Raw genomic sequence first — 50,376 nt, 5'->3', positions numbered from 1 at the left:
GTTATGACCGCTGCCCACGAACCTTCTTCTCAGCAATCGCACTTGCTGCGACCGTAATCTTCTGGCTTTGAGAGAGAACGAGTCCTGACCCTAGTACGGAACCGGATCGAGGGTTCAGTCACGGTCTCTGCCCTTTCTGCTGTCCTGGACCGGCGCCGCACCACCCGGATCGAGTCACGCGCGCGTCATGCTTCACCCGGCTTGTCAACCGCGCGACAGTCTTACGACCATTGTGCAATACCTCGCCGCGCGGCTTCCCTGAATACTGTCTGCAGCGCCCGGGAGAGGGGCGCGTGTATCCACGTCGCCTGGGCGATGAAGGGAGGAAATCTCATGAACCGATTCATTCTGGCAGCCGCTGCCAGCATTCTGCTGACCGGCACAGCTGCCACGGCACAAGTGACCGAGGCCGATCTGGCCGACGACCAGACCATCACGACGCAGGTCGTGACCAACGGCATGGGCCGCCACCTGCAGCGGTACAGCCCGCTGGACACGCTGAACAAGGACAACATCAAGTACCTGCAGGCAGCGTGGGCCTTCAGCTTTGGTGGCGAAAAGCAGCGCGGACAGGAAGCCCAGCCGATCATCTACGACGGTGTGATGTATATCACCGGCTCCTATTCGCGGCTCTATGCCATCGACCTGAAGACCGGCAAGGAACTCTGGCAGTACGACGCCCGCCTGCCCGAGGGCATCCTGCCCTGCTGTGACGTGGTCAACCGTGGCGCCGCGATCTATGGCGACATGATCATCTTCGGCACGCTGGACGCGCGGATCGTGGCCCTGAACAAGGACACCGGTGATGTCGTCTGGCGCGACAAGATCGCGGATTACAAGGCCGGCTATTCCTACACCGCCGCACCGCTGATCGTCGACGGGCTGGTCATCACCGGCAACTCGGGCGGTGAATTCGGCATCGTCGGCACCGTGCAGGCCCGCAACGTCGAGAACGGCGACCTGGTCTGGGAACGCCCGGTGATCGAAGGCCACATGGGCATGCTGAATGGCGAACCCTCGACCATGACCGGCGAACTGAACGCGACCTGGCCGGGCGACATGTGGAAGACCGGCGGCGGCGCCACCTGGCTGGGCGGCTCCTACGACGAGCGCACCGACACGCTGATCTTTGGCGCGGGCAACCCGGCGCCCTGGAACAGCTGGCTGCGCGACGCGGGTCAGGACAACACCGGCAAGGGTGACAACCTCTACGCCGCCAGCCGCATCGGCATCGACCCCAAAACCGGCGAGATCAAGTGGCACTTCCAGACCACCCCGCGCGAAGGCTGGGACTATGACGGCGTGAACGAAGTGGTCGCCTACAACGACCGCGACGGCAACATGCGCCTGGCCACCGCCGACCGGAACGGCTTTTTCTACGTTCTCGACGCCGAAGACGGCGGGTTCATCTCGGCGACGCCTTTCGTCAAGGACATCACCTGGGCCAGCGGTATCGACGAGAACGGCCGCCCGATCTTCAACGAGGAGAACCGTCCCGGCGATCCCACCGCGGCCGCCGACGGCAAGAAAGGTGAAGTGATCTTTGCCTCGCCCTCTTTCCTGGGCGGCAAGAACTGGATGCCGATGGCCTTCAGCCAGAAGACCGGCAACTTCTACGTGCCCTCGAACGAATGGGGCATGGACATCTGGAACGAGCCGATCACCTACAAGAAGGGCGCGGCCTACCTGGGTGCCGGGTTCACCATCAAGCCGAACTACGAGGATCACATCGGCTCGCTCAAGGCGATTGACCCCGACACCGGTGACCTGGTCTGGGAATACAAGAACGACGCCCCGCTCTGGGGTGGCGTGATGACCACCGGCGGCGGCCTTGTCTTCACCGGTACGCCCGAGGGCAAGTTCATCGCGCTGGACGACGAGACCGGCGAGGTTCTCTGGGACTTCCAGACCGGCTCGGGCATCGTGGGTCAGCCCGTGACCTGGGAGATGGACGGCGAGCAGTATGTCTCGATCGTTTCCGGCTGGGGCGGCGCTGTTCCGCTCTGGGGCGGCGAGGTTGCCAAGAAGGTGAACTACCTCAACCAGGGTGGCACCGTCTGGACCTTCAAGCTGCCCAAGGAACTGGCCAGCCTGCAGTAAGTCGGCACACGACATTTGGAAAAGGGCGTCCCGAGGGGCGCCCTTTTTCGTTCAGCACGAGAACCTGAATCTCGGGCAGGTTCCGATTACCTATATGGGACTGCTGGACGACAGAGGAATGTCCAAAACGTCTGCGATCCAGGCAAGCAGCAAGAGCAGACCCGGCACCGCAAAGACCATCGAGACCAGGCCGAGTGTCAGAACGACCCAAACCACAAAGAAATGCCCCTTTGCCGGATCATATCCGCACCGGGGGCAGGCAGACCAAACGAAGGGCCAATAGAAACCGCATTGCGGGCATTTTGAAATTGGGCGCAGAAGATAAGCATACCAAGGGCGTTTACGAGGGGCTGGAATCTCGGTTCCTCCTGTCAAAGAGACTTGACCAACCACATCGTCTGTCTCTCCGAAAGTCTAGTAAGACCGTAAGGATGTCCGGACTGGACTGGGCGCGCACCACCAGTCTAGCCTTCGGCGGATTCCCCTTTGTCCATACCTGAAAGGCAGTTTGAAATGCGGTGCCATGAAGTTGACTACGAGATTTTCGGCGATGACATGCAGATCGTCGAAGTGGAACTCGACCCGGCAGAGGTCGTGATCGCCGAGGCAGGGGCCATGAACTACATGGATGACGGGATCGGCTTTGAAACCCGCCTGGGCGATGGCGGGCGCCCGTCCGCCGGGTTCATGGATTCGCTTTTGAACGTCGGCAAACGCGTGCTGACCGGCGAATCCATCTTCATGACCCATTTCACCAACAACGGTCAGGGCAAGAAGCGCGTCGCCTTTGCCGCGCCCTACCCGGGCAAGATCATCCCGGTGAACATGGCCGAGATGGGCGGCGAACTGATCTGCCAGAAGGACGCCTTTCTCTGCGCGGCCTTCGGCACGACGACCGACATCGCCTTTCAGCGTCGGCTGGGGGCCGGGTTCTTTGGCGGCGAAGGGTTCATCCTGCAGCGTCTGAACGGTGACGGCATGGCCTTCATCCATGTGGGCGGCACCGTCATCCGGCGCGAGCTGCAGGCCGGTGAGGTTCTGCGCGTCGATACCGGCTGTCTGGCCGCGATGACCAGCGGCGTCCACTATGACATCGAACGGGCCGGGAACCTCAAGAGCATGGTCTTCGGCGGCGAGGGGATCTTTCTGGCCACCCTGCGCGGACCGGGCACCGTGTTCCTGCAAAGCCTGCCCTTCTCGCGGCTGGCGGACCGCGTGCTGCGCGCAGCGGGTCCCGGCGGCAGCAAGGGCGAAGGCTCGGTGCTGGGCGGGTTGGGGGACATGTTCGGCGACAGGTGAACCACGGTCGGGGTTCCGTCACCGAATACAGCGGGACGGCTCAGCCGTGGATGCCCCACCAGCGCAGGGTCTGCACAAAATGGAGGTCGATCGCCTTCATCGCCGCCGCTTCGTCCCCGGCCTCGATCGCTGAAATGATGGCCAGGTGCTCTTCCATCGCCGAGGCAACACGGTCGGCGAGAAAGGGGCGCGTGTTCTGGATGATGGCGATGCGGGTGCGGTTCTCTTCGTAGCAGCGGCGCAAAAGAGGATTGTCGAGCTCTTCGGCAAGGGCGTCGTGCAGGCTGAGATCCACGTCGATGGCGTCGATCGCCTCTGCGGCGCCGATCCCGGCCCGCGCCCGCGACAGAAGCGCCTCATGCGCCGCGCGCAGATCGGACCAGTCGCGCCCCTGGTCGCGCGCCAGCAGGCGGCGCGCGCCTTCCTTGTCCAGCGTCGCGCGCATGTCCATGCAGTTCCGCGTGGACTCGAGGTCCGCCGACATCACCTGGATGCCGCGTTTGGGCAGGATCTCGACCAGTCCCTGCGCCTCGGCCCGCTTGACTGCCTCGCGAATCGAAGAGATCGGAAACCCCAGAACGCTCACCAGTTGCTGCATCGAATGAAAGCTGCTCGACGGCAGTTCTCCGCCTCTCAAGGCATCGACAAGGGCGCCAAAGGCACGTCTGCTCTGCGCTTCACCGCCTGCCTCTGTCATGTTTTCCTCCGCTTTCCTGTATATTTGCCGCCACTTTCAAAAATTTGCAAACAGACCCTTCTGAAAGCATTTATGGCATCACAGAAGATATTTTAACTAACATGTCAGTTATTGCAACATCAGACGATCTTTGCGCCGCAGTGCGCCGCAGGGTCGAGGGAGGACCAGACAATGACCGCCGAGAACACCGAAGTGGACGAGACAGAGGCGCCCGGATTCCGGATGCCACACATCTACGTCATTCTGTTCGTCTTCACGGCCATTGCCGCCGCATTGACCCATGTCATTCCGGCAGGTCTCTATGACCGGGTGACGCTTGCGAACGGCCGCAGCGCCATCGACCCGACCAGCTACCGCGAGGTTCCGGCCACGCCCGTGGGGCTGGAACAGTTCATGCTGGCCGTCCCGAACGGCCTGGTGGATGCGGCGACCGTCGTCTTCTTTACCTTCATCATCGGCGGTACGTTCATGGTGGTGCGCCGGACCGGCTTGATCGACGTGGCGGTGGACAAACTCGCACGGCGTTTTTCCTCGCGCAGCCTGTTGATGTTTCCCGTGCTTATGATGGTCTTTGCCGTCGTGGCCTCGTTGATCGGGACGCAGGAGCTGGCCCTGGTCTACGTGCCCGTGATCCTGCCCCTGATGATCGCGCTGGGGTACGATTCGGTCACAGCCGCAGCCACCGCTCTGTTGGCGACGACCGCCGGGTTTACCGCCGGCGTGCTGAACCCGATCAACACCGGGCTGGGCCAAACGATCGCCGAACTGCCGCTGTATTCGGGTGCCGGTCTGCGTGCCACGCTCTTTGTCGTTCTGCTGGTCGTGGCCGTTCTGCACACGATCCGCTATGCCCGCCGTGTCCGCGCCAACCCCGACGACAGCCTGATGGCCGGGGATTCCCGCGAAGAGGCAAAGCGCGGGTCCTACCGCCACGATTTCTCGGCAGAGCCGATGCGGTTTTCCCGACGCCAGGCCTGGGCCGGGCTGGTGACACTGGGCTTTTTCGCGATCCTCGTCTGGGGCGTACTGACCCGTGGCTGGTTCATGCTGGAAATGGCGGGGCTGTTTGTCCTGATGGGCGTGGCCGTTGGGCTTGTCGCCGGGCTGAACACCGCACGCATCTGCGATGCCTTCAACGAGGGTTTCCGCGACGTGCTGATGGGCGCGATCATCGTCGGACTGGCCCGGGCCGTCGCGGTGATGTTCGAGCAGGGGCAGGTCATGGACACTCTGGTGCACGGCCTTGGCGGACTGGTCGGCAGCTTTCCCGACACGCTTTCGGCGGTGGGCATGTTCCTGTCGCAGCTCGGCTTCAACTTCGTCATTCCGTCGGGCAGCGGCCAGGCGCTTGTGACCATGCCGATCATGGCACCGCTTTCGGACCTGATCGGGGTGACACGGCAGAACGCGGTGCTGGCCTACCAGCTGGGTGACGGACTCTCAAACATCTTCTACCCGACCTCCGGTTACTTCATGGCGACCCTGGCGCTGGCCGGTGTGGGCTGGGATCGCTGGATCCGGTTCTTCCTGCCGCTCTTCGTGACCTGGATCGGCATCGCCATCGCCTTCCTGGTCTTCGCCCAGGCGACCAACTGGACCGGCTGATCCGGACCGACAGACCAGAGAACGGCGTGACCCCGGTCACGCCGTTCTCATGATGGCCGGCGCCGATCGCGAAAGCGCGCAATCACGCCTCCGGTCGGTTACGCCATTTCAAGATCGTCTTCGACATCCGGATCTTCTTCGAGGGGGGCCTCTTCGAAGTCTTCTGGCAGACTCAAAGCCGCCATCAGCTCCTCGCCGCTTTCAACGTCCAGAGCTCCAGCCTCGATGGCGGCATCATAAGCCTCCAGCACCTCGTCGGCATCCGCGAAGCCGCCTTCGGGGGCCTCGATCCGGAACAACTCGACGGGATAGCCTTCCTCGTGCAGTGTATAGAACCTGATGTCCACGATATCGGTGATATCGTAGCCTTCGATTTCGTTTTCGAAATAGGCCAGATAGTTTTCGAACGTGGGCTCCTGGTCTTCGGGCAGCGCCGGGTTGCCTTCGAAAGGTTCGCCAAAAATGGCAACGCCATCCGGCAAGCCGGTTTCCTCGTTTGTCCCGGTGCCGAAATACACCTTTTCAAATGTCGGCTCCTCGGGATCCTCCGGTTCCTCAGGCTCTTCCGGGTCGTCTGACACGGCTTTGATCGACCCCTCGTCCGTGGTCGTCGAGGTCGCACGGATGCCGACGACATCAATGTCGTCGATGCTTTCGGCATCCAGTTCAAGCGTGAGCGTGTCGCCTGCGGAAAGGTAGGTTTCCTTGTCTGCCGCATCGGGACCGAGGCCAGGATCACTGAGCGCCTGGGCCATGTCCCACTGGATATCCCCGTCTTCAAGCCGCGCACCGTTCATGTTGAGCGGTCCGTCGAGAGAGGCGCTCTCTCCGGAATAGTCGTCGTCGCCGAAGTAGATCGCATTCACATCCATCGCGCCTTCGAGAACCGTGATGTCCGCCATGATGGTTCCGTTATCCTCGAACAGGCTTACGGTGTAGGAAAGGCCGTCAAGTTCGTACGTGAAAACCTTAAGGTAGTCGGGCATAAGATCGTCCCCCAATCGCAGCCTGTTAAGGCAAGATTTTTCTTGATTTTCGAAATAACCAATGGACCCACGATGGGCCGGAATCGTGACAACGACAAAATTTTGCCATTTTTCGGCCACTTTTTGTTGGCTTCATACGGAAACAATACGTTTCCGGGATAGAGAACTCTTTCCATCGCAAAGGTCGCTCTCGCCTTCGCGGCCAGGACTCCCGTCCATCTGCATGTGCTCAGCGCAGGTTGATTCCGAACGTAACGCATTGCCCCACGCCTTCGGCGCCTGTTCGGCCCCTCCTAAGACCTTAGCACAGGTGCCGTGGCTCTGGCGCTTTGCTAGGATCGTAAGGTATACCAAGAGACCGGCGTTCAATGGGGAGGAGAACGTTGCCCGATACGGATCATCAACGGCATTTCGCCTCGGCGCTGATCGTGGACGATCATCCGCTGTTTTGCGACGCGCTGGCCATGACGCTCAAGACCGTGGCCGGGATCGAGGAGATCGAGACCGCCAGCCTGCTGGAAGATGCGCTGGACGCCCTGAGCGAAGGCGCGGAACCGGATGTCATCGTGCTGGACCTCAACCTGCCGGACGTGAACGGGCTGGACGGGCTGATCCGGCTCAAGACCGCAGCCGGGGCAATCCCGGTGGTCGTTGTCTCTTCGATGGCGGACAACCGCATGGTGACATCGGTGATGCGCGCGGGCGCCAAGGGATTCGTCCCCAAGCACAGCCAGCGCGGCGTCTTCCGCCAGGCCTTCGACGCGCTGGCCCGCGACGAGGTTTTTGTCCCCGAGGGCTTCGTCGACGTGGGCGATGCCGGCCAGCCGGCGGATTCCGGTGACGACGCGGTGTCGCGCCTGTCGACGCTGACCAATCAGCAGGCGCGCATCCTGCAACTGATCTGCGAAGGCAAGCTGAACAAGCAGATCGCCTATGACCTGTCCATCGCGGAAACCACCGTCAAGGCACATGTCACCGCCATCATGCGCAAGCTGGGTGTCCAGAGCCGCACCCAGGCCGTGCTGATCGCGGGCGAGGCCAGCTTTTCGAACCTCTTGCCAAGACAGCCGGACACTCCGTAATCTGTCCCGAATAAAGACAGAACACCTGGGGAGGAGAACCGATGGACGGAGGAGCCTCTCCGTCCGAGGGAGGTGTCGATAACGACGCCATTCTGCGGACAGCCCGCGCCGATTGCGACGCACCCGACCTGATCGACCAGCTTGCCGACGGGCTGGGCAACGGCCCCTTTGCCGTCGTGATGATCTTTTGCAGCCCCGCAACCCCCTTTCAGACGCTGGTAACGGGCCTGCAGTCCCGACTGGGCGATGCCCCGGTCATGGCCTGCACCACCGCCGGAGAGATCGCGATGGGCGCCGGTTACGTCGAGGAACAGGTGGTGGCGATGGCCCTGCCGCAGCGCTGTTTCGAGGCCGAGGTCCTGCTGTACGAGGACCTGGAAAACCTGCCCAGCCACGAGATGACCCAGCGCACCATCCGCGCCCGCGCCGAATTGGGCGCCCGCGCCCCAGAAATGACCGAGGAATTCGCCTTTCTCATGGTCGACGGGCTGTCGATGCAGGAGGACCGGCTGGCCTCGTCCCTGACCGCCGGGCTGGGACCGACACAGCTGTTCGGGGGGTCCGCCGGGGACGGGGTGCGGTTCGAACATACCTTCGTCGCCCTGAATGGCGTCTGCCACGAAAAGGCCGCTGTCATGGCGCTGGTGCGCAGCACCTGCCGGCTACGGGTGTTCAGCGTCAACCATTTCACCCCCACCGACCTGCGCATGGTGGTGACCCGCGCGGATCCCTCGCGCCGTTTGGTGCATGAAATCAACGCCGAACCCGCAGCACTGGAGCTTGGGCGCCTGCTGGGCAAGGACCCGCACCAGATCGACACCTTCACCTTTGCCGACAGCCCGATGGTGGTCCGCCTGGGTGGCAGCCACCACGTCCGCGCCATCAAGCGCGTGACAGAGGACGGCGCGCTTGAATTCTTTTCCGCCATCGACGAGGGGCTGGTGCTGACCCTTGCCGATGCAGCCCATATCGTCGACCACCTGGACCAGCAGCTAAGCGAACTGTCACGGACCGAACAGCCGGAGGCGATCCTTGCCTGCGATTGCGTCCTGCGCCGGATCGAGGCCGAAAAACGCCAGTTGAAACGGCCCCTTGACGATGTGTTGTCGCGGCACAGGGTCACCGGGTTTTCCACCTATGGCGAGCAGGTCAACGGGATGCATGTCAACCAGACCATGACCGGGGTCGCGATCTATGCACCGGAGGCTCCATGCAGGGAGACCTGACGCATTATCTGATCAATCCCAACGATCCACTTGAACGCCAGAACGAAAAGCTGCTCCGGATCAGCGAGGCGCTGATGCGCCGGGTCGAACAGGACACCGACCAGTCCGGCGCCGCCTATGCCCAGTTCGAACGCGCCGCCATGCTGGAGGACCAGGTGCGCCAGCGCACCCGCGACCTGGAATACACGCTTGACCTGCTGAACCAGTCCAATGCCGCCCTCGCCCGCGCCAAGCACGAGGCCGAACACGCCCGCAAGAACCTGGCCAACGCGATCGAGGCGGTGCAAGAGGGCTTTGCCCTGTTCGACAGCGCCGACAAGCTGGTGATGTGGAACAGCCGGTTCAGCCTGCCGCTGCACGACGTTCAGCCGCGCCTGGCCGAGGGGCTGCCCTTTGCCGACTACGTCGAGGCGGTCAGCGAAAGCCGGTTCCTGCAACTGCCCGACATCGTCAGCCCCGCGCAATGGGCCGAACAGCGGCTGAAGCGCCACAAGGACCGGCACGCGATCTTCAACGTGCGCCTGATCTGGGACCGCTGGCTGCAGGTCAGCGAACACCGCACGCCGGACGGCGGCACCGTCGTCCTGCAGACCGACGTGACCGACATCATGCGGCTGGAACGGCAGGAACGCGGCAAGCTGCTGGACAGCCAGGCGCGGATGCTGCGGGCGACGCTGGACCACCTCAACCAGGGGGTCTGCATCTTTGACCGCGATGCGCGGCTGGTGGGCTGGAACGACAAGATCGGCGAGATGCTGTCCCTACCCATCGCCACGCTGCGGCTGGGCGTGGATTTCGACCGGCTGATCGAACAGCTTGAAACCCGTTTCGACGCCGACGTGATGACCGCCGAGGAACTGCGCGCCTGGGCCCACCAGGACCGCGGGCGCCTGCCCCTGCGGTTCGAGATCCGTGCCGAAAGCAGCATCACGCTGGATGTCTTCGGTCAGGAAATGCCCGACCGCGGCTTCGTGATCTCATTCACCGATGTTTCCGTCGAACGCCAGGCCGCGCGGGCGCTGGAAGAGGCCAACGAACTGCTGGAACGGCGGGTGATGGAACGCACGCTGGAACTGGAAGATGCGCTGGTCACGGCGGAACGGGCCAACGCCTCCAAGTCGCGTTTCGTCGCGGCGGCCAGCCACGATTTGCTGCAACCGCTGTCGGCGGCCAAGCTCTATATCTCGGGGATCGCCGAGGGGGACGGCGATGACACCACCCAGCAACACGCCACCAAGGCGCTGAGCGCGATGGACAGCGTCGAAAAGATCATCGACGCCCTGCTGGACATCTCGAAACTGGATTCCGGCGCCGCCAGCCTGGACATCACCGCCGTCTCCGTGAACCAGCTCCTGCAGCGGCTGCACGATGAATTCGCCCCGCTCGCCGCGCTCAAGGGGCTGGACCTGCGCGTGGTTCCGGCCTCTGGCAGCGTGGCCAGCGACCCCGGCTTCCTGCGCCGCATCCTGCAGAACCTGATCGCCAACGCGGTGCGCTATACCGAAACGGGCCGCGTGCTTGTTGGTGCGCGGCGGCAGGGCAACACCATCCGTTTCGAGGTCTGGGACACCGGGCCCGGGATTGCGGAAGACGACCAGGAACGGATTTTTCGCGAGTTCGAGCGGCTGGACAGCAAGAGCAGCGTGAACGAGGGGCTGGGCCTGGGTCTGGCCATCGTGGAACGCGCCTGCGCGCAGCTGCGCCATCCGCTTGGCGTGAGTTCGGAACTGGGACGCGGCACGCGGTTCTTCTTCAGCGCGCAGCGGGTGAACGGCCCGAACGAGATGCCCACACCGCGCAAAAGCCCCGCGGCGCGGCAACGCCTGCGCGATAGCGGCCTGATCGTGCTGCTGGTGGAAAACGACGAAGAGCTGCGCCGCGCGCTGGGCCTCTTGATCGAACGCTGGGGCGGCAGCGTGCTGGACGCCGGAAGTGTCGAGGAGGCGCGCGCGCTGCTGCACGACATCGGCATTCTGCCGGACGCGCTCCTGGCGGATTACCACCTTGGCGAGGGGCAGGACGGACTGGCGCTGGTCCGGCAGCTGCGGGCGCGCGATCCGGCCCTGCCAGCGCGCCTGATGTCGGCCAACCGGTCGACCGAGCTGCGCCAGATGTGCGACGCGGCGCAGACGGTGCTGATGACCAAGCCGATCAACACCGAGGATCTCGAGGATTTCCTGTACTCCGCGACCATGCGGGGCACGCTGACCCCGCCCTGACCCGGCAGGATCACCGCAAGACGATCAGCGCAGCGCCACCGCCTGCCCTTCGCCCAGACCGGCAAGGGCGTCGCTGACGATCAGCCGTCCGGCCGCGCCGGGAATGCGCGCGATGGTCTCACGCGGGCCGGTCTTGAGGATCTCGACCGCGACCTCCTGCAGGGTGGCGCCCTCTTCATCGACAAGGAAGATCGTGTCGCCATTGGTCAGCGCGCCGGTCGGAATCTCGAAGGTGTCGTCGCTTGCGTCCAGCATCGCCTCGACCTCGACCGCCTCGTTCAGGAACAGGTCGGGGGCGCAGGTCTCATCGACCTCGATGGTAGCCTTGACGAACTGGTTTTCCAGGTCCGCCTCGGTGTCGAACCGGGTGATCGTCCCGGCGCAGACCTGGCCGTTCACGCGGGTTATGCGCACGCCGGAGCCGTCGGAGATCCCGGTCGGGCCGCTTTCGGACAGGCGGCTGATGAGGATGAAGACATCCACCGATTTCTCGCTGGGGGCATAGATCTGCGCGGCGCGTTCCCCGGCCGAGACACAGTCGCCCACGTTGGTTTCGAACCCCACCAGCACCCCGTCGATGGGTGCCGTCAGCACCAGCTGTTCGTGGTTGAGCTGCGCTGTCTGCAGGTCAAGCTGCCCGATCTCATGCGCGATCTCGGCGCGGCGCTTGGCGGCGCGGGCGGTGGCGATGGCCTCTTGCGCGCGGTCGGCGGCAAACTGCGCTTCCATGAAGCGGCGCTCGACCCCTTCCATCGTGGTCTCGTTGATCAGGCCCCGGCCCAGCATGGTGCTGTTGCGCTCGTACTCGGCGGTGGTCAGGTCCAGCTCCTGCTGGCGGCGCTTGTCGTCGGCAATGGCGGACTGGATGTCCAGCTCGCGTTCCTCGATCGTGGCGGCCAGTTCGGCAACCCGCGACTCGGCGGTGCGCAGCGCAAGCATCGACCGCTTGTCATCCAGCCGCACCAGCACTTGCCCGGCGGTGGCGACGCGCGCGCGCTTGGCCTTGTCCGAGACCTCGACCACGCAGCCGCCTGCCTCGTAGGAAAGGCCCAGCATGTCGCTGGCCTGCACCGTGCCAAAGAAGGTATCGGTGGTAACCGGCTGTTCCGATGTCAGCCGCATCGTGTCGACCTGGATCGGCGTGGCATCTTGGGCAAACCCGGCCACCGGCATCATCAGCGCCAGCGCCCCGGCGCCTGCAAATGCACGCCAGGACCGCTTGAACTGGATGTCTGTTATCATCCTGAAACCTCTTTTCCCTGTTGAACGCCGCGGTCCGTCTTTTGTCCTGCGAACGGCGGCCCGGATCCGCGAAAACCATAGCGCATCCGGCGCGATTGTCGCGGTTTCGGCACGGAATACCAGCGCCTTGTCACGGCAAAGTGTCAATCCGTGCCGATTTGGCGGACTAAGTCGGTCACGCTGCCGTCGCGGTATTCGCTGATGGCAACCACCCGTCCCCCGGCCCGGGGCGGCACCGGCTGGCGCGCGGCAGTGGCGGCCTCACGGGCCAGGACCTCTATCGGGCGCAAGCGCAGGCCGGCGCTGTGCAGCCGTTCCGCCAGCTCTGTCCGCGCCGGGTTCACCGCCAGCCCCGCCTCTGTCACCACAACGTCGATCGTCTGGCCCGGCGTGGTCAGCGTACCGACCTGCGGCACGATCTTGGCAAAACCGGCGGCCGTCAGGCGCGTGGTCACGATGGACAACTGCGCGCCCGCCGCCGTGTCCGCGTGACCGCCAGACCCGCCGATCAGGACACCACCCGCCCGGGTGGTCACGTTGACGTTGAACTCCAGATCGACCTCTGCCGCGCCCAGCACCACTGCGTCGACCCGGTCGACCACCGCGCCGCCGATATGCGGTGCGGCATAGGTGGCCGCCGACATCGCCTGGTGCCGGGGATCGTCCCGGTAAGACCGCACGGCCTCGAGGTCAAAGCACTGCACGTCCAGCAACCCGCGAAAGAGCCCCGCGCGCAGCATCTCGACGTGAAACCCGGTGATCCCGCCGGAACAGAAGCTGCCGGTGACGCCCCTCTCTGCCATCTGGCGGCCCACCGCAGCAGCGGTCGCCAGAGAGGCGCCCCCGGCGCCGGTCTGGAAGGAAAACCCGTCGTTCAACAGCCCGCTGGCGGCGATGGTGCGGGCTGCGCTGTCAGCAATGGCCAGGCTGACCGGGTCCTCTGCCGGGCGCGTGGTGCCCGAGGCGATGCCCGACGGATCACCGATGCGCGGCACCTGCACGACGTGATCCACCTGCCCCTGCGGGATGTCGATGGCGGGCGCCGGGTAAGGCACCAGCGTATCGGTGATGGCCACTGTGCGGCGGGCGACCGCGACATCCGTCATCGGGTATCCCAACGTGCCGCAGGCGGTGGTGCCCATGCTGCCCGAGACATTGCCCATCTCGTCCGCGACCGGTGCGGCGACAAAGGCCGCGTCTATCACGAAGTCCCCCGCATCCAGCGCCCGCGCCCGACCACCATGCGTCATCAGGATCGCCGGCAGGGGCAGCACCCCGGTCGAGATCGCCTCTCCCACCGGACCCGAGATGAAGGCCGCCGAGATGCGGGAGACGGTGCCGTTCCGGATATGATCGACCAGCGGCGCGTGGACCGGAAAGAGGGAACTGGCCGCCACATGCAGGTCCTTCAGCCCCCGGCGGGCCAGCGCCGCCATGACCATGTTCAGCACCGCATCGCCATTGCGCAGATGATGATGGAACGACACCGTGGCCCCGTCGCGCAGATCACAGGCGGAAATCGCCGCATCGAGATCCGCCAGCAGCTTGGTCATGCGCGGACCACGCGTGACACCCGCGGGCCTGTAGGGGCGCAGCGCGCCATAACCGGGAAGATCGGGCGGCAGATCGGTCATCGTCTCTCTCGTCAACTTGGGCGCTTTACCGTCGGCCCCGGGGGGCTACTCTGGGACAGGCCACACCGACCTGCAACAGGAGCCCGGACATGACACCACAGCGCATTCCCGAAACCGTCTTTCACACTCGCCAGCGCAACGAGGCCCTGGGCGGCGACAACCCCTATGAATGGAAGGACGTCACCAGCGCCGAACTGTTCGACCGTCAACGCGTGGTGCTGTTTGCGCTGCCCGGGGCCTTTACGCCCGCCTGTTCCGAGACCCACCTGCCGGGCTACGAACGCCACTACGACGCGTTCCGCGCCCGGGGGATCGACCGCGTGATTTGCCTGTCGGTCAACGACGCCTTTGTCATGCATCAATGGGCGCGGGCGCAGGGGATCGAAAAGGTCATGATGCTGCCAGACGGCAACGGCGATTTCACCCGGCTGATGGGCATGCTGGTCGACCGGTCGGCACAAGGCATGGGCCTGCGCAGCTGGCGCTACGCGATGCTTGTCGAAGACGGCGAGATCACCGCGCTGTTTGCCGAACCGGGGGTGAAAGACAATCCGCCCGGCGTTCCCGTGAAGGTTTCCGGGGCAGAAACAATGCTGGCCCATCTCGAAGGCGGGTGAGAGCACCAGTTCGAGGCCTACCCCAAAGGATAAGAATTTCTCCCTATACGGTATTGAATGTGTCGGTTGCGTCACAACGCGCCGCGAGGCGAGTCACGCCGGTTTTGCTTTTTTTGGCGAAAAGCCAAGCCTTGATAAACAGTTAACGCGCGTCCTTCGAGAGCGGGAAAAACCGCCCCGGCGCAATCAGGCAACACTGGCAACCAAGAGCAGAGAACAACATGTCTCCAAGGACCACGGTCTCCGATCCGGAGGACCAATTCGCTTGGTCGTCCAGGTCTTCGAATTGGAACTCCGAAGGTATCCGCACAAAGCTGCAGGTCATATTCGACGACGGGCGCAGCCTAGAAAAATTCTTCCACGAGGGCACCCCATATCTCCAGGTGATGCAGGACGGCGGCGACGTCATGCCCTGGACTTCCGTCACCAAGAGTTTCAGCGAAACCGGCCAGCAGCTGAGCCGCGTGGTCGAACTGGACAACGGGCTGGAGGTCAAAATCCTGCTGTCCGACGGAGCGCCGGTGTCCAAGGTGATCACCGACCGCATGGACGGCAACCCCTGGAACAGCATCACCCTGTCGCTGGACGGCAACCGCAAGATCCTGCAGCGCGTGATCGACTACGACGACGGAAAGCTGCAGATCGAGAACCGGGCCGATGGCCTGCCGGTGTCCCGGGTCATGTCCGATGCCGAGGACGTCGAGCGTTGGGATACGATCGAATACGGCTTTGACGCCGAGGGGCGCGTGACCAGCCGGACGACGATCTTCGACGACGAAAGCGAATTGCTCGTCAGCGTCATCCACGGCACCGAGAACGCCGACAACCTGCCCGGGACCGAGTGCGAAGACGATACTCGCGGCTTTGCTGGCGAGGATACGATCGACGGAGGGCTTGGCCGGGACTTCATGCGTGGCGGGGACGATGCCGACACCTTCGTCTTCGACAGCATCGACGACAGCGGCGCCACGAAGGGCACCAGCGACCGAATCCTGGATTTCGAACAGGGCGTGGACACGATCGACCTGTCGGACATGATCCCCGAGACCTTCTCCTTTATCGGGACCGCCAATTTCACCGGGACCAACCAGGTACGGGTGCAGGAGATCGCAGGCGGGCTGAGCATCGTCGAGATCAATGTCGACGCCGACCTGGCCGCCGACAGTGCGATCCGCCTGCCGGACGTGAGCGGATTGACGAGCGACGATTTCATCCTCAGACCGCAACGGAAACGAAACGCCGGCCCCGCCCCCGGCCAGGATCGTGTCATTGCCGCCCAGCCCGTCCGGCGCATTGGACCCGTTCCCGCCGGTCAGCAGGTCGGGCCCCGCAGTCCCCGGGGGAGGCGTGACGGCGGGCGTGGCATAGTCGGAGTTCTCCGCGACATGCGGCACGACACCGTTGGCCCACGCCCAGTCGGCAAAGGCCTGCGGATCCAGAGTGCTGTCCCATGACCGTTCGACGGCAAGAAAGTCGTGGCCCGGCACCCAATGCGTTCCATTGGCCAGGACATCCCCCAGGCGCCACCGAACTGGGTTTCCATCAACAGGGGGTCGATAGCGCCGAAATGGGCAAGCGTCGCGGCGGCGACCGGTTGGCCGCTGTTCCAGCCGATGTAGGGCCCGGAATTCACCGCGACCTAGGCGTTGGGCAAGACCTCCCGAACCGCCGTCACGATGGCGGCAACAAACGCCATCACGCGCTCCGCGGCATCCGCCATGTCGTAGCCCAGATCCTGTGACGCCGCCTCGTAATAGCGGCCCACATCGTCCAGAAAGACCCCGCTGTATCCCAAGCCGCCTTGTGCCACGGGCGATACCATCCGGACCGCCTCGTCCATGACCCGCTGTTGCCAGGCCGGATCGTTGCAATCGACTATGTACCTTGGGCGATCGTGGTGGTCGAACCGTCCTCGTTCTCGATTTCGGAGGTCGTGTAGTCGTGGTTGTTCTTCAGCCAGGGTGGTGGCGATGCGCCGTCAAGAACGGGGCCCACGTCGCGGTTGTCCGGGTCATCGTAGCCCACCCAGCTGTCGTTCCAGTAGGTCCGGTAGTGGTTCGTCACCGCGACGTTCAGATAAGCGATCACCCTGCGCCCCTGTGCTTGCAGCACGTCCACCTCTGCGGGCAGCAGCGTCAGCGCTTAGTCGGACTCGCTGCCGGCCTCGATGATGACCAGGTCGCCGGTGCTGGATTGCAAGCTGGCAAACGTCGGGGTTCCAAGGTCAAGAGTGAACTCTGAAATCAGGGGCATCGCACCAACGGTCACTCGGACATCAATCGGAACCAGAGTGTGTGGAATCGCATCCGCCGATCAAGCGGTTTCCGGCTGTGGCCTAGGTCCCGGGGGTCTGCGTGCTGCGCGGCATCAGGTGGCTGCGTGCTTCCTCGTCCCATGTGCCCTGCGGCTTACCCAGGTCCTTGCCCACGTCATAGCCGCGACGCAGGCCCGGGCGGGTTTTCATCAGGTCATACCAACGGCGCACGTTAGGGAACTCGTGCAGGTCGATCTCCTGCTTGCGGTAGGTCACGACCCAGGGCCAGGTCGCGAAATCGGCAATCGAACAGGCGCCGCAGATGTAGTCGCGCCCCTCCAGTCGGCGATCCAGCACGCCATAAAGCCGCAGCACCTCGGTCGTGTAGCGTTCCAGGCCGTAGGGGTTCGGTTCCGGGGCGTAGAACTTGAAATGGCCCGCCTGACCGAACATCGGCCCGACCCCGGCGGCCTGCCACAGCAGCCATTCCAGCACCTCGGTCCGCCCGCGCAGGTCACGGGGCAGGAACTGGCCGGTCTTCTCGGCCAGGTAGATCAGGATCGCGGCCCCCTCGAAGACCGATATCGGCGGCCCGCCGCCTTCGGGCGCATGGTCCACGATGGCCGGCATCCGGTTGTTCGGGCTGATCTTCAGGAACTCCGGGTCGAACTGTTCGCCGCGCAGGATGTTGACCGGCACCACGCGATAGTCGAGCCCCATCTCCTCGAGCGCGATGGAGATTTTCCACCCGTTGGGCGTGGGCCAGAAATGGGCGTCGATCATGGGCTGTCCTGCCGGTTGACTGTCCTGCCCCAACCGCTACCCAATAACGCGCAACCCGGCAAGACGACCGTCCGGCCCGGAAATCGCCAATGGGGACCGCGCGCCCCGCCAACCGGAGACGCTGATGAAACTCTATTTCGCCCCCGACACCCGCGCCGTGCGCACCGCCTGGCTGATGTACGAACTGGGGCTGGATTTCGAATTGCACCGCTTCGAGAAACTGGGCGATCCGGCCATGCGCGCGCCCGAGTTCCTGGAAATCAGCCCGAACGGCCGCATTCCCGTGCTGGAGGACGGCGACGTGCGGATCTTTGAATCGCCTGCCATTGCAGAGTACCTGGTGGCGCGCCACGGACAGGGCAAACTGGTGCCGCCGGTCGAGTCCCCGGCCTTTCCGCAATACCTGCAATGGCTGCACTACGGCGAGGGCATGATCATGGGGCCGATGAACAACTACGTCGTGGAAACCATCATCCTCAAGCCCGAGCGCCGGTCCGAGGAACATGCCAAGCGCGCGCTGAAGCTGATGACTCGCATGGTGCAGACCGTGGATGTCCACATGGCGGATCGCGACTACCTGGCCGGGGATTTCACCGCCGCCGACACGATCACCGGCCATGCCTGCATCATGTGCGAGAAATTCGGCGTCGATGTCTCGGGGATGCCCAATCTCAAGGCCTATGTCGACCGGCTGCAGGCACGGCCCGCGGCGCAAAAGGCCTTTGCCCTCTAGTCTCTCGCGCCCTCGCTGCATCAGGCGGGGGCAAATGCCGACCAAGGTCTGGCACCTCCGGTGGTCCGGGGCTATGCCTCTGGCCAAGGCTACTGACTTTCAGGTGGGATCACGATGACAAAGCGCTTTGCAATGATGCTGGTGGCCCTGGCCATGCTGGCGATCGGCGGCTGCACCACCGTCAGCCCGGAATTCGGGCAAAGGGACATCGACGCGCTGGCGGCGGAAATCCGGGGCCTCGGCCCGAATGTCGACCCGCGTGAGGCCGACCGCGCGGCGCGGATCGCCTACACCTATTCCCGCCAGCTGACGCAAGAGTACGGCATCACCGACCCGCCGCTGATCCATAACGCCAAGGTCCACAGCGGCGAACGCGAACGGGGCCTTTGCAACCACTGGGCCGAGGACATGCACCGCCGCCTCAGCCAGGAGAATTTCCGGACACTCTCGGTCCTGCGCGCGATCTCTCCGCGCTCGCCCTTCCGGATCATCCACCACACGGCAGTTGTCAGCCCGCGCGGCGGCACGATCTATGACGGCGTGGTGCTGGATCCCTGGCGCAACGGCGGTGCACTGCACTGGCAAAAGACCCGTGCCGACGACCGCTATGACTGGCGCCCGCGCCCTGAGGTCCTGAAGGAAATGCTGGCGGCGAAACGTGCGCGCGAGGCGGCGCGGACGCGCTGATCGCCTATTGGCCCGACCCGCGCTGCATGTTGCTCAGCTTGACCCGGGCGCGCGCCGCAAAGGCGCCGTTGGGGTATTGGCCAAGATAGGCGCGCAGACCCCGTTCACCTCGTGCCATGTTCCAGGTTGCAGCCTCCGCCGCCGAGACAGCATTGCTCGCCCGTCTGGGCCGCGGGACGCTGGGCGCCGGTGACTGCGCCGCATCCTTTGACAAGCGCGCAACCTGCGCCGCATCCAGGTAGCCGGTCGGATCGGTGCCGCTCTGCCGTTGCCAGGCGGTGATCGCACCGCGTGTGCCGGGGCCAAATATCCCGTCGATACCGCCTGTTCGGTGCCCCAGCCGGGTCAGGCTGCGCTGAATCTCGCGGCGCGCGGTCGCATCCAACGCCAGGGACGCCTCTGCCTCTGCCGGGCTGATCGCAGGTGCGCCGTCACGCATTTGCAAAGCCGCCTCGGCGTGAAGGCCTTGCGGATAGCTGTCCAGGTACGCCTGGAACGCCCCGCTCTCGACGGCGCGCTGCCAGGCCGTCTCGTCCAACAGGGCGATCCGATCCCGGGCGGCGGCCTGTTCCGCCTCACTCGGGGGGCGCACCTCGGTATGGGTAAGTACCGCCAGTCCATCGCTTGCGTGACCGGACAGCGACAGCCCGTACCAGTCGGCGGATTTCTCAAGCGGCAAGGCCGGTTGCGCCATTTCACGGGCGGCGAACTCTGCCACCTTGGCGGCGGGACCACGGATGACGGTCACGCCCTCGGGAATCTCCAGCGCCTCAAGGGCGGTCGCCTCGCCGGCCTCGCCGAGCACAAGGAAGGCCCGGCGCGGGCTCTGGGCCAGCACCTCCAGCACTGCCGCCAGCGACAGGCCCGCAGCCTTGGACGTCTCCCGGCCCGCCGGGCGCAGGACTGGGCCGCCGTCGACGGAGGCGAACTGGCCCGACAGCACTACGATCAGCGGCGTCTCGCCCTCGTCGATCGCGGCCACGAACCCGTCCAGCGCCTGCTGCATCGCCACGGCCCCGCCATTGGCCAGCTGTTCGACCTCTTGCCCGCGCAGGCGCAGCGCCCTGGCCACGGCCTGCACCGCGTCGGGACCGAAGGCCGTCACCGTCTCGCCATAGCGCGCGTTTCCAATCACCAGCGCATCGCCGGTGGTGAACTCGGCCCAGGCCGGCGCCGCCGCCAGAAATCCCGCCAGTGCCAGTCCCGCTGTTCTCATCACCTCTGTCCCTTTGCCGTTGCCCCGAGTCGGGCCGCACACACCGGCCCTGCCCCGAGCCTAGCGAAGCGATTCCGATCCGTCGACGCCCCGGCGGGCGGCGTCACAGGAGCGAGGACAGGCCGGTCCAGATCAGCCGGATCGAGATCAGGATCAGCACCACGTCCAGCACCCGGCGAAATCCGTGATCGCTGAGCCGGTCCAGGATCATGCGTCCGCCCAGTGTGCCCAGGAACCCGGCCAGGATCATCGCTGCCAGGAATCCCAGCCAGGGACCGAAGGCAAACCCCAGCAGGCCGAAGGCCAGCACCTTGGCCAGATGCTGCGCCGTCATGAAGGCGGCGTGGCTGGCGACATGTGCCTGCCGCGGCAGGTTCAGCGACTTGGTGAAATTGGCGACAAAAACCCCGGTGGCGCCAAAGAACATGGTCAGGAAACTGGAAATCAGCCCGGTCACGACCGGCAGGCGCGACAACCATGCGGGCGGCTTGCTGAGCACCGACCAGATCACGAAACCGCCGACGCCGATCAGGATGGCCCCCGGCGGCAGGTTGACCACCAAGGACCCGCCCAGCGCCACGCCGATCACCGTGCCGACCAGGAAGGTCAGCACCGGCGGCCAATGCACATGGCGAAAGAGCACCGCCAGCCGCAGCGCGTTCGACCCCACCTGGATCACCCCGTGCACCGGGATCAGCGCCGCCGGGGGCATGACGCTGGCCATGACCGCCAACAGCAGGGCGCCCCCGCCGATGCCCAGCGCGACGGTGATGAAGGAAGAGACAAAGCTGACCGCGACCAGAATCCAGAAGGTCGCCGGCTCCAGCCCGGCGTAGAAAAGCTCTGTCACTGGCCGCCCCGGGCCTCGGGGTTGATCATGTGGATCGGCGCGCCCTCGGCATAGGCGTTGATCTGGTCGTAGATGTCGGCGAACTGCATATCCAGCTCATCCTCGGTGACGTAGCCGATATGCGGCGTCGCGATGACCGAAGGGTGATTGACCAGCGGATCCTTGGAATCGGTCAGCGGTTCCGTGTCAAAGACATCCAGCGCCAGCCGCCCGGGGCGCCCCGCCTCCAGTGCCTTGTCCAGCGCACCCGGCGCGACAAGGCCAGACCGCGAGGTGTTGATGAAGCTGGCCGAGGGCTTCATGCTCAGCAGATCCTCGGCGGTGATGATTCCGCGCGTCGCCGGTTTCAGGCGGACATGCAGGCTGACAAAATCACTGTCGGCGAAGAATCTGGCGCGATCGGGGGCCAGTTCCACGCCATCGGCCCGGGCGCGGGCGCGCCCCTCGTCCGACCCCCACCACCAGACTTTCATCCCGAAGGCCTGCGCATAGACAGCAACCTGTTTCGCGATCCGCCCATAGCCATAGAGGCCCAGCCGCCGCCCGGCGAGCGTCTGACCAACCCCCATCTGCCAGTGACCCGCGCGCAGGCTGGCCATCTGCTGCGGGATCTGTCGGGCAGAGGCCAGCATCAGCGCAAACGTCAGCTCTGACGCCGCCACCGAGGGCGTGTCTGAATGCATGTTGGAACAAAGCAGGACGCCGTTTGCTGTACAGGCCGGTACATCGACATGCGGATAGACGCTGCGCTGCGAGATCAGCTTCAGCCCCGGCAGCCGATCCAGCAACGCGGCGGTGACCGGGGTACGCTCTCGGAACAGGACCAGCGCCTCGGCCTCTTGCAGGCGGCGGGCCAGGGTGTCGATGTCTTCGGTGTGGTCGGTCCAGACCGTGACCTCATGGCCCTGCAGCCGGGCAAAGCTGGGCAAGGTGCGCAACGTGTCGAACCAATCGTCGAGGATATGGACCTTCATCGGCTCGCCACTCCTTGATCCGCGTCAGCGGCACGCGGTGTCGGATCAATCGGGGCGGTGCGGGTGCCAACCCGGAAGGTCTGGGACAACATGGAAACCTCCAATTATGTATGCGACGGTATACCGATTGACTCGCTCCGCCAAGTCATTTGATCCCGTGCGAGCGCCTGATCACCGGAGAGACCACCTGGTCGCTCACGGGAAAGTCCAGGACCGTCGGTCGGGGATCGGCGGCGAACGCCTTAACCAGGCCCGGCAGATCGGCCAGGTCCGTGACGCGCGTGCCCGCCGCGCCAAAGCCACGCGCGATGGCGGCCAGATCGGTCTGGCCAAAGACCGCCCCCGCATCCGACAGGCCGTCGGCCCGCAGCTTGTGGATTTCCGAGCCATAGGCCCCGTCGTTCAGGACCACCGTCAGGATCGGCAGACGATGGCGAACGTAGGTTTCCAGCTCTTGCACATGCATCAACAAGCTGCCGTCTCCATCGAACAGGACAACTGGCACCTCCTTGCAGGCCGCCGCGACCCCCATCGCGAAACTGGTGCCATTGCCGATGGCGCCAAATTCGCGGATCGTCAGGAATTCGTCATAGGGCCGGTTCATCTGCGCGAAGAAATAGGAACAGTGCCCCGATGAATTGACCATCTGCCAGCCTTGCGGCAGGGCCGAGTCCAGCGCAGCCACCACGTCACGAGGATCGTGCTGACCGGGGGCGATGTCGAAACGCGCGCTGTCGGCGGGTTCGGACGCGATGCGCCGGGCAAGATCCTCTCCCCTCTGGCGGGGCTGGCGGGCTGGTACGGCCCCCATCAGCGCCTCGGCCCCAAGGCGCGCATCGGCGCGCAGGTGCAGGTCGGCGGCCAGGCGCCCCTGGCTCTGGCTGACCGGGTCGACGTCCACCTGCAGGACCCGCGCCCGGGGCCACAGCTTGCCCGCATCGGCATTGTGCCGCGCCAGGGAACAGCCCAGCGCGATAATCAGGTCGGCCTCGCCCATCACCTCCCGCGCAATTGCCGGGGAAAAGCCCCCCGCCACGCCGAGGCAGCAGGGATCCCCATGCAGCAGTCCTCGGGCCGGAAGGGTCGTGGCCGTGGGCGCGTCCAGGTGCCGGGCCAATGCATGGATGGCCTCACCCGCCCCGGACTCGACCGCACCCATGCCAGCCATGACGATGACCCTCTCGGCATTGGCCACGGCTGGCGTGATGCGGGCAAGATCATCCGGGTTGGGCGGGATCGGGCCTGCCGCAGGGATCAGGTTGGCCGAGGGCGCGGGCAGGTCGTCGGGCCCTTCCCAGGGCAACTCCTGCAAATCGAACGGCAGCCCCACGACAACCGGACGCCGTTCCCGACGCGCCTGGGCAAAGGCATCGCGAATCACGACGGGCATCCGCGCGGGCCAATGTGCCGCGACATAGGCCGCGCCGCAGGCGGTGACAAAGGGCGCCTGGTCGATGGCCTGGTTGTACCAGCCCGCCTTCAAGGGCGCCTCTCCGGCAAGGACCACCAGGGGCAGATGCGCCCGCACGGCGGCGGGCAGCGCCGTCATCAACTGCGTGACACCCGGCCCGCAGGTCACGGTAGCCAGACCAACGCCCCCGGTCTTGCGCGCATGGGCCATTGCCGCGGCCACGGCGCAATGTTCGTGCCGGACGTAGATGAACCCGCAGCCTTCTTCTGCCAGGCGCGTCGCCAACGCCATGTTGGCATCCCCCAGAAGGGCAAAGCAGGTGCCGGGGTTCTCTTGCGCGATGGTGCGGGCCAGGATGTCGTAGGTATGGATCATGCGCCGCACCAGACCGTTTCCGGGACCAGCACCTCTCCGCGTGCGATCAACCGGGCGGTGCGCGTCACCCCGGCAGATCGGAAGTTGAAGCCGCCGTCCCGGTCATACCGCACGCGCACATCCATCACGCCCATCGGGTGTTCGATCCGCACGGTCACCGGGCTGTCCGCAAAGGGGCGGGTCAGACCCTCGGCCACGGTGCCGGGCGCCAACGCGCAGGCGGCCAGACATTGTGAGCCGGTCACCGCCAGCGTCGGGTGGGTCGTCCAGGGCATGAAGTAGCGGGCGCAGAAATGCCCCTCGCCCTGCGGGGCGGCCAAGAGGCCGATCTTGGGGGTCACGGATTTGGACACATCGCCAAAGCCCATGCGCCGGCCTGCTTCCAGCCGGACCGCCTCCATGCGCGCAAACAGGTCCGGCATGGCGTCCAGTTCGTCCAGGGTCTCGTGGCCTGTGATACCGAAATCGGCGGCGCGGGCGATCATCATCGGCATCGCCACATCAACAAGGCTGACCTCGATCCCGTCGATTTCTTCCCGAGCCTTGCCCGTGGGGAACAAGGCGCCTGTCCGCGATCCCACCACGTCGAGAAAGTTCAGGGCCACAGGGGCCGCGGTGCCCGGCACGCCGTCGATGGCGGTGTCTCCGTCATAGCTGACCACGCCGCCGGGGGTCTGGACCTCTGCCTCGACCAGGGCGCCGGTGTTGACGGCACGGATGCGCACCGGCGTTACACCGTCCTGCGCCGGAATCATGCCCATCTCGATCGCGGCCGGGCCGACACCCACCAGGATGTTGCCGCAGGTGGGCGCGTAGTCCACCAGTTCCTCCTCTACCGCGACCTGGGCAAAGAAATAGTCCACGTCGGCCTTGGGATCGTCGGAGGGCGACAGCATTGCGACCTTGGTCGTCACCGCGTTGCCGCCACCGATGCCGTCGATGTTGCGCGGGTTGCCCGCCCCGACGACAGAGACAAGGACACGGGACAACCGGTCACGATCCTGCGGCAGGTCGGCGGCATTGAAATAGGGCCCGCGCGAAGTGCCGCCGCGAAGGAAAAGGTAGGGAATGGCGGTCTGAGTCATGTCGCGGCGTCCTCGATCAGGCGGGTCAGGGTGTGGGTGAAGGCGGCGGTGCCCAGCGCTCCGCCAAGGTCGGCGGTGCGCGTCTCTGGCGCGGCCAGCGCAGTTTCCAGCGCATCGCGGATCAGGGCAGCCGCGCGGGGCTGGCCCAGGTGATCCAGCAGCATGGCCGCCGATCCGATCAATGCACCGGGATTGGCGCGGTCCTGTCCGGCAATGTCGGGGGCCGATCCGTGCTGCGCCTGCGCAACCGCATGGGTGGCACCGTGGTTCAGCGAGGCGCCCAGCCCCAGGCCGCCCGCCAGCTCGGCGGCAAGATCGCTCAGGATGTCGCCGTACATGTTCGTCGCCAGCACCACGTCGAACCGCGCCGGGTCACGCACGAAATGCGCGGCGGCGGCATCGATCAGGATCTCCTCGACCTCGACCTCGGGATGATCGGCGGCAACGGCACGGGCCTCTTCCAGGAACAGCCCATCCGAAACCCGCAGCACGTTGGCCTTGTGAATGACGGCAACCCGGCCCCCACGCCGGGCGGCAAGCTCAAACGCGGAGCGCGCGATCCGGCGAGAGTTCTCTCGGGTGATGCGCCGGATCGCCAGCGCAACGTCCGGTGTGGGCATGAACTCGCCCGGCCCCATGTGCATGTTGCGATCGGCATAGAAGCCTTCGAGGTTCTCACGCACCACCACCATGTCGACCTTGGCCGTCACGGGGCGCGGCACCGCCGGATGCGACCGCGCGGGCCGGATGTTGGCATAAAGCTCCAGCGCGCGGCGCAGCACGCCTGAGGGGTTGCGCCCGCCCTCGGCCACCGGCGGATAGGCATTGTGCGACACCGGGCCAAGGATGACGCCGTCGGCGGCACCGGCCCTGTCGATCACGGCCTTCGGGATGGTCGTCCCCTCATGGGCCAGTGCGGCAAAGCCGATCTCCGCTTCCGGCAGATCCACCGCCACGCCGGCCCGGGCGCAGGCCGCCCGGACGACAGCCTGCGTCGATGCCACGATCTCGGGGCCGATGCCGTCACCCGGAAGACACAGCAGGGTCAACGTCATGTCAGCGGCCACGGCAGATTGACGTAGCTCTGCAGCAGGCCCGGCGGGAAGTCCCGGTTAAGCATCCCGGCGAGGAAGCAGATGAAGGCGATGCCCGCCGCCGTCAGCCCAAGGCTCCAGACCCAGTTCAGCCCGGCGCGCACCCGGAAGAAGGCCACCATGAACAGCGCCAGCGCCAGCACGAAGCCCAGCAGCGAAGTCAGCAGCAGCAGCGCCCCGAACCAGGCCAGCGTCCCCCAGAGCGAGTGCGGTGCCTCCGCATCCTCGCCCGAGGCCTCGCGGTCGGCAAAGATCTCGTCTCCTTCGCCGGCCATCATCATCCGCACCAGCAGCGCAACCAGCGCCAGAAGGCCGACGCTTGCCACCGCCAGCGGAAAGATTTTGTCCGAGATCATGTTGATGGAATAGGCGTTGATCCAGGCCGTCCCGACATAGGCCAGAAGCGCCAGCAGGAAGATCAGCGGCGCGCGCTTGGACCCGGTGGCCACGTCACCCTCGGAACGGATCTGCTTGGACTGACGGATGCCAAAGTAGACGGACACCACGGTCAGCAGCGCGATCACGATCACGATGGGCGTTGCGACATAGCCCAGCCCCTCGGCCCAGCCCTGCTTGAACTTGAACCCGGCGATCTGGTTGGCGTTGGCCGAGAAATTCTCGGCCTGCGTCGAGAGGACGAAGCCGATCAGGAAGGCCGGGCGCGACCAGTCGAACCGGCGCAGGAAGATGCCCAGCAGGCCGATGGCAAAGAGAGCCACCAGGTCGCCCAGCGACTGCCGCGACTGAAAGGCCGCAAAGGCGATCATCATGAAGAGGAACGGCGCCAGCAGGGTAAAGCGGATCGTGGTCAGCCGCGCGATGGGGCCGGACAGGCCGATGCACAGGCCCGCCCCCAGCACGTTGGCCAGCGCCAGCGACCAGACAACCGTATAGGTGATGTCCAGGTTGTTCTGCACCAGTTGCGGCCCAGCCTCGTAGCCGAGCAGCGCGAGTCCACCGATGAAGACGGCCATCGAGCCGGAGCCGGGAATACCGAAGATCAGCGTCGGCACCAGGCCGCCGCCTTCCTTGGCGTTGTTCGAGCTTTCCGGCCCGATCACGCCGCGAATGTCGCCCGAGCCGAACTGCGACCGATCCTTGGCGGTCTGCACCGTGTGCCCGTAGGCGATCCAGTCGACGACGGACCCGCCGAGGCCGGGAATGACCCCCACGATCACCCCGATCGAGGAACAGCGGACCGACAGCCAGACGTTGGCCCACCAGTCACGCAGACCCTGCGCCCAGCCGGACCCCAGCTGCGCGCCACGCGCAATGGACTGGTTCTGCCGCAGCAGGCTGATGATCTCGGGGATCGCAAAGATGCCCAGGCCCACGATCACCAGCTTGATGCCGTCAGCGAGGTATTGATAGCTTTCGAAGGTGGTCGAGCCGGTGGCCGCGAACATCCAGGATTCGGGAACCATCCGCAGCGAACCGCCGTGCCCGGCCTCGCCGATGGTGCCGACCAGCAGGCCAAGGCAGGCCGCCGCCACGCCCTTGAGCGCGATACGCCCGGCAAGGATCGCCACCATCGCCAGCCCCAAAAGCGTCACCGCCAGCATTTCCGGAAGTGCAAAGGCAAGCACCAGAGGCCGGGCAATCAGGATGAAGAAGGTCAGGATCGTCGCGCCCAGCAATCCGCCGAACAGCGACGAGATGAAGGCCGCGGCCAGCGCCCGCGCGGCCTCGCCCTTGCGGGCCAGCGGGAAGCCGTCCAACACTGTCGCCTGACTGGCCGAGGAACCGGGTATCCCCATCAGGACAGAGGCAAAGGTGTCCGAGGTTGGCACAACCGCGACCAAGCCAACCATCAGCGCCAGACCCGAGACCGGGTCCATGCCGAAAATGAAGGGCAGCACCAGGCTGAGGCCGGCAATCCCGCCGAGGCCCGGAAAGACCCCGACGGACAGTCCCAGCAGGACACCGAACGTTAGGTAAAGCAGCTGCTGAGGCTGAAGGATGAGCGCAAAAGCCTCTCCCAGCGCCGGAAGCGCCGTGGCCAGAAGGTCCATCTTGTTCTCCGTTGAGGTCGGGACGCGCAGACCCAGAGGGGCGCGCGTCTGTCAATTCAAAAGGGGCGGCGGCCGCGGATAGAAGGGCGGCCGCCGTCCGGTCGGTTACTTCAGCGAGACGCCGTAGTCTTCCTGCAGCCAGTCGACGACAAAAGCCTTGGCTTCTGCCGGCACCTGCGTGCCCAGCGTGAGCGTGTTCTTGGCGCCCTTGCCGGTCATCTGCGGGTAGACGCCCAGACGTGCCTCGGAAATTTCGGCGAAATCGTCACGCGCCAGCACCTTGTTCAGCGCCTCGGTATAGGCGTCCACGGCCCAGTCCGGCGAGCCCTTGGGCAGGAAGATCATCTTCTGCGCCGGGAAACCCGCGATCATGAAGGCCTTCCAGGCGTCCCATGCCTCGCCCGAGGTGTTGCAGCCCTCGGTCGCCTCGCAGACTTCCTTGAAGGTCGGGATGTCGGGGAAGGTCGGGTCACGCACGATGTCGCCATTTTCGTCCAGCGCACCCCAGGTCATCCACGGCACCGCGCTGCCGTTTTCCACCAGCGGCGTGACGTTGGCCAGGTAGGCCGAAGAGGTCTGGTAGTCGACGTTGGCTTCGCCGCGCTCGAACATCAGGCGACCGTCGCCGCGTCCCTTGATGCCAAAGACCGGTTCGACGTTCATGCCCAGCATCTTCCATGCCAGCAGCGGCACCAGGTCAAGACGCGTGGCGCCCTGGCTGCCCCAGATGAAATCCTCGCCCGCCAGGCCGGAGGCGTCCAGCCCGTCCAGTTTCTCGGCCATCGCGGGGGGCAGGTAGGCGACACCGCCGGTGCCCGAGGCCAGCACGACGTTCCAGTCGCTGTATTCATAGCGCACGCGCGGATCGCCCAGCAGGTAGGGGAACTGGGTCGACCCCGAGGTGCCGAAGATCACGGTGCCTTCGGTGTCTTCCCAGGTCTGCGCCTGGAACCAGTTGGCGCCCTTGGTCGACCCCGCGCCCGGCATGTATTTCACCACGACGGTCGGATTTCCCGGCAGCGCCTCGGAGAGCAGCGGAGCGTAGAAGTTGGCCCATTTGGCCGAACCACCGGATTCCGAGAACGGGATCACGTAGTCCACGGTCTTGCCCGACAGGTCGAGATCCTGCGCGGCGCCCAGGGTTGCAGTCACGGCAAAGCCGGCCGCGACGATGGCGGTCTTGATCGTCATATTGGTATCCTCCCATGTCGGCGCCCTTGGCCGGGCGCCCTTTCCATCCAGCGATGATTCGTCGCTTGATGATGAATATTTAAGCTGCGAAGCTTGCGTGAAGCTGACGGACCGGGAAAAATGCGGATCGCGATTGTCGATGACAACGAGGCACTGGCCAAGGGAATCGCCTGGCGGCTGCAGGATCGGGGCCATGCCACCGACCTTCTGCATGATGGAAATGCCGCCGCCGATTTCCTGCGCGACGACGCCAATGACATCGTGATCCTCGACATCAACCTGCCCGGGATCAATGGGTTAGAAATCCTGAGAGAGATGCGAAACCGGGGCGATCAGCGTCCTGTCCTGCTGCTGACCGCCCGCGATACAACGGCGGAACGGGTGCAGGGACTGGACGCGGGCGCCGACGATTACCTCGTCAAACCTTTCGAGATGGAAGAGCTGGAGGCGCGGGTGCGTGCCCTGTCGCGCCGCCTGGGACAGACCGCCCAGACCGAGCTGTCGATCGGCACCCTGCGCTTCATTCTGGAAACACGGCAGGTCGAGATCGACGGAACGCCGCTGCCCCTCCCCCGGCGCGAGGTTTCGGTGCTCGAGGCGCTGCTGCGCGCACGTGGTGCGGTGGTGTCCAAGTCGGACCTGCTGGAACATGTCTATGGCACCGGGGCGGACGTCGGTGAATCCTCGGTCGAGGCGCATGTCTCGCGGCTGCGCAAGAAACTGGTCCCGGCGGCGCTGGACATCCGGGTCAGCCGTGGCCTTGGCTACAGCCTGCAGGAACGGACGTGAGGCGGTCGCTCCGGCTTCGCCTGCTGCTCATCATCCTGACGCCGCTGGTGGTGCTGGGGATCGTCGTCGGCACCTGGCGGGTCGAGGCGGCCCGGCGCACGGCGGCAGAATTCTTTGACCGCAACCTGATGTTCACCGCCCTTGCCGTGTCGCGGGACGTGGCGCTGCTGGACGGTGACGCGATCTCTCCGGACACCGAGAAACTGCTGGGCGAAACCGCCGGCGGCCCGGTGCGCTACCACGTCTATGCCCCGGACGGGGTGCTGGTGGTGGGCTATGCCGTGCCGCCGATCCCCGTCACCCGGCGCCTGCCGCAGGACGTGGCCTTTCTGTACACCGACGCGCTTTACAAGGGCACGCCGGTGCGGGTTCTGCGGCTCAAGACAGAGGCGACCATCGGCGCGATTTCCGGCACCTTCACCACGACGGTCTGGCAAAGCATGGAGGCCCGCAACCGCTTTGCGCTGCAACTGGCACTACGGGCGGCAACGGTCATCGCTTCGCTCATCCTTGCGGTGGCCCTGCTGGTCTGGTTCGGGGTCCGGCACGGGCTGAAACCGCTGACCGATCTCGAAGAGGCGATCTCGCGCCGCTCACCAGAAGACCTCAGCCCGATCCGCCGCGCCGTTCCGGTCGAGACGCAAGGCCTGGTCGGGCGGCTCAACACCCTGTTCACCCAGTTCGGCGCCACGATGGAGGCGCAGTCGAATTTCATCTCGGACGCCGCGCATCAGCTGCGCAACCCGATTGCCGGGCTACAGGCGCTGTCGGCGGCGATCCTCACCGCGCCGACGCTGGAGGCGGCGCATGAACGGGCCGCCGACATGGCCAAGGCAGCGGATGGCGCGGGGCAACTGGCCAACCGCCTGCTGACGCTGGAACGCGCCCGCGCCGAAAGCGGGACCAGCGGGTTCGAACGGCTGGACCTGCAAGAGATCGCCTCGACCACCGCCGCGGATTTTGCCCCCCGTGCCCGGGCGCGGGGGCTGCGGTTCGACACCGATCTGCCGCCGGGCCCGGTGCCGATGCTGGGGGACCGGGTGATGCTGGGCGAGGCGCTGGCCAACCTGCTGGACAATACGCTGGTTCACGGCGGCGAGGGGTTGTCGCGCGTCACCCTGACGCTGCGCGCCGACCCGGACATAACCCTGTCGGTGCGGGACGATGGACGCGGCGTGACCGCCAGGGACGTGCCCAAGATCCTGTCGCGGTTCGGCCAGGCCCGCTCTGGCCCCGGCAGCGGCCTTGGCCTGTCGATAGCCGAGGCGGTGGCCCTGCGGCATGGCGGGACGCTGACCGTGGAACCCTCGGATGAAGGGTTCGGCGTCGTCCTCACCCTGCCCCGGCTGGCCTGAGATGCGACCCGGTCAGCGACCCGCCGCGTAGGCCTGCATCAACCGTGGCGTGGCCGCCGCCTTCAGCAGGCCCTCGGGGCTGCGGCTGGTCGCTGTCAGGCGCCCGATGGACCACGGCGCAGCCTCCGTCAGCAGGTGCCCCCGCGCGCGCAGCGCGTCCAGCGTGGCCTGCGGAAAGTTCGGTTCAATCATCAGGACACCGGGTTTGCAGCCGCGCGGATAAAAGCTCGCTTGCAGATGCTGGCTGTGGAACAGAGGACCGTCGATCGCTTCCTGCAGGTTCATCTGTTGATGGACAAGGCGCAGCAGGAAGATCAGCTGCCACTGGTCCTGCTGGTCGCCGCCCGGCGTGCCAAAGGCCAGCCGCGTGCCGTCGGGCCGCAGGGCCATCGAGGGGGTAAGGGTGGTGCGCGGGCGGCGCCCCGGTGCCAGCGAGGTCGGCAGCCCCTCTTCCAGCCAGAACATCTGCGCCCGGCTGTTCAGCGGCACGCCCAGCCCCGGCACCACCGGGTTCGACTGCAACCACCCGCCCGACGGCGTGGCCGAGACCATGTTGCCCCAGCGGTCGATGACGTCGATATGCACGGTGTCACCTTCGTCCGGGCCCTTGGGCGCCTCCGGCGTGGGAGCCAGGTGCGAGAAGGTCGGCTCTCCACCGCCAATCCCGGCATCGGTCGCACGCATCCTTGCCGCACGAGCCATGAAGGCCTCTGCCTGCGCCTCCAGCCCATCGACCATCCCCGGACGCTGCTCCAGGCTGGCCATGCTGCCGATCAGGCCGGCACGGGCGCGGGCATAATCGACGGACAGAAGCGTTTGCAGCGGCACGGCGCTATGGTCGGGATCGCCGTAATAGGCCTCGCGGTCAGCCATCGACAGTTTCAGCACCTCGGTGATGCGATGCACGGCGGCGTCGGAATACGGGTCTTCCTTGCCGAACCCCAGCGCGTCGAGCAGGCGCAGGGATTGCAGCAGGGACGGCCCCTGCGACCAGGGCCCGGGCTTCCAGACCTGCCAGCCGTGGTAGTCGACCGAGACGGCCTGTTCCGTCGTGGCGCGCCAGCCCGCCATGTCCTGCCCGGTCAGGACACCCTTGCGCGCAACGCCGGTGCCGTCGATCACGCAGGCGTCCCGCAGGTAATCGTCGATGGCCTCGGCGACGAAGCCCTCGTAGAAAGCCCTGCGCGCCGCTTCGATCTGGGCCTCGCGGCCCTCGGCCGTTTCGGCCTCGTCCAGCAGGCGCCGCCAGAACGCGGCAAGCTCCGGGTTGCGGAACACGCTGCCCGGCGCAGGCGCTTCCCCGCCCGGCAGCCAGGTCGCGGCGGAGGTTGGCCAGTGGTCGCGGAACAACTCGGCGTTCTGGGCGATCATGGCGGACACGCTGGCAAGCACCGGGTGCCCCTCTTCGGCATAGAAGATCGCCGGTTCCAGCACCTCTCGCAGGGTCATCGTGCCGTGGTCGCGCAGCATGACCATCCAGGCGTCGAAGGCCCCCGGGATCACCGTCGCCAAAAGGCCCGAACCGGGGATCAGCTCCAGCCCCTCGGCGCGGTAATGGTCCAAAGTCGCCCCGGCGGGCGCCGTGCCCTGCCCGCAGATCACCTGCGGCGCCTCGGCCCCGGTGGGCCAGACCAGCGCGGGCATGTCGCCCAGGGGGCCGTTCAGGTGCGGCTCGACCACGTTGAGGGCAAAGCCCATCGCCACCCCGGCGTCAAAGGCGTTTCCGCCCGCCTCCAGCATACGCATCCCGACCGCCGTGGCGATCCAGTGGGTCGAGGCGCAGACACCAAAGGTGCCCTGCAATTCGGGGCGGGTGGTAAAACTCATGGACGGTCCTTTCGGGGTTTCATCAGGAACCGGGCGGCCAGAGGCGCCCCGGTGATCACGAGGAAGACGCGGGTCAGATGATGCACGATGACAAAGCCGAGGTCAGCCCCCGCCACGATGGCCAGCACCGTCATCTCTGCCTGCCCGCCCGGGGCAAAGGCAAGGAACCCCTCGACCGGCGGCGCAAGACCCAGCAAGACTACGATTTCCGAAAAGATCGCCGCCAGCACGGCGAGGATCAGAACGAACAGCACACCCGCCAGAACCACCCGGCGCAACTCGCCCAGGGTAATGCCGACATAGCCCACGCCGATCCCGACCCCGATGAAGAACTGCGCCGCAAGGATCGCCTCGGCCGGGGGGCGCGCATGGATGAAACCGGACAGGCTGAGCACGGCGGTGACGATCATCGGCCCCAGGATCGAGGCCCCGAACAGGCCAATCCGTTCGCCCCCCTTCCAGCCGATCAACGCGGCGGCGGCCATCAGGGCCAGCTCGTGCAGCGGGATCTCGGCGGCGGGCGCACCAATGTCGTTGGTCAACGCAGAGCCGAAACCGAAGGTCAGGATCATCGGCGCGACGGTGACGATGATCATCACGCGCGTCGCATGGATCAGCGACAGGGCCCGGGGATCGCCGCCTGCCTCGGTGCCAAAGATGATCATGTCCTGCAGGCCCCCGGGCATGGCCGCGTACCAGGCTGTGACACGGTCGAACCCGTGGACCCGGTGGAAATAGGGAACCCCGATCAGTCCGATGACAAGGATGTAAAGCGGGATGAAGGCCAGCGATGCCGCCATGCTGGGCAGGGCCGCCACGACGTCCGGCGTCAGCGAGGCCCCGACCGCGACGCCCAGGATCGTGCGAAACCCCTTCGAGACCTGCCCGAAGCCCTGCATGGGCCGTTGCGCCAGCGCCGCAAGCAGGCAGGCCGCCAGCGGACCGAAGAGGAACGGCAGCGGCAAGCCGAGCAACGTGAACAGCGCGACCCCGATGGCGGCGGTCAGCGCGGTCTCTATCCGGCGAGAGGTGGCGGTACGGGGACGGTCGGGCATGATGCACTCCTGTCTTGCATCCTTGTGTATACACAGGTATTCAACGTGCGCAAGGAGCACAGCATGACCGACGAGAAACCGATTGAGCTGTCGCAGGGACAGGAGGCTTATCGCCGGATCCTCGACGAGATCCGCGCCGGGCACCTGATGCCGGGCGACCGGCTGATGGAAGTCGAGCTGGCCAAGCGGCTGGGCTTTTCCCGGACCCCGGTGCGCGAGGCGATCCGCCAGCTGGAAAGCGACGGCGTCGTGACCCATGTGCCGCGCGTCGGCGCAGCGATTCGCAGGCTGGACCACGCGGAAATCTCCGAACTCTACGACATGCGCACGGTGCTGGAAGGCACCGCGGCGCGCTTTGCCGCGCGCGCGGCGTCAGAGGTGGAACTTGCGGAACTGGCCGACATTCACGCCGCGATGGCCGCCGGCGATGGCGATCCCTTTGTGCTCAATCGGCAATTTCACGCGGCGCTTCTGGATGCCGCGCGCAACCGTTTCCTGATGAAGGCGGTCGCCTCGATCCACACCACGCTGCTGATCCTGGGTCCCACGACCTTGCGTGAAGAAGAACGCGCCGAGGATGCCCTGCGTGAACACGCGGCGATCCTGGAAGGTCTGCAAGCGAGGGACCAGGATGCCGCGGAACAGGCGATGCGGGCCCATATCGCCGCCGCGCACCGCGCCCGGTTGCGCCAGCTGCGCCGGGGCTGAACCGCGCCAGGTCCGCATTGCGGGCCTCGCGCCTTGTCTCGCGCCGGGACTTCTGACAGGTACTTGGGCATTCATCCTGGCTGGAAGACAAGAGCATGACAGGCGTCCAACTGCGCGCGGGGCTGGCAAATGCTGACCTGATCGCCGTCCTCGTGGCGGTGACGGACAACGAACCGCGCGTGATGACCCTGCGCGCGGGCGAGGCTCTGCCCTCCGGCCCCTTCGAGTCGCAGCACCGCAGCCTGCAAAGCGGGTTGCGCGACTGGATCGAAAGCCAGACGAGCCACCCGGTCGGCTACCTCGAACAGCTTTACACCTTTGCCGACCGTGACAGAGAGGCCCCTTCCGAGGCAGGCGCGGCCCGGCGGATCTCTATCGGCTACCTCGGGCTTGTGCGGGAACAGGTGACTCCGGGCACCGGCCAGCCACAGTGGCACGGCTGGTACGAATATTTCCCTTGGGAGGACCACCGCGACCGGCGTCCCGCTGTCCTGGACAGCATCGCGGACCGGCTGGACAGTTGGGCGGGGGCGGATTCCCTGCGCCGGGAGCGTGTCGATTTCCTGTTCGGGCAGAATGGCTTGCCCTGGAACGAGGACCTTGCCCTGCAACGCTATGAACTGATGTACGAGGCCGGTCTGGCCGAAAGCCCCTCGCGCCCGGCGATCGAGGGTTTCGGGCGGCCCATGACAGGGGATCACCGGCGTATCCTGGCGACCGGGATCGCGCGCCTGCGCGCCAAGATCAAGTATCACCCGGTGGTTTTCGAACTGATGCCGGACAGCTTTACCCTGCTGCACCTGCAACGCACGGTCGAGGCGCTGTCGGGCCTGCGCCTGCACAAACCGAACTTTCGCCGCCAGATCGACCAGCAGGAACTGGTCGAGGAAACCGGCGAGATGTCCAGCGGGACGGGGGGCCGTCCGGCCAAGCTGTACCGCTATCGACCGACGGTCCTGCAGGCCCAGGCCCTGGCAGGCCCAAGACTGCCCGTGTCACGGCATTGACATAAACTCTAGTTGAGAATATCAAGCGGCTCCAGATGTACTCATCCAGAGTATAAGGAGCCGTCATGACCTACCTTCGCCTTCCCGAACTTTATGACCGGGTCAGCAAGATCGTCCCGGAACCGGACTGGATCCGCTACGAGGACGACATTGCCGCCATCCTTGACCTGAAACGGGAAAAGAACGCGGTGATCCTGGCGCACAACTACCAGACGCCGGAAATCTTTCACGGTGTTGCCGACATCGTGGGCGACAGCCTGGCGCTGGCGCGCAAGGCGATCGAGGTCGAGGCCGACGTGATCGTGCTGGCGGGCGTGCATTTCATGGCCGAGACGGCCAAGCTCTTGAACCCGGAAAAAACCGTGCTGATCCCCGACATGGGCGCCGGTTGCTCGCTGGCCGATTCGATCACCCCCGAGGACATCGCCCTGCTGCGACAGGCGCATCCCGGCGTGCCGGTCATCACCTATGTGAACACCTCCGCCGCGGTGAAGGCCGCCTCGGACATCTGCTGCACCTCGGGCAATGCCAAGGAAGTGGTCGAATCGCTGGGTGTGCCCAAGGTCTTGATGATCCCGGACGAATACCTGGCCCGGAACGTGGCCCGCGAAACCGATGTTGAGATCATCGCCTGGAACGGCCATTGCGAAGTGCACGAGCTGTTCACCGCCGACGACGTGCGCGGCATGCGCGAGGCCTACCCCGGCGTCACCATCCTGGCGCACCCGGAATGCCCGCCCGAAGTGGTGGCAGAGGCGGATTTCTCCGGCTCGACCGCCGTCATGTCGGGGTACGTCGGTGAGAAGAAGCCGGGCCGCGTCGTGCTGCTGACCGAATGCTCGATGAGCGACAACGTGGCGGTGGATCACCCGGACGTGGAATTCGTGCGTCCCTGCAACCTGTGCCCGCACATGAAGCGGATCAGCCTGGGCAATATCCGCGAGGCGCTGGAACAGACCCACCACGAGGTCACGGTGGACGCCGCCATCGCCGAGGACGCACGGCGCGCCGTCGAACGGATGCTTGCCGTAAAATGATCCGGCTTGGCCAGGACGGCGACCGGGTCACGGTCGTCGGCGGCGGCATCGCCGGGATGATCTGCGCGTTGGAACTGGCGCCGCAGCCGGTGGTGCTGATCACGCGTGCCGGGCTGGGGCAGGAAAGCTCCAGCCAGTGGGCGCAGGGCGGCATCGCGGCCTGCCTCGGCACCGATGACAGCGTGGCGCTGCACCTGGCGGATACCCTGGCTGCCGGGGCCGGTCTTTGTGATCCAGAGGTGGCAGAAACCGTTCTGAGCGGCGCCCCCGGGGCCATCGCCGCGCTGGAGGCGCATGGTGTCCGGTTCGATCGCACGCCGGAGGGCGATTTCGCCCGGGGGCTGGAGGCCGCGCATTCGCGCAAACGCATCCTGCACGTCGACGGCGACGGCACCGGTGCGGGCATCACCCGTGCCCTGGCCGAGGCTGTCCGCCGCTGCCCCTCGATTTCCGTCCTGACCGGGGCCGAGGTGGTGCGGCTGGTCCGGCGCGACGGGCCTATGCGTGGCGTCCTGCTGAATGACGGCCGGCTGCTGTCCACGTCCCGCGTCGTGATGGCAACCGGCGGGCTGGGTGGGCTGTACGATGCCAGCACCAACCCCGTGGGCAACTACGGCCAGGGCGTCATGCTCGCCGCCCGCGCCGGGGCCCAGCTGTCGGACATGGAATTCGTGCAATTCCACCCCACCGCGCTGGATGCGCAGGGCACGCCGTTGGGCCTGATCTCGGAGGCCGTCCGGGGCGAAGGCGCGGTGCTGATCAACACCGAGGGCACGCGGTTCATGGCCGACACGCCCGGCGCCGAGCTTGCCCCGCGTGATGTCGTGGCCCGTGCCATCGCCGCCCAGATCGCGCGCGGCAGCCGCGTTTTCCTGGACGCCAGCCCGGCACTGGGCGCGGGGTTTGCCAAGCGGTTCCCCGGGATCGCGCGGCTCTGCCAGGCGGCCGGAATCGACCCTGCGCAACAACCCATTCCCGTGCGCCCGGCGGCGCATTACCACATGGGCGGCATCCATACGGATACTCACGCCCGGACCAGCCTGCCCGGCCTCTGGGCCATCGGCGAATGCGCCGCCACCGGCCTTCACGGGGCGAACCGGCTGGCCAGCAACTCTCTGCTGGAAGCGGTGGTCATGGGGCAACGCGCCGCCCAGGATATCGCGGGCCAGCCTGCTGCCGGGCCGAGCGGTGCCAGCCTGTCGCCCGTGTCCCTGCCCCCGGTGGCGGACAGTGCTGCGGTGCGCCGGACCGTGTCCGAGAACCTCGGCCTGCTCCGCGACGACAAAAGCCTGCGCACGGCCTTGGCCGATCTGCTGCCCCTCGCCCAGGGCACCGGCGCCTCTGCCGACCCGGCCATCATCGGCCTTGCCATCGCGACCTTTGCCCTGCTGCGCGAGGAATCGCGCGGTGCCCATGCGCGCACCGACTATCCCGATCCTCTCCCCGGCAGCACATCCTGCCGGATGACCCTTGATGACATCATGGCCGTCGCGGAACAGCAGACGACCCATCCCCTGCCCCGGAGTGCCTGACATGACGCTTGTCCCCCTGCCCCGCCCGGTGATCGAACCCGCCCTGCGCACCGCGCTGGAAGAGGATCTTGGCCTTGCCGGGGACATCACCTCGGCGGTGGTGATCCCGGACGGGCACCGTTCCATCGTCACCGCCGTCGCCCGCAAGCCCGGCGTGATCGCCGGGCTGGACTGTGCCGAGCTGGCCTGTGCCCTGGTCGATCCGGCCATCGAGGTCACGCGCCACCTGCAGGATGGCGCCCCCGTCACCCCCGGTGCCCGGATCGCCACCTTCGAAGGCCCGTCGCGCAGCCTGCTGACCGCCGAACGCACGGCGCTCAACTTCATGGGGCACCTGTCGGGGATCGCCAGCGTCACCGCGGGCCTGGTGCAGGCGGTTGCCGGGACGCAGGCCAACATCGTCTGTACCCGCAAGACCACACCGGGCCTGCGCGCGCTGGAAAAATACGCCGTTCGCGCGGGCGGCGGCATGAATCACCGCTATTCGCTGGCCGATGCGGTGCTGATCAAGGACAACCACATCGCCATCGCGGGCGGCATCCGTCCGGCGCTGGAGGCCGCGCGCGCCGCGACCGGCCACATGGTCAAGATTGAGATCGAGGTCGACACTCTGGACCAGCTGCGCGAGGTGCTGGAGATCGGCGCCGACGCGGTTCTGCTGGACAACATGGACCCGGACACGCTGCGCAAGGCGGTGGAGATGGTCGCGGGTCGCGCGATCACCGAGGCCTCTGGCGGCATCACCCCCGACACCGCCGCCACGGTTGCGGCCAGCGGCGTAGACCTGATTTCGCTTGGCTGGATCACGCATAGCGCGCCGACGCTGGACATCGGTCTGGACTTCGTCTCTGTCGCGGAAAGCTAAGGACCAGGCTTGCGCCGGATCCGGGGGAAGGTGGTGCCGGTGAAGGGACTCGAACCCCCGACCCCATCATTACGAATGACGTGCTCTACCAGCTGAGCTACACCGGCCATCTTCCCTGCACAGATCAAAACCGCCCAAAGCAGGGCTGATCGGTGTCAGTGCGCGGCCTATTAGCAAACGGGCCGCGCGAGGGGAAGGGCTATTTTGCGCCTTCCTTCTTGGGGTCTTCGAGCTCGATGACCTCGGCATCCTCGGGTCCGGCGTCGGGGGCCTTGGCATCCGTCGGGGCGGCGCTGGCAGGGGCCTCGGGGCCCAGGTCGATCACATCGGGCCCGGCCTCTTCGCCGGCATCCTCGGCCTTGTCTTCCAGCGCACCGCCGATGAGCAGCGGCAGCATGTCGGCGCCAGCGGGCAGCACGACCTCGGACTGCGGCGGAGTCGTCCAGCTGAGCGTGTCGAAGGCCGAACAGTTGGAACAGATCGGCGTCCATTCCGCGTGGATCGTATTGCACTTATCGCAGACCCACTGCGGACCACGGGGTGCGGTCAGGGCCTTGGCAAGGTAGCCACGCACCACCGCGTCCTTCGCGCCCTCGCCCTTTTCGACGGCGGCCATGATCGCCAGAACCCGGGCATCCGGATCCTTGTCCGGCAAATCGCCCAACGCGCGGCGCGCCTCGGGGAAGTGTTCGGCCGCGAGGTTCAGCTCGGCCTTGAGCAGTTTGGTCTCCCGGTGGTCGGGCTGGATGCGGGTCAGCTGGACAAAGCGCTGCACGCGCTGATCCGGGGTCTCCTCGGGCTCGATCTCGGCAAAGGCGGCGGCCAGGTCGGGGTGCGGATGCGCCTCCCAGGCCTTCTTGAGCACCTTCATGGCATTGCGTTTGCGGCCCTGCGCGATGTAGGCGCGGGCGGCCATCGCGGCGGCGGGCACCAGGTCGGGCGAGGCGCGGTTGGCCTCGATCGCCGTTTCCGCCGCCTTGCCGCTCTCCTCGGCATCGTCGATGTCAGTGGCCGCCGACAGCGCCAGGACCGCATCGCGCCGCTTGTAGACATCACGCGGCAGGGCACCGTGTTTCAGCTTGGCCTGCAGGGTCTTGCGCGCGCCGGACCAGTCGTGTTTCTCGGCCTGCAATTGCAGCAGCGTGTCCTGGATCTCGACGTGCTTGGGCTTGATCGCGAAGGCGCGCTCGGCCAGTTGCAGCGCCGTGTCCGTGTCGCCCGAGGCCAGCTTCTGCTTCATGATCCCGCGGATGCCGACAAAACGCGTGGTGTCGTTCTTCAACAGGCGCTTGTAGACCTCTTCGGCCTTGCGGTTGTCGCCCACCATCTCTGCCGCCTGCGCGGTGATCAGATCGGTCAGTTCCGGCTTGTGCAGGTATTTCTCAGCCTTGTTCGCCTTGGCAATGGCAAGACGACCCTCGCCGGAAGACAGCGCCATCAGGCCTTCGGACAGTGCCTCGTATCCCTTGCGCTCGCGGTTGCGGTCGAAATAGCGGCTGAGCGCAGTGTCGTCGCCGTTGATGAACTTCAGCGTGGCGATAATCAGACCCGCCAGCTTGAAGAACAGCCAGACGGCAAAGACCAGCACGACGGCCGCCATGACCGATTGCAGCGGGCCAAGCGTGTATTCCATCCCGGCAACGGTAACCTGCACCCCGCCCTGGCTTTCGAGCAGGTAGCCCGCGCCAAGGGCCAGCGCGCCGACCAGCGCGACGAAGACAACGATCTTGATGAGTGACCAAAGCATGATGCCGACCCTTATTCCTGGTTCAGTTGCTGGGAGAGATCGGCCGCGGCGGCGAGAGCGTCGCGCCGCAGCGTGGCCTGGGCCACCCAGTCTGACATTTCAGCGCGTGCCGTTTCGGGCAGGCTTTCGATTTCGCTAAGCGTGGTGTCCAGGTCGCCGCCGCGCAGCGCGGCCTCGGCCCGCGACAGCACCGCGTCGGGGTCGTTCCCCTCTCGTGGCGTGACCGAGCGCGCGCCCAATTGCGAGCGGAAGAACCCTGCGACGCTGCCCGCCTCGGCACCGTCGGCACCCGCTGCCCGCGCCGCCGCCAGCGCATCGCGGGCGGCATCGGGGAAGGACGAGATCAGGGCAGAGGCGGTGGGCAGCCCCTCTTCGGCACCTTCGACAAGCGGCCCTGGCACATCCACGCCGTTGCCGGTCAGCACCGCCAGCGGTTCGGCGTAGGGCTGGCCGTCGCGGGCCCGGGTCGTCAGATCGGCCAGCGCGGCGCGGCTGGCGGCCAGTTTGGCGCGGGTCTCAGCGCTTTCTTCCGAGGCACGGGCACGGGCGGCCATCGCCTCGACTTCCTTGCGCGCGGCATCCATCGCCGCCTGCTGTTCCTTCTGCGCCGCCAGCAGGTCTGCCTGTTGTGCCGTGACCTGCGCCTTGAGCGCCTCCAGCTCACGCTCGTAGGCGGCCACGGTCTCGGGCGAGACGGCATCCTTGAGCGGCTGCTTTTCCAGCGCGGTCATGCGGCGATCCAGGTCGGTGATCAGGGTGCCCAGCCCGGTCAGCTGATCCTGCGTCTCTGTCAGCTCGGTCCTCAGTGCGCCCAGCCCGGTTTCCAGCGCGGTCACACTGTTGCCCAGCGGGCCAAGGTCGATGCCTGCAACGGCATCATCCGTGGCATCGGCGCGCTTGGTCAGCGCCGCGATCCGGTCATCCTGGTCGCGCAGTGCAGCAAGCGTCTGGGTGACAAAGGGATCTTCCTCGGCGGATTGCGACCCGATGAAGGGCAGGTCGGGATAGGCGCCGGCGGCATAGCCCAGCCCGGCGGCGACGACACCGCCCAACAGCATCGGGACAAAGCCGCCCTTGCGCTCGACCACGGTTTCGCGGACAACCTGCGGCTCTGCCGGTGGCGCGGCGGCGGTGTCCAGGGTGTCCTCGAATGGCACGGCGTCGTCTGAAAGCGTATCGTCAGAGGCCCCGGCGGCCACGTCGCCGCCTTCGTGCGGCACGGGCTCTTCGGTGGGGGCAGGGTCTGCATCCGGGTCGGTGTCGGCGGGATCGCCGGTTTCCAACGCATCGGCGGTCAGCCTGTCGTCTTCCGGTGCCAGGGTGTCATCACCCTCGGTCTCGGGCAGGTCCGTTCCGGCCAGGCTGTCCTCGCCGGCGTCGGCGGCAAGACTGTCCTCCGCCGCGTCGTCAGCGCCGGATTTCAGGGTGTCCGCCTCGGGCAGGCTGTCTGCGGCGTTACCCTTGTCCGTCGGGGTATCCTTCTTAGACTTCGCCACTTTATCGTTTCCCCTCGAATGCATGTCGGTCCAGGCAGATGGACCGGGTCAATAGTCTCTGGCCAGCGCCCGGTTCAGAAGGTCCGAGACAACCTCCCTCATTGCCTCCGACTCGGGCCGCTCAGCCACTTTCAGGTTCCTTTTATGCAGCGGCATGAGCGCGTTGACCACAGCTTGACTCATGGCCGCGACAAGAAGAGGCGCCTTTGCGCATTCCTTCGCCAGCAATTCGCCCGTCCGGGGCGAGAACACCGGGGCAACCACCGGAACCTGCCCATCAAGTGCGGCGCGGGCCTCTGTATTCAAGGGGCAAGGCGGCTGATCATAGATCGCGGCGCCCGTGCAGGCGATGCCCGCCGCACTCAACCGGGCGGCGATGTCGCCGCGCACATGGGTCCCATGTAGATGCACCAGGGGGGCCGGGGGCCGCTGCGCAATGATATGACGGATAAGCTCCTCTGCCGAACCCCCGCCCTCCTGCGCATGCATCCCCGCCGCTTCGGCGGCTCGCGTCGTCGCCGGACCCACCGCAAACACCGGCAGATCGGTGCGCCCGCCCAGCACCTGCCAGGCCATGACCCCATTGGCCGAGGTAAAGATCAGCCCTCGCGCCTGCGACACGTTCGGCAGCGGCCCGGTGACTTCGACGGCAAAAAGCGGAGAGATGACGGCACGGAATTTCAGGCCGTCCTGCCGCAGCCGCGCGGCAAAACGCTCGGACGCGGCCTGTGGCCGGGTCAGCAGGAGAACGGGCAAGGCGTCGGGCATGGGCCTCCGGGATTGTGGGGCGCCTTTCCGGGTGGTACTTGCAGACGCCGTAAAGCGCAACGGGAACGCCGGATGACCTCTCCCCTGATCTTGGGCCTCGAAAGCAGCTGTGACGACAGCGCCGCCGCATTGCTGCGCGGGCGCGAGGTGCTGGCCTCTGTCGTGAAGGGCCAGAACGAGCTGCACGCGGAGTTTGGCGGTGTCGTTCCGGAAATCGCCGCCCGCGCCCACGCCGAGCGGCTGGATACCTGTGTCGAGGAAGCCCTGGCCGAGGCAGGCGTGACGCTGCAACAGGTCGACGCCGTGGCGGTGACCGCCGGACCGGGATTGATCGGCGGGGTCCTCTCGGGGGTGATGCTGGCCAAGGGGCTGGCAACCGGGCTGGGCGTGCCACTGGTGGGGGTGAACCACCTTGCAGGCCATGCGCTGACGCCCCGTCTGACCGACGGGCTGGCCTTTCCCTATCTGATGTTGCTGGTCTCTGGCGGCCATTGTCAGTTCCTGATCGTGCGCGGCGCGCAGGATTTCTCCCGGTTGGGCGGCACCATCGACGACGCGCCCGGAGAGGCCTTTGACAAGACCGCACGCCTTTTGGGCCTGTCGCAACCCGGCGGTCCCTCGGTCGAGGCCCGGGCCCGCGCGGGCGATGAACGCCGGTTCCGCTTTCCCCGCCCGCTGCTGGACCGTCCCGGCTGCGACATGAGCTTTTCCGGACTGAAGACCGCGCTCTTGCGCCAGCGGGACCAGTTGATCGCCGATCAGGGCGGTCTTCATGCGCAGGACGTGTCCGACCTTTGCGCCGGGTTCCAGGCGGCGGTGCGGGACGTTCTGACCGAAAAGGCCCGCCGCGCGATCGCGCTCTACCTCGATGAGGCCCCGTCGGAACCGGCCCTGGCCGTTGCCGGGGGGGTTGCCGCGAACCAGTCTCTGCGCGGGTCGCTGCAGGCGCTTTGCGCCGAGACAGGTGTGCGGTTCACCGCCCCGCCGCTGCGGCTGTGCACGGACAACGCGGCGATGATCGCCTATGCGGGGGGCGAATTGCTGGCCGCGGGTGTCACCCATGACATGAGCCTGTCCGCGCGCCCCCGCTGGCCACTGGACAAGAGCGCAGCGCCCCTGGTCGGCTCCGGCAAGAAAGGCGCCAAGGCATGAGCATCGCGGTCCTCGGGGGTGGCGCCTTTGGCACGGCGCTGGCGGTCGCGCTGGGGCGCAAGCGCGCGGTGACGCTTTGGGCGCGGGATGTGACCGGCCTGCATGACACACGGCAAAGCCCGCGCCTGCCCGGTGTGACCCTGCCAGATGCCGTCACTGTCACCGGCGACCTGAACGAGGCCGCCAGTCGCGACACGCTGTTGCTGTCGGTGCCGATGCAACAGCTCTCGACCCTGCTGGACCGGATTGCCACGCCGTTGGACGGGCACGCGCTGGTCGCCTGCTGCAAGGGGATCGACTTGGCCGAAGGCGTCGGGCCGTCGGCCCTGATCGCCCGGCACCAACCCGGCGCGGTGCCCGCCGTTCTGACCGGCCCCAGCTTTGCCGGCGACATCGCGCGCGGCCTGCCGACGGCGCTGACGCTGGCCTGTGGCGATGAACCCAGGGGGCGGGCGCTGCAGGAACAACTGTCGACGCCGGTCCTTCGGCTCTATCGCAGCGATGACATGATCGGAGCGGAACTGGGCGGCGCGCTGAAGAACGTGATCGCCATCGCCTGCGGCGCCTGCATCGGCGCGGGCCTGGGCGACAGCGCCCGCGCGGCCCTGATGACCCGGGGCTTTGCCGAGATGATGCGCCTGTCCGCCCGGCTCGGCGCGCGCCCGGAAACGCTCACCGGCCTGTCCGGCCTGGGCGACCTGACGCTGACCTGCACCTCTGACGGGTCGCGCAACTATCGCTTTGGCCTGGCGCTGGGACGAGGAGAGGAGTTCGACCCCTCCGTGACCGTCGAAGGCGCGGCCACCGCCCGCGCCGCCGCCCGGCTGTCCACAGAACTGGACCTGCCCCTGCCCGTCTGTTCCGTGGTGGCCGACCTGTCCCAGGGGCGGTTGACCGTGCGCCAGGCGATGGACACCCTGCTTTCCCGACCACTCAAGGATGAATGACATGCTGATTGCCCTGATCGCCCATGACAAACCCGGCGCCCTGCAGATCCGAAAGGACACGCGCGACGCCCACCTGGACTACCTCAAATCGACCGGGGTCGTCTCTCAGGCAGGGCCGCTGCTGGACGACGAGGGCGCCATGATCGGCTCTCTGGTGATCCTCGACGTCGCCGACAAAGCAGCGGCCGAAGAATGGGCGGCAAACGATCCCTATGCCAGGGCCGGCCTGTTCCAGAGCGTGACCCTGACCGCTTGGAAAAAGGTGATCTGATGCGCTACTGGCTCTTCAAGTCCGAACCCTCGACCTGGTCCTGGCAGGACCAGCAGGCCAAGGGCAACGCTGGCGAAGAATGGGACGGGGTCCGGAATTACCAGGCCCGCAATTTCATGCGGGAGATGGAAAAGGGCGACCGGGGCTTTTTCTACCATTCGCAAAAGGAAAAGGCGATTGTCGGCACCGTCGAGGTGATCGCCGAGGCACATCCCGACAGCACCACGGATGATGATCGCTGGGAATGCGTGGACATCATGGCGCTGGAATCCGCCGCGACGCCGGTCACTCTGGACCAGATCAAAGAGGATCCCCGGCTGGCGGAAATGGTGCTGGTCAAGAACTCCCGACTGTCGGTTCAGCCGGTTTCGGAAGAGGAATGGCAGGTCATCTGCGGACTGGCGGGCCTGTCCACCTGATCCGCGTCACAGCAGTTCGTCGGGGATATGCGGCAGGGCAAGTGCCGCAAGTGCCTGTCGGCGTTCGTCGTTGACATGCACCTGCAAAGGCCCCTCGGGGTCGACGACCTGCTGGTAAATGCGGGCGAGACCAAAGGAAACGCCGCCAGGAGCATGAACCGAGTCAAGCAACCTTTGGTTGCGGGAGCGCAGCCGATCCTGCAGGCGAAGGGAATGCCAGTGCAGCTCGCGGAACCCGAACTCCACCTCGGCGACCTCGGCCAGGTCGGTGAAATTCTTTCCAGGGGCTTCTGGCGAGTCTTCCCCATGTAAACGTTCGAATAATTCGCGCAATTCTCCACGCGTGACATGTCCGTTGTGACGAATCCACACCAGGTCGAGATCGGGGAAGTATTTCAGGTCTACGGGTATGGTGGGCGCTCGTCAAAGTTGCGGGGACTCAAGATATCACGCAATGTAAACTATAGCATATTCCACGCGAAAACAGGGGTTCTGGATAAACCTTTTTTCGAAACCCGTAATTTTATGCGCGGAAAAGTCACGCCGGAGAAATGACCATGCTTGAATTCGTCAACAGTCTTGCCGCTGCAATCCTGGCCTTCGCGGCTGGCGCCGTCTGGTACATGGCCCTGGCCGGACCGTGGAAAACCGCCTCTGGCGTGGAACTGGACGCGGACGGCAATCCGCAGGGCGGCATGAGCGCGGGTGTCATGATCCTGACCTTTGTCATGCAGGTGGTCGTGGCCGGGATGATGCGCCATGTCTTTGCCGCCAGCGGCGTCGAGACGGCTGGTGCCGGACTGGTGTCGGGCCTTGGGATCGGGTTGTTCTTCATCGCGCCCTGGATCGCGATCAACAATGCCAACTCCATGCGCCCCCTGACGCTGACGTTGATCGACGGCGGCTATGCGACGCTGGCCTGCGGTCTGATGGGGCTGGTGCTGACACTCTTCTGAGGTCGACACGGGCTCGTATAAAAACGGAGGGCCCCGGAAAACCCGGAACCCTCCGTCCACCCCACATGCTCCCTACGCACCACATGTGTTTTGAAATCTACGGTTCCGGCCTTTCTGGCCAGTCCTCTAGACCCTACGGTTTCCACGCCCGTCCGGCAATCTGGAACTACCGGCAATTTCAATCAATTGCGGGGAATCACAGCTCTGGATACGACAAGGGCCCCCGCGCTGCGGAGGCCCCGTAACAGGTTGGTCCTGCTGCCACGGCTCAGCCGTAGACGGATTCCTTGCCGAAATGCTTGGTCAGCATGTAGTAGACCACGGCACGGTACTTGTTGCGCTCGGACTGGCCGTAGGTTTCGATCACCTTGCCGATTGCGTCCATCAGCTCGGGACCGTCCGCAAGGCCCAGCTTCTTGACCAGGAAGTTGTCCTTGACGGTTTCCAGCTCGCTCTCCTGCGATGAGGCAACGGTTGAGGCATCCGCGTCATAGATGGCCGGACCACAGCCGATGGTGACCTTGGTCAGCAGGTCCATGTCCGGTTCCATGCCGCACTTGTTCTTCAGGTCCTCGGCGTATTTGGCGATCAGTTCGTCGCGACGTCCCATGTTCACTCCCTCGTGTCATGCGCCGCGTTCCGCGGGCGCTGTCCGTGCTGTTTAGCGGCCAAAGCGGCCATGCCATCGCATGGTGACCGCACATTCGCGTTATTGGCAAGGGAAATGCGGCACCTCTCTTCCCCCTGTTCCGGGTGCGACGGGCATTCCGTGAAGTCACCTTGCGCTCTGTGGCAATTTGGGCCCAGATCGGGACAGGCGGGCGCCGTTCCGGCGTCCCACCCCAGGAGGGCACCGCATGACCGAAACCGGCACCGTCAGCTTTACCCAGATGAAGGATGGCACCCGCGAAGACTACGAGCTTCTCGAACGGCTGGAGAAACCCTACCTGGCGCTGACCCCCGACCGAGTGCTGGATGAATTGCGCCGCCAGGGAGAGGTCACCCTCGAAGGGTATCGCATCACCCGGCTGACCCACGGGCTGCAATCGGCCACCCGCGCGGAACGCGACGGCGCCGACCTCGACTGGATCGTCGGCGCGCTCTTGCACGATGTCGGCGACGGGCTGGCGCCGCAGAACCATGACCGGTTTTCTGCCGAGGTGATCCGGCCCTTCGTCCGCTGGGACGTGGCCTGGGTGGTGGAACACCACGGCATCTTTCAAAGCTTCTACTACGGCCACCACTATGGCTGGGACCGCAATGCCCGCGACCGGTTCAAGGATCATCCCTGCTACGACAGCTGCGCCGCCTTCTGCGAACGCTGGGACCAGTCGAGTTTCGACCCGGCGTACGACACCCTGCCGCTGGAGCATTTCGAATCGCTGGTGCGAGAGGTCTTTGCCCGCAAGGCCTATGACCCGGCGGTGATCCGAGAGGGATTCGTGTCACGCTTGGCAGAGTAAGCCGCGACCCGGTCCGTGGCCGCTTGAAGCCGGTGGGGCGGAATGCGACTGTCCGGTTGACCTCAGTACCGGATTGTTACGCCATGCCACGCCCTCTTTTGATCGCCAGCCCTCTCATCCTTCTGGCGCTTGCCGCCTGCGAGCCCGTTCCGGGAGGCGGTGCACCCTCTGGCCCCACGTCCACTGCTCCCGAAGCCGTGGCCGCCATCGCCGCCCCCTACCAGGATCTGACCAGAGTTCGGTGGCGGTCCGAGGACGGGTGTTATTGGTACACCCATGAAGGCCCCGTCGAGACGACCGAATTGCCAGTGCGCACCAGCGCAGGCAATCCGATCTGCACGCGGCCCCGGCCCTGATCGCGGACCTCAGGCAGCCTCCTGTCAGGGGCCGCCCACACAGTCCTACAGAGGGCTGCCGTCGGTGGGATACAGGTAGGCGGTCACGCCGGTAGACACCTGGTCGTACAGGTAGTTGATGTGCGGCATTACCATCCGCACACAGCCCGAACTTGCCCGCGTCCCGATAGAGCGCGGCGCGGGCGTGCCGTGAATGCGCAGATAGCTGTCCCGGTTGCCGACATAAAGATACAGGGCACGCGACCCCAGCGCATTGTCCGGGCCGGGGGGCTGCCCGTCCGCCCAGGCTGCGTATTTCTCCGGCTCTCGGGCAATCATGGCTGCGGTAGGCGTCCACCGCGGCCATTTCGCCTTGCGCTTGATCGTGTAGACACCCGGTCCGTACAGACCGTCACGCCCGATCGCCACGCCATAGCGCATCGCGGTTCCGTCGCCCTGGATGTGATAGAGGTAGCGCGCAACCGCATCGACGTGAATATCACCCGGTTTCAGGCCGGGGTTGGCCGAGACCCTCCGCGGCAGGAAACGGGGATGCAGACCCCAGGGATTCGAGGTTTCCAGATCGAATTCAGGGGGAGTCACCTGGGCGTCCCACTGGCTCCAGTCTCCTGGCGCGGCAAAGGCGGGGCGGGCGATTGCCGGCGTGGCTAACGCAGCGGCAGTGGCAACAAACTGGCGTCGGGTAAACATTACAGCGGCTTTCTTGCGAGGGTAGCAGATTGGCAACGGCCGAGTTCAGCGTACCGTTCCATTACACTGTCTATCAAAACGGCAAACCGGCGCGATCCTCAAACCCGTTTTTCGGGTTTCACCAAATCTTTTGGCGGCCCGTGCAGATTTGCGCCAGAAGCAAAACAACCGCCAGCCTTTCGGCCAGCGGTTGCAGGGGCGCCAGATGGCGCGCTTCCTCAGTACCGGTAGTGCTCGGGCTTGAACGGGCCTTCGGGCGCCACGCCGATGTAGTCGGCCTGCTCCTTGGACAGTTCGCTCAGCTTGACGCCGATCCGCTCCAGGTGCAGCCGGGCGACTTTTTCGTCCAGGTGCTTGGGCAGGATGTAGACCTTGTTCTCGTACTGGTCGCCGTTCTTGTAGAGTTCGATCTGCGCCAGAACCTGGTTGGTGAAGGAGGCCGACATCACGAAGGACGGGTGACCCGTGGCGTTGCCGAGGTTCAGCAGACGGCCCTCGGACAGCAGGATGATGCGGTGCCCGTTGGGCAGCTCGATCATGTCCACCTGTTCCTTGATGTTGGTC

The 50,376-nt window shown here is 65.9% G+C and carries 48 protein-coding genes and 1 tRNA gene; 24 read left to right on the top strand and 25 right to left on the bottom strand.

All coding sequences use genetic code 11. The features are described from left to right. Nucleotides 1-333 precede the first annotated feature (333 nt). Both BLQ71_RS24380 and BLQ71_RS24375 read left to right on the top strand, forming a co-directional pair. Entirely contained in the window at nucleotides 334-2,100 is a 1,767-nt protein-coding gene (locus BLQ71_RS24380) for a PQQ-dependent methanol/ethanol family dehydrogenase (protein ID WP_043140248.1), read from the top strand. Nucleotides 2,101-2,613: 513 nt separating this feature from the next. Further along, on the top strand, nucleotides 2,614-3,399 hold the full coding sequence (locus tag BLQ71_RS24375; protein ID WP_043140243.1) for a TIGR00266 family protein: 786 nt from the start codon (nucleotides 2,614-2,616) through the stop codon (nucleotides 3,397-3,399). A gap of 40 nt (nucleotides 3,400-3,439) precedes the next feature. Here BLQ71_RS24375 and BLQ71_RS24370 read toward each other — a convergent pair whose 3' ends face one another. Then, nucleotides 3,440-4,096, bottom strand: coding sequence for a GntR family transcriptional regulator (locus tag BLQ71_RS24370; protein ID WP_074623590.1), 657 nt, complete (start codon nucleotides 4,094-4,096; stop codon nucleotides 3,440-3,442). A 171-nt stretch (nucleotides 4,097-4,267) separates the two neighbouring features. On the opposite strand from BLQ71_RS24370, the gene BLQ71_RS24365 reads away from it, so the two are divergent. Further along, the gene (locus tag BLQ71_RS24365) at nucleotides 4,268-5,701 is read left to right on the top strand and encodes a YfcC family protein (RefSeq protein ID WP_074623589.1); all 1,434 of its coding nucleotides are present in this window, start codon (nucleotides 4,268-4,270) and stop codon (nucleotides 5,699-5,701) included. A gap of 98 nt (nucleotides 5,702-5,799) precedes the next feature. On the opposite strand, the gene BLQ71_RS24360 is transcribed toward BLQ71_RS24365, so the two are convergent. Continuing rightward, complete coding sequence (locus BLQ71_RS24360) at nucleotides 5,800-6,687, bottom strand: hypothetical protein (protein WP_074623588.1); 888 nt, start codon at nucleotides 6,685-6,687, stop codon at nucleotides 5,800-5,802. A gap of 368 nt (nucleotides 6,688-7,055) precedes the next feature. On the opposite strand from BLQ71_RS24360, the gene BLQ71_RS24355 reads away from it, so the two are divergent. From BLQ71_RS24355 to BLQ71_RS24345, 3 genes are read left to right on the top strand one after another with little or no spacing between them, the layout of a single operon-like run. Then, nucleotides 7,056-7,769, top strand: coding sequence for a response regulator (locus BLQ71_RS24355; protein WP_052244410.1), 714 nt, complete (start codon nucleotides 7,056-7,058; stop codon nucleotides 7,767-7,769). Nucleotides 7,770-7,810: 41 nt separating this feature from the next. Further along, nucleotides 7,811-8,995 (top strand): FIST N-terminal domain-containing protein, encoded by a 1,185-nt coding sequence (locus tag BLQ71_RS24350; RefSeq protein WP_074623587.1) that lies wholly within the window; start codon nucleotides 7,811-7,813, stop codon nucleotides 8,993-8,995. Then, on the top strand, nucleotides 8,980-11,214 hold the full coding sequence (locus BLQ71_RS24345; RefSeq protein WP_074623586.1) for a hybrid sensor histidine kinase/response regulator: 2,235 nt from the start codon (nucleotides 8,980-8,982) through the stop codon (nucleotides 11,212-11,214). Before BLQ71_RS24350 ends, BLQ71_RS24345 begins: the two co-directional genes overlap by 16 nt. A gap of 24 nt (nucleotides 11,215-11,238) precedes the next feature. Here the strand turns inward: BLQ71_RS24345 and BLQ71_RS24340 are convergent, their stop codons facing one another. Continuing rightward, the gene (locus BLQ71_RS24340; RefSeq protein WP_074623585.1) at nucleotides 11,239-12,456 is read right to left on the bottom strand and encodes an efflux RND transporter periplasmic adaptor subunit; all 1,218 of its coding nucleotides are present in this window, start codon (nucleotides 12,454-12,456) and stop codon (nucleotides 11,239-11,241) included. A gap of 143 nt (nucleotides 12,457-12,599) precedes the next feature. Next, nucleotides 12,600-14,090 carry a citrate lyase subunit alpha gene (gene citF / locus BLQ71_RS24335; protein WP_074623584.1) on the bottom strand — a complete coding sequence of 497 codons (1,491 nt, stop codon included), beginning with the start codon at nucleotides 14,088-14,090 and terminating at the stop codon, nucleotides 12,600-12,602. A gap of 89 nt (nucleotides 14,091-14,179) precedes the next feature. On the opposite strand from citF, the gene BLQ71_RS24330 reads away from it, so the two are divergent. Beyond that, the gene (locus BLQ71_RS24330) at nucleotides 14,180-14,707 is read left to right on the top strand and encodes a peroxiredoxin (RefSeq protein WP_069211095.1); all 528 of its coding nucleotides are present in this window, start codon (nucleotides 14,180-14,182) and stop codon (nucleotides 14,705-14,707) included. 221 nt (nucleotides 14,708-14,928) lie between these two features. Then, nucleotides 14,929-16,161: a M10 family metallopeptidase C-terminal domain-containing protein gene (locus BLQ71_RS24325; protein WP_074623583.1), complete on the top strand. Its 1,233-nt coding sequence runs from the start codon at nucleotides 14,929-14,931 to the stop codon at nucleotides 16,159-16,161. A gap of 185 nt (nucleotides 16,162-16,346) precedes the next feature. On the opposite strand, the gene BLQ71_RS24320 is transcribed toward BLQ71_RS24325, so the two are convergent. The 3 genes from BLQ71_RS24320 to BLQ71_RS24310 all read right to left on the bottom strand — a co-directional run bounded on the left by BLQ71_RS24320 (nucleotide 16,347) and on the right by BLQ71_RS24310 (nucleotide 17,744). Further along, nucleotides 16,347-16,547: a hypothetical protein gene (locus tag BLQ71_RS24320; protein WP_074623582.1), complete on the bottom strand. Its 201-nt coding sequence runs from the start codon at nucleotides 16,545-16,547 to the stop codon at nucleotides 16,347-16,349. A gap of 35 nt (nucleotides 16,548-16,582) precedes the next feature. Continuing rightward, nucleotides 16,583-16,819, bottom strand: coding sequence for a hypothetical protein (locus BLQ71_RS24315; protein WP_139168486.1), 237 nt, complete (start codon nucleotides 16,817-16,819; stop codon nucleotides 16,583-16,585). A 223-nt stretch (nucleotides 16,820-17,042) separates the two neighbouring features. Then, the gene (locus BLQ71_RS24310; protein ID WP_074623580.1) at nucleotides 17,043-17,744 is read right to left on the bottom strand and encodes a glutathione S-transferase N-terminal domain-containing protein; all 702 of its coding nucleotides are present in this window, start codon (nucleotides 17,742-17,744) and stop codon (nucleotides 17,043-17,045) included. Between the two features lie 124 nt (nucleotides 17,745-17,868). Here BLQ71_RS24310 and BLQ71_RS24305 point away from each other — a divergent pair, with 124 nt between their 5' ends. Together BLQ71_RS24305 and BLQ71_RS24300 are read left to right on the top strand one after the other, a co-directional pair. Continuing rightward, entirely contained in the window at nucleotides 17,869-18,477 is a 609-nt protein-coding gene (locus tag BLQ71_RS24305; RefSeq protein ID WP_083342361.1) for a glutathione S-transferase family protein, read from the top strand. A 114-nt stretch (nucleotides 18,478-18,591) separates the two neighbouring features. Continuing rightward, on the top strand, nucleotides 18,592-19,164 hold the full coding sequence (locus BLQ71_RS24300; protein ID WP_074623578.1) for a hypothetical protein: 573 nt from the start codon (nucleotides 18,592-18,594) through the stop codon (nucleotides 19,162-19,164). 4 nt (nucleotides 19,165-19,168) lie between these two features. Here the strand turns inward: BLQ71_RS24300 and BLQ71_RS24295 are convergent, their stop codons facing one another. The 8 genes from BLQ71_RS24295 to BLQ71_RS24260 form a co-directional block, all read right to left on the bottom strand. Continuing rightward, nucleotides 19,169-20,380 carry a peptidoglycan-binding protein gene (locus BLQ71_RS24295; RefSeq protein WP_074623577.1) on the bottom strand — a complete coding sequence of 404 codons (1,212 nt, stop codon included), beginning with the start codon at nucleotides 20,378-20,380 and terminating at the stop codon, nucleotides 19,169-19,171. A 103-nt stretch (nucleotides 20,381-20,483) separates the two neighbouring features. Continuing rightward, nucleotides 20,484-21,230 (bottom strand): sulfite exporter TauE/SafE family protein, encoded by a 747-nt coding sequence (locus tag BLQ71_RS24290; protein WP_052244406.1) that lies wholly within the window; start codon nucleotides 21,228-21,230, stop codon nucleotides 20,484-20,486. Beyond that, complete coding sequence (locus BLQ71_RS24285) at nucleotides 21,227-22,204, bottom strand: D-2-hydroxyacid dehydrogenase family protein (RefSeq protein ID WP_074623576.1); 978 nt, start codon at nucleotides 22,202-22,204, stop codon at nucleotides 21,227-21,229. Before BLQ71_RS24285 ends, BLQ71_RS24290 begins: the two co-directional genes overlap by 4 nt. Before the next feature lie 145 nt (nucleotides 22,205-22,349). Then, the gene (locus BLQ71_RS24280; protein ID WP_074623592.1) at nucleotides 22,350-23,990 is read right to left on the bottom strand and encodes a thiamine pyrophosphate-binding protein; all 1,641 of its coding nucleotides are present in this window, start codon (nucleotides 23,988-23,990) and stop codon (nucleotides 22,350-22,352) included. Further along, a complete protein-coding gene (locus BLQ71_RS24275) occupies nucleotides 23,987-25,075 on the bottom strand; it encodes a 4-oxalomesaconate tautomerase (protein ID WP_074623575.1) in 1,089 nt (362 codons plus the stop codon). Before BLQ71_RS24275 ends, BLQ71_RS24280 begins: the two co-directional genes overlap by 4 nt. Then, on the bottom strand, nucleotides 25,072-26,130 hold the full coding sequence (locus tag BLQ71_RS24270; protein ID WP_083242317.1) for an isocitrate/isopropylmalate dehydrogenase family protein: 1,059 nt from the start codon (nucleotides 26,128-26,130) through the stop codon (nucleotides 25,072-25,074). The genes BLQ71_RS24275 and BLQ71_RS24270 overlap by 4 nt, the downstream gene beginning before the upstream one ends. Then, complete coding sequence (locus BLQ71_RS24265; RefSeq protein WP_074623574.1) at nucleotides 26,127-28,181, bottom strand: tripartite tricarboxylate transporter permease; 2,055 nt, start codon at nucleotides 28,179-28,181, stop codon at nucleotides 26,127-26,129. The genes BLQ71_RS24270 and BLQ71_RS24265 overlap by 4 nt, the downstream gene beginning before the upstream one ends. Before the next feature lie 105 nt (nucleotides 28,182-28,286). Further along, nucleotides 28,287-29,372, bottom strand: a complete 1,086-nt coding sequence (locus BLQ71_RS24260; RefSeq protein ID WP_043140195.1) for a tricarboxylate transporter — start codon at nucleotides 29,370-29,372, stop codon at nucleotides 28,287-28,289. Nucleotides 29,373-29,492: 120 nt separating this feature from the next. Here BLQ71_RS24260 and BLQ71_RS24255 point away from each other — a divergent pair, with 120 nt between their 5' ends. Both BLQ71_RS24255 and BLQ71_RS24250 read left to right on the top strand, forming a co-directional pair. Further along, on the top strand, nucleotides 29,493-30,161 hold the full coding sequence (locus tag BLQ71_RS24255; RefSeq protein WP_074623573.1) for a response regulator transcription factor: 669 nt from the start codon (nucleotides 29,493-29,495) through the stop codon (nucleotides 30,159-30,161). Then, entirely contained in the window at nucleotides 30,158-31,516 is a 1,359-nt protein-coding gene (locus BLQ71_RS24250) for a sensor histidine kinase (protein WP_043140190.1), read from the top strand. Before BLQ71_RS24255 ends, BLQ71_RS24250 begins: the two co-directional genes overlap by 4 nt. Before the next feature lie 12 nt (nucleotides 31,517-31,528). Here BLQ71_RS24250 and BLQ71_RS24245 read toward each other — a convergent pair whose 3' ends face one another. Further along, entirely contained in the window at nucleotides 31,529-33,343 is a 1,815-nt protein-coding gene (locus tag BLQ71_RS24245) for a gamma-glutamyltransferase family protein (RefSeq protein WP_074623572.1), read from the bottom strand. After that, nucleotides 33,340-34,398, bottom strand: a complete 1,059-nt coding sequence (locus tag BLQ71_RS24240; RefSeq protein WP_083342360.1) for an AbrB family transcriptional regulator — start codon at nucleotides 34,396-34,398, stop codon at nucleotides 33,340-33,342. The genes BLQ71_RS24245 and BLQ71_RS24240 overlap by 4 nt, the downstream gene beginning before the upstream one ends. A gap of 63 nt (nucleotides 34,399-34,461) precedes the next feature. Between BLQ71_RS24240 and BLQ71_RS24235 the strand changes: the two genes are divergently transcribed. The 5 genes from BLQ71_RS24235 (at nucleotide 34,462) to nadC (ending at nucleotide 39,547) form a co-directional block, all read left to right on the top strand. Beyond that, complete coding sequence (locus tag BLQ71_RS24235) at nucleotides 34,462-35,106, top strand: GntR family transcriptional regulator (protein ID WP_074623571.1); 645 nt, start codon at nucleotides 34,462-34,464, stop codon at nucleotides 35,104-35,106. A 95-nt stretch (nucleotides 35,107-35,201) separates the two neighbouring features. Continuing rightward, nucleotides 35,202-36,113, top strand: coding sequence for an NUDIX hydrolase (locus tag BLQ71_RS24230; protein ID WP_074623570.1), 912 nt, complete (start codon nucleotides 35,202-35,204; stop codon nucleotides 36,111-36,113). A 65-nt stretch (nucleotides 36,114-36,178) separates the two neighbouring features. After that, nucleotides 36,179-37,150 carry a quinolinate synthase NadA gene (gene nadA, locus BLQ71_RS24225; RefSeq protein WP_074623569.1) on the top strand — a complete coding sequence of 324 codons (972 nt, stop codon included), beginning with the start codon at nucleotides 36,179-36,181 and terminating at the stop codon, nucleotides 37,148-37,150. Continuing rightward, a complete protein-coding gene (locus BLQ71_RS24220; protein ID WP_074623568.1) occupies nucleotides 37,147-38,682 on the top strand; it encodes an L-aspartate oxidase in 1,536 nt (511 codons plus the stop codon). The genes nadA and BLQ71_RS24220 overlap by 4 nt, the downstream gene beginning before the upstream one ends. Nucleotide 38,683: 1 nt before the next feature. Next, nucleotides 38,684-39,547, top strand: coding sequence for a carboxylating nicotinate-nucleotide diphosphorylase (gene nadC, locus BLQ71_RS24215; RefSeq protein ID WP_074623567.1), 864 nt, complete (start codon nucleotides 38,684-38,686; stop codon nucleotides 39,545-39,547). 31 nt (nucleotides 39,548-39,578) lie between these two features. On the opposite strand, the gene BLQ71_RS24210 is transcribed toward nadC, so the two are convergent. From BLQ71_RS24210 to BLQ71_RS24195, 4 genes are all read right to left on the bottom strand, one after another. Next, nucleotides 39,579-39,654, bottom strand: a tRNA-Thr gene (locus BLQ71_RS24210). Between the two features lie 92 nt (nucleotides 39,655-39,746). Continuing rightward, nucleotides 39,747-41,294 (bottom strand): heme biosynthesis protein HemY, encoded by a 1,548-nt coding sequence (locus BLQ71_RS24205; RefSeq protein WP_074623566.1) that lies wholly within the window; start codon nucleotides 41,292-41,294, stop codon nucleotides 39,747-39,749. An 11-nt stretch (nucleotides 41,295-41,305) separates the two neighbouring features. Beyond that, the gene (locus BLQ71_RS24200) at nucleotides 41,306-42,790 is read right to left on the bottom strand and encodes a COG4223 family protein (protein WP_074623565.1); all 1,485 of its coding nucleotides are present in this window, start codon (nucleotides 42,788-42,790) and stop codon (nucleotides 41,306-41,308) included. A 48-nt stretch (nucleotides 42,791-42,838) separates the two neighbouring features. Then, entirely contained in the window at nucleotides 42,839-43,558 is a 720-nt protein-coding gene (locus BLQ71_RS24195; protein WP_074623564.1) for a uroporphyrinogen-III synthase, read from the bottom strand. Between the two features lie 72 nt (nucleotides 43,559-43,630). Between BLQ71_RS24195 and tsaD the strand changes: the two genes are divergently transcribed. From tsaD to BLQ71_RS24175, 4 genes are read left to right on the top strand one after another with little or no spacing between them, the layout of a single operon-like run. Beyond that, nucleotides 43,631-44,710 (top strand): tRNA (adenosine(37)-N6)-threonylcarbamoyltransferase complex transferase subunit TsaD, encoded by a 1,080-nt coding sequence (gene tsaD, locus BLQ71_RS24190; protein WP_043140164.1) that lies wholly within the window; start codon nucleotides 43,631-43,633, stop codon nucleotides 44,708-44,710. Next, a complete protein-coding gene (locus BLQ71_RS24185) occupies nucleotides 44,707-45,657 on the top strand; it encodes an NAD(P)H-dependent glycerol-3-phosphate dehydrogenase (protein WP_074623563.1) in 951 nt (316 codons plus the stop codon). The genes tsaD and BLQ71_RS24185 overlap by 4 nt, the downstream gene beginning before the upstream one ends. A gap of 1 nt (nucleotide 45,658) precedes the next feature. After that, nucleotides 45,659-45,928: a YciI family protein gene (locus BLQ71_RS24180; RefSeq protein WP_074623562.1), complete on the top strand. Its 270-nt coding sequence runs from the start codon at nucleotides 45,659-45,661 to the stop codon at nucleotides 45,926-45,928. After that, complete coding sequence (locus BLQ71_RS24175) at nucleotides 45,928-46,347, top strand: EVE domain-containing protein (RefSeq protein ID WP_069209751.1); 420 nt, start codon at nucleotides 45,928-45,930, stop codon at nucleotides 46,345-46,347. Before BLQ71_RS24180 ends, BLQ71_RS24175 begins: the two co-directional genes overlap by 1 nt. Nucleotides 46,348-46,353: 6 nt before the next feature. Here BLQ71_RS24175 and BLQ71_RS26165 read toward each other — a convergent pair whose 3' ends face one another. Next, complete coding sequence (locus tag BLQ71_RS26165) at nucleotides 46,354-46,680, bottom strand: hypothetical protein (protein WP_133065740.1); 327 nt, start codon at nucleotides 46,678-46,680, stop codon at nucleotides 46,354-46,356. Between the two features lie 224 nt (nucleotides 46,681-46,904). Between BLQ71_RS26165 and BLQ71_RS24165 the strand changes: the two genes are divergently transcribed. Continuing rightward, complete coding sequence (locus BLQ71_RS24165; RefSeq protein WP_043140645.1) at nucleotides 46,905-47,303, top strand: DUF1761 domain-containing protein; 399 nt, start codon at nucleotides 46,905-46,907, stop codon at nucleotides 47,301-47,303. A 268-nt stretch (nucleotides 47,304-47,571) separates the two neighbouring features. On the opposite strand, the gene BLQ71_RS24160 is transcribed toward BLQ71_RS24165, so the two are convergent. Then, nucleotides 47,572-47,913 (bottom strand): DUF2853 family protein, encoded by a 342-nt coding sequence (locus tag BLQ71_RS24160; protein ID WP_043140643.1) that lies wholly within the window; start codon nucleotides 47,911-47,913, stop codon nucleotides 47,572-47,574. A gap of 247 nt (nucleotides 47,914-48,160) precedes the next feature. On the opposite strand from BLQ71_RS24160, the gene BLQ71_RS24155 reads away from it, so the two are divergent. Both BLQ71_RS24155 and BLQ71_RS24150 read left to right on the top strand, forming a co-directional pair. After that, on the top strand, nucleotides 48,161-48,766 hold the full coding sequence (locus BLQ71_RS24155) for an HD domain-containing protein (RefSeq protein WP_074623560.1): 606 nt from the start codon (nucleotides 48,161-48,163) through the stop codon (nucleotides 48,764-48,766). A gap of 83 nt (nucleotides 48,767-48,849) precedes the next feature. Next, on the top strand, nucleotides 48,850-49,122 hold the full coding sequence (locus BLQ71_RS24150; RefSeq protein WP_074623559.1) for a hypothetical protein: 273 nt from the start codon (nucleotides 48,850-48,852) through the stop codon (nucleotides 49,120-49,122). Between the two features lie 45 nt (nucleotides 49,123-49,167). Here the strand turns inward: BLQ71_RS24150 and BLQ71_RS24145 are convergent, their stop codons facing one another. Together BLQ71_RS24145 and BLQ71_RS24140 are read right to left on the bottom strand one after the other, a co-directional pair. Further along, nucleotides 49,168-49,812: a L,D-transpeptidase gene (locus tag BLQ71_RS24145; protein ID WP_069209753.1), complete on the bottom strand. Its 645-nt coding sequence runs from the start codon at nucleotides 49,810-49,812 to the stop codon at nucleotides 49,168-49,170. A gap of 218 nt (nucleotides 49,813-50,030) precedes the next feature. Continuing rightward, on the bottom strand, nucleotides 50,031-50,376 hold a 346-nt coding region (locus BLQ71_RS24140), incomplete at its 5' end, for an adenosylhomocysteinase (protein ID WP_139168485.1).

The organism is Antarctobacter albus (assembly GCF_900101505.1).
GTDB classification, from domain to species: domain Bacteria; phylum Pseudomonadota; class Alphaproteobacteria; order Rhodobacterales; family Rhodobacteraceae; genus Antarctobacter; species Antarctobacter albus.
The sequence above is the reverse complement of the archived record's forward strand: the minus strand, read 5'-3'. Positions and strand labels throughout refer to the sequence as shown.

What these genes read in the sequence shown, in the direction of transcription:
- BLQ71_RS24380 (WP_043140248.1), top strand. Translation starts at nt 334, where the DNA reads ATGAACCGATTCATTCTGGCAGCCGCTGCCAGCATTCTGCTGACCGGC.
- BLQ71_RS24375 (WP_043140243.1), top strand. Translation starts at nt 2,614, where the DNA reads ATGCGGTGCCATGAAGTTGACTACGAGATTTTCGGCGATGACATGCAG.
- BLQ71_RS24370 (WP_074623590.1), bottom strand. Translation starts at nt 4,096, where the DNA reads ATGACAGAGGCAGGCGGTGAAGCGCAGAGCAGACGTGCCTTTGGCGCC.
- BLQ71_RS24365 (WP_074623589.1), top strand. Translation starts at nt 4,268, where the DNA reads ATGACCGCCGAGAACACCGAAGTGGACGAGACAGAGGCGCCCGGATTC.
- BLQ71_RS24360 (WP_074623588.1), bottom strand. Translation starts at nt 6,687, where the DNA reads ATGCCCGACTACCTTAAGGTTTTCACGTACGAACTTGACGGCCTTTCC.
- BLQ71_RS24355 (WP_052244410.1), top strand. Translation starts at nt 7,056, where the DNA reads ATGGGGAGGAGAACGTTGCCCGATACGGATCATCAACGGCATTTCGCC.
- BLQ71_RS24350 (WP_074623587.1), top strand. Translation starts at nt 7,811, where the DNA reads ATGGACGGAGGAGCCTCTCCGTCCGAGGGAGGTGTCGATAACGACGCC.
- BLQ71_RS24345 (WP_074623586.1), top strand. Translation starts at nt 8,980, where the DNA reads ATGCAGGGAGACCTGACGCATTATCTGATCAATCCCAACGATCCACTT.
- BLQ71_RS24340 (WP_074623585.1), bottom strand. Translation starts at nt 12,456, where the DNA reads ATGATAACAGACATCCAGTTCAAGCGGTCCTGGCGTGCATTTGCAGGC.
- citF (WP_074623584.1), bottom strand. Translation starts at nt 14,090, where the DNA reads ATGACCGATCTGCCGCCCGATCTTCCCGGTTATGGCGCGCTGCGCCCC.
- BLQ71_RS24330 (WP_069211095.1), top strand. Translation starts at nt 14,180, where the DNA reads ATGACACCACAGCGCATTCCCGAAACCGTCTTTCACACTCGCCAGCGC.
- BLQ71_RS24325 (WP_074623583.1), top strand. Translation starts at nt 14,929, where the DNA reads ATGTCTCCAAGGACCACGGTCTCCGATCCGGAGGACCAATTCGCTTGG.
- BLQ71_RS24320 (WP_074623582.1), bottom strand. Translation starts at nt 16,547, where the DNA reads ATGGACGAGGCGGTCCGGATGGTATCGCCCGTGGCACAAGGCGGCTTG.
- BLQ71_RS24310 (WP_074623580.1), bottom strand. Translation starts at nt 17,744, where the DNA reads ATGATCGACGCCCATTTCTGGCCCACGCCCAACGGGTGGAAAATCTCC.
- BLQ71_RS24305 (WP_083342361.1), top strand. Translation starts at nt 17,869, where the DNA reads ATGAAACTCTATTTCGCCCCCGACACCCGCGCCGTGCGCACCGCCTGG.
- BLQ71_RS24300 (WP_074623578.1), top strand. Translation starts at nt 18,592, where the DNA reads ATGACAAAGCGCTTTGCAATGATGCTGGTGGCCCTGGCCATGCTGGCG.
- BLQ71_RS24295 (WP_074623577.1), bottom strand. Translation starts at nt 20,380, where the DNA reads ATGAGAACAGCGGGACTGGCACTGGCGGGATTTCTGGCGGCGGCGCCG.
- BLQ71_RS24285 (WP_074623576.1), bottom strand. Translation starts at nt 22,204, where the DNA reads ATGAAGGTCCATATCCTCGACGATTGGTTCGACACGTTGCGCACCTTG.
- BLQ71_RS24280 (WP_074623592.1), bottom strand. Translation starts at nt 23,990, where the DNA reads ATGATCCATACCTACGACATCCTGGCCCGCACCATCGCGCAAGAGAAC.
- BLQ71_RS24275 (WP_074623575.1), bottom strand. Translation starts at nt 25,075, where the DNA reads ATGACTCAGACCGCCATTCCCTACCTTTTCCTTCGCGGCGGCACTTCG.
- BLQ71_RS24270 (WP_083242317.1), bottom strand. Translation starts at nt 26,130, where the DNA reads ATGACGTTGACCCTGCTGTGTCTTCCGGGTGACGGCATCGGCCCCGAG.
- BLQ71_RS24265 (WP_074623574.1), bottom strand. Translation starts at nt 28,181, where the DNA reads ATGGACCTTCTGGCCACGGCGCTTCCGGCGCTGGGAGAGGCTTTTGCG.
- BLQ71_RS24260 (WP_043140195.1), bottom strand. Translation starts at nt 29,372, where the DNA reads ATGACGATCAAGACCGCCATCGTCGCGGCCGGCTTTGCCGTGACTGCA.
- BLQ71_RS24255 (WP_074623573.1), top strand. Translation starts at nt 29,493, where the DNA reads ATGCGGATCGCGATTGTCGATGACAACGAGGCACTGGCCAAGGGAATC.
- BLQ71_RS24245 (WP_074623572.1), bottom strand. Translation starts at nt 33,343, where the DNA reads ATGAGTTTTACCACCCGCCCCGAATTGCAGGGCACCTTTGGTGTCTGC.
- BLQ71_RS24240 (WP_083342360.1), bottom strand. Translation starts at nt 34,398, where the DNA reads ATGCCCGACCGTCCCCGTACCGCCACCTCTCGCCGGATAGAGACCGCG.
- BLQ71_RS24235 (WP_074623571.1), top strand. Translation starts at nt 34,462, where the DNA reads ATGACCGACGAGAAACCGATTGAGCTGTCGCAGGGACAGGAGGCTTAT.
- BLQ71_RS24230 (WP_074623570.1), top strand. Translation starts at nt 35,202, where the DNA reads ATGACAGGCGTCCAACTGCGCGCGGGGCTGGCAAATGCTGACCTGATC.
- nadA (WP_074623569.1), top strand. Translation starts at nt 36,179, where the DNA reads ATGACCTACCTTCGCCTTCCCGAACTTTATGACCGGGTCAGCAAGATC.
- BLQ71_RS24220 (WP_074623568.1), top strand. Translation starts at nt 37,147, where the DNA reads ATGATCCGGCTTGGCCAGGACGGCGACCGGGTCACGGTCGTCGGCGGC.
- nadC (WP_074623567.1), top strand. Translation starts at nt 38,684, where the DNA reads ATGACGCTTGTCCCCCTGCCCCGCCCGGTGATCGAACCCGCCCTGCGC.
- BLQ71_RS24205 (WP_074623566.1), bottom strand. Translation starts at nt 41,294, where the DNA reads ATGCTTTGGTCACTCATCAAGATCGTTGTCTTCGTCGCGCTGGTCGGC.
- BLQ71_RS24195 (WP_074623564.1), bottom strand. Translation starts at nt 43,558, where the DNA reads ATGCCCGACGCCTTGCCCGTTCTCCTGCTGACCCGGCCACAGGCCGCG.
- tsaD (WP_043140164.1), top strand. Translation starts at nt 43,631, where the DNA reads ATGACCTCTCCCCTGATCTTGGGCCTCGAAAGCAGCTGTGACGACAGC.
- BLQ71_RS24185 (WP_074623563.1), top strand. Translation starts at nt 44,707, where the DNA reads ATGAGCATCGCGGTCCTCGGGGGTGGCGCCTTTGGCACGGCGCTGGCG.
- BLQ71_RS24180 (WP_074623562.1), top strand. Translation starts at nt 45,659, where the DNA reads ATGCTGATTGCCCTGATCGCCCATGACAAACCCGGCGCCCTGCAGATC.
- BLQ71_RS24175 (WP_069209751.1), top strand. Translation starts at nt 45,928, where the DNA reads ATGCGCTACTGGCTCTTCAAGTCCGAACCCTCGACCTGGTCCTGGCAG.
- BLQ71_RS24165 (WP_043140645.1), top strand. Translation starts at nt 46,905, where the DNA reads ATGCTTGAATTCGTCAACAGTCTTGCCGCTGCAATCCTGGCCTTCGCG.
- BLQ71_RS24160 (WP_043140643.1), bottom strand. Translation starts at nt 47,913, where the DNA reads ATGGGACGTCGCGACGAACTGATCGCCAAATACGCCGAGGACCTGAAG.
- BLQ71_RS24155 (WP_074623560.1), top strand. Translation starts at nt 48,161, where the DNA reads ATGACCGAAACCGGCACCGTCAGCTTTACCCAGATGAAGGATGGCACC.
- BLQ71_RS24150 (WP_074623559.1), top strand. Translation starts at nt 48,850, where the DNA reads ATGCCACGCCCTCTTTTGATCGCCAGCCCTCTCATCCTTCTGGCGCTT.
- BLQ71_RS24145 (WP_069209753.1), bottom strand. Translation starts at nt 49,812, where the DNA reads ATGTTTACCCGACGCCAGTTTGTTGCCACTGCCGCTGCGTTAGCCACG.